The organism is Helicobacter sp. MIT 03-1616, assembly GCF_000765685.2.
Classification (GTDB): domain Bacteria; phylum Campylobacterota; class Campylobacteria; order Campylobacterales; family Helicobacteraceae; genus Helicobacter_C; species Helicobacter_C typhlonius.
In genome coordinates, this window is record NZ_JROY02000005.1 from 1 (window position 1) to 57671 (window position 57671).

The 57671-nt window shown below is 37.7% G+C and carries 55 protein-coding genes, 2 tRNA genes and 2 pseudogenes (1 of these 59 running past the window's edge); 29 read left to right on the forward strand and 30 right to left on the reverse strand.

The features are described 5' to 3' along the window. Positions 1-50 precede the first annotated feature (50 nt). Positions 51-695 (forward strand): hypothetical protein, encoded by a 645-nt coding sequence (locus tag LS67_RS04555; RefSeq protein ID WP_138109609.1) that lies wholly within the window; start codon positions 51-53, stop codon positions 693-695. A 305-nt stretch (positions 696-1000) separates the two neighbouring features. Here the strand turns inward: LS67_RS04555 and LS67_RS04560 are convergent, their stop codons facing one another. Further along, positions 1001-2023 carry a cytochrome-c peroxidase gene (locus LS67_RS04560; protein WP_034327248.1) on the reverse strand — a complete coding sequence of 341 codons (1023 nt, stop codon included), beginning with the start codon at positions 2021-2023 and terminating at the stop codon, positions 1001-1003. Between the two features lie 267 nt (positions 2024-2290). Then, positions 2291-4087 (reverse strand): glutamine--fructose-6-phosphate transaminase (isomerizing), encoded by a 1797-nt coding sequence (gene glmS / locus LS67_RS04565; RefSeq protein ID WP_034327247.1) that lies wholly within the window; start codon positions 4085-4087, stop codon positions 2291-2293. A 107-nt stretch (positions 4088-4194) separates the two neighbouring features. Here glmS and LS67_RS04570 point away from each other — a divergent pair, with 107 nt between their 5' ends. From LS67_RS04570 to LS67_RS04610, 10 genes are all read left to right on the forward strand, one after another. Next, positions 4195-5040: a phospholipase A gene (locus LS67_RS04570; protein WP_034327255.1), complete on the forward strand. Its 846-nt coding sequence runs from the start codon at positions 4195-4197 to the stop codon at positions 5038-5040. 227 nt (positions 5041-5267) lie between these two features. Next, positions 5268-7535 (forward strand): 5-methyltetrahydropteroyltriglutamate--homocysteine S-methyltransferase, encoded by a 2268-nt coding sequence (gene metE / locus LS67_RS04575; RefSeq protein WP_034327245.1) that lies wholly within the window; start codon positions 5268-5270, stop codon positions 7533-7535. A gap of 35 nt (positions 7536-7570) precedes the next feature. Next, positions 7571-8476 (forward strand): methylenetetrahydrofolate reductase, encoded by a 906-nt coding sequence (locus LS67_RS04580; protein ID WP_034327244.1) that lies wholly within the window; start codon positions 7571-7573, stop codon positions 8474-8476. 80 nt (positions 8477-8556) lie between these two features. After that, positions 8557-10275 carry a dihydroxy-acid dehydratase gene (ilvD, locus tag LS67_RS04585; protein WP_034327243.1) on the forward strand — a complete coding sequence of 573 codons (1719 nt, stop codon included), beginning with the start codon at positions 8557-8559 and terminating at the stop codon, positions 10273-10275. A gap of 102 nt (positions 10276-10377) precedes the next feature. Then, a complete protein-coding gene (locus LS67_RS04590) occupies positions 10378-11193 on the forward strand; it encodes a DNA-methyltransferase (protein WP_034327242.1) in 816 nt (271 codons plus the stop codon). After that, a complete protein-coding gene (locus LS67_RS04595) occupies positions 11184-11759 on the forward strand; it encodes an Hpy99I family type II restriction endonuclease (protein ID WP_034327240.1) in 576 nt (191 codons plus the stop codon). The genes LS67_RS04590 and LS67_RS04595 overlap by 10 nt, the downstream gene beginning before the upstream one ends. 41 nt (positions 11760-11800) lie before the next feature. Next, positions 11801-11977, forward strand: a complete 177-nt coding sequence (locus LS67_RS09590; protein WP_161594473.1) for a hypothetical protein — start codon at positions 11801-11803, stop codon at positions 11975-11977. Between the two features lie 3 nt (positions 11978-11980). After that, the gene (locus tag LS67_RS04600) at positions 11981-12589 is read left to right on the forward strand and encodes a hypothetical protein (protein ID WP_034327239.1); all 609 of its coding nucleotides are present in this window, start codon (positions 11981-11983) and stop codon (positions 12587-12589) included. Between the two features lie 15 nt (positions 12590-12604). Beyond that, positions 12605-13228 carry a hypothetical protein gene (locus tag LS67_RS04605; RefSeq protein WP_034327238.1) on the forward strand — a complete coding sequence of 208 codons (624 nt, stop codon included), beginning with the start codon at positions 12605-12607 and terminating at the stop codon, positions 13226-13228. Further along, the gene (locus tag LS67_RS04610) at positions 13218-14405 is read left to right on the forward strand and encodes an Eco57I restriction-modification methylase domain-containing protein (protein ID WP_034327237.1); all 1188 of its coding nucleotides are present in this window, start codon (positions 13218-13220) and stop codon (positions 14403-14405) included. The genes LS67_RS04605 and LS67_RS04610 overlap by 11 nt, the downstream gene beginning before the upstream one ends. Before the next feature lie 524 nt (positions 14406-14929). Here LS67_RS04610 and LS67_RS04615 read toward each other — a convergent pair. Further along, positions 14930-15802 (reverse strand): BspA family leucine-rich repeat surface protein, encoded by an 873-nt coding sequence (locus LS67_RS04615; RefSeq protein ID WP_052099869.1) that lies wholly within the window; start codon positions 15800-15802, stop codon positions 14930-14932. Positions 15803-16237: 435 nt separating this feature from the next. Here LS67_RS04615 and cysK point away from each other — a divergent pair, with 435 nt between their 5' ends. The 5 genes from cysK (at position 16238) to LS67_RS04640 (ending at position 19827) form a co-directional block, all read left to right on the forward strand. Next, a complete protein-coding gene (gene cysK / locus LS67_RS04620) occupies positions 16238-17140 on the forward strand; it encodes a cysteine synthase A (RefSeq protein WP_011115689.1) in 903 nt (300 codons plus the stop codon). Between the two features lie 377 nt (positions 17141-17517). After that, positions 17518-18069 carry a BspA family leucine-rich repeat surface protein gene (locus LS67_RS04625; RefSeq protein WP_052099868.1) on the forward strand — a complete coding sequence of 184 codons (552 nt, stop codon included), beginning with the start codon at positions 17518-17520 and terminating at the stop codon, positions 18067-18069. Positions 18070-18128: 59 nt separating this feature from the next. Continuing rightward, a complete protein-coding gene (locus tag LS67_RS04630) occupies positions 18129-18326 on the forward strand; it encodes a hypothetical protein (protein ID WP_052099867.1) in 198 nt (65 codons plus the stop codon). 14 nt (positions 18327-18340) lie between these two features. Further along, positions 18341-18685, forward strand: a complete 345-nt coding sequence (locus LS67_RS04635; RefSeq protein ID WP_268902983.1) for a BspA family leucine-rich repeat surface protein — start codon at positions 18341-18343, stop codon at positions 18683-18685. 32 nt (positions 18686-18717) lie between these two features. Then, the gene (locus LS67_RS04640) at positions 18718-19827 is read left to right on the forward strand and encodes a DUF285 domain-containing protein (RefSeq protein WP_236096345.1); all 1110 of its coding nucleotides are present in this window, start codon (positions 18718-18720) and stop codon (positions 19825-19827) included. A 73-nt stretch (positions 19828-19900) separates the two neighbouring features. Here LS67_RS04640 and LS67_RS04645 read toward each other — a convergent pair. From LS67_RS04645 to LS67_RS10240, 3 genes and pseudogenes are all read right to left on the reverse strand, one after another. Beyond that, positions 19901-20227: pseudogene (locus LS67_RS04645) on the reverse strand (dihydroxy-acid dehydratase); the annotation flags it as partial. Positions 20228-20282: 55 nt separating this feature from the next. Continuing rightward, on the reverse strand, positions 20283-21671 hold the full coding sequence (locus LS67_RS04650) for a sodium-dependent transporter (RefSeq protein ID WP_034327234.1): 1389 nt from the start codon (positions 21669-21671) through the stop codon (positions 20283-20285). Positions 21672-21758: 87 nt separating this feature from the next. After that, positions 21759-22057, reverse strand: a pseudogene (locus tag LS67_RS10240) (GtrA family protein). 136 nt (positions 22058-22193) lie between these two features. On the opposite strand from LS67_RS10240, the gene LS67_RS04665 reads away from it, so the two are divergent. From LS67_RS04665 to LS67_RS04675, 3 genes are read left to right on the forward strand one after another with little or no spacing between them, the layout of a single operon-like run. Further along, the gene (locus LS67_RS04665; RefSeq protein WP_161594474.1) at positions 22194-23087 is read left to right on the forward strand and encodes a BspA family leucine-rich repeat surface protein; all 894 of its coding nucleotides are present in this window, start codon (positions 22194-22196) and stop codon (positions 23085-23087) included. Continuing rightward, positions 23088-24953 (forward strand): BspA family leucine-rich repeat surface protein, encoded by a 1866-nt coding sequence (locus tag LS67_RS04670; RefSeq protein WP_052099864.1) that lies wholly within the window; start codon positions 23088-23090, stop codon positions 24951-24953. Beyond that, on the forward strand, positions 24954-26990 hold the full coding sequence (locus tag LS67_RS04675; protein WP_138109611.1) for a BspA family leucine-rich repeat surface protein: 2037 nt from the start codon (positions 24954-24956) through the stop codon (positions 26988-26990). It abuts the gene before it with no gap. Here LS67_RS04675 and LS67_RS04680 read toward each other — a convergent pair. From LS67_RS04680 to hypA, 6 genes are all read right to left on the reverse strand, one after another. Next, on the reverse strand, positions 26979-27164 hold the full coding sequence (locus tag LS67_RS04680; protein WP_034328556.1) for a hypothetical protein: 186 nt from the start codon (positions 27162-27164) through the stop codon (positions 26979-26981). The two genes, LS67_RS04675 and LS67_RS04680, sit on opposite strands and share 12 nt — an antisense overlap. A gap of 69 nt (positions 27165-27233) precedes the next feature. Continuing rightward, a complete protein-coding gene (locus tag LS67_RS10175; RefSeq protein ID WP_328590459.1) occupies positions 27234-27320 on the reverse strand; it encodes a hypothetical protein in 87 nt (28 codons plus the stop codon). A gap of 8 nt (positions 27321-27328) precedes the next feature. Then, positions 27329-27490, reverse strand: a complete 162-nt coding sequence (locus LS67_RS10180) for a glycosyltransferase (protein WP_328590460.1) — start codon at positions 27488-27490, stop codon at positions 27329-27331. A gap of 153 nt (positions 27491-27643) precedes the next feature. Further along, complete coding sequence (gene lpxB, locus LS67_RS04690; RefSeq protein ID WP_034328230.1) at positions 27644-28789, reverse strand: lipid-A-disaccharide synthase; 1146 nt, start codon at positions 28787-28789, stop codon at positions 27644-27646. Continuing rightward, entirely contained in the window at positions 28782-29273 is a 492-nt protein-coding gene (locus LS67_RS04695) for a hypothetical protein (RefSeq protein WP_064504548.1), read from the reverse strand. Before LS67_RS04695 ends, lpxB begins: the two co-directional genes overlap by 8 nt. 13 nt (positions 29274-29286) lie before the next feature. Next, a complete protein-coding gene (hypA, locus tag LS67_RS04700) occupies positions 29287-29691 on the reverse strand; it encodes a hydrogenase/urease nickel incorporation protein HypA (protein WP_052099912.1) in 405 nt (134 codons plus the stop codon). An 85-nt stretch (positions 29692-29776) separates the two neighbouring features. On the opposite strand from hypA, the gene ispG reads away from it, so the two are divergent. Together ispG and LS67_RS04710 are read left to right on the forward strand one after the other, a co-directional pair. Then, positions 29777-30841, forward strand: a complete 1065-nt coding sequence (ispG, locus tag LS67_RS04705; protein ID WP_034328228.1) for a flavodoxin-dependent (E)-4-hydroxy-3-methylbut-2-enyl-diphosphate synthase — start codon at positions 29777-29779, stop codon at positions 30839-30841. Between the two features lie 22 nt (positions 30842-30863). Then, positions 30864-32096 carry a glutamate-5-semialdehyde dehydrogenase gene (locus tag LS67_RS04710; RefSeq protein ID WP_407927775.1) on the forward strand — a complete coding sequence of 411 codons (1233 nt, stop codon included), beginning with the start codon at positions 30864-30866 and terminating at the stop codon, positions 32094-32096. 112 nt (positions 32097-32208) lie between these two features. Here the strand turns inward: LS67_RS04710 and LS67_RS04715 are convergent, their stop codons facing one another. From LS67_RS04715 to gatB, 6 genes are all read right to left on the reverse strand, one after another. Beyond that, a complete protein-coding gene (locus LS67_RS04715) occupies positions 32209-34002 on the reverse strand; it encodes a pentapeptide repeat-containing protein (protein WP_236096346.1) in 1794 nt (597 codons plus the stop codon). Positions 34003-34260: 258 nt separating this feature from the next. Further along, on the reverse strand, positions 34261-34533 hold the full coding sequence (locus LS67_RS04725; RefSeq protein WP_034328221.1) for a type II toxin-antitoxin system YafQ family toxin: 273 nt from the start codon (positions 34531-34533) through the stop codon (positions 34261-34263). Continuing rightward, complete coding sequence (locus tag LS67_RS04730; RefSeq protein WP_002955605.1) at positions 34533-34754, reverse strand: hypothetical protein; 222 nt, start codon at positions 34752-34754, stop codon at positions 34533-34535. The genes LS67_RS04725 and LS67_RS04730 overlap by 1 nt, the downstream gene beginning before the upstream one ends. A gap of 49 nt (positions 34755-34803) precedes the next feature. Further along, on the reverse strand, positions 34804-38232 hold the full coding sequence (locus LS67_RS04735) for a type IIG restriction enzyme/methyltransferase (RefSeq protein WP_328590455.1): 3429 nt from the start codon (positions 38230-38232) through the stop codon (positions 34804-34806). Then, positions 38186-38506 carry a DUF7149 domain-containing protein gene (locus LS67_RS10185; RefSeq protein ID WP_328590456.1) on the reverse strand — a complete coding sequence of 107 codons (321 nt, stop codon included), beginning with the start codon at positions 38504-38506 and terminating at the stop codon, positions 38186-38188. Before LS67_RS10185 ends, LS67_RS04735 begins: the two co-directional genes overlap by 47 nt. Next, positions 38503-39927, reverse strand: coding sequence for an Asp-tRNA(Asn)/Glu-tRNA(Gln) amidotransferase subunit GatB (gene gatB, locus LS67_RS04740; RefSeq protein ID WP_034326734.1), 1425 nt, complete (start codon positions 39925-39927; stop codon positions 38503-38505). The genes LS67_RS10185 and gatB overlap by 4 nt, the downstream gene beginning before the upstream one ends. 201 nt (positions 39928-40128) lie before the next feature. On the opposite strand from gatB, the gene LS67_RS04745 reads away from it, so the two are divergent. Further along, positions 40129-40827, forward strand: a complete 699-nt coding sequence (locus tag LS67_RS04745) for a hypothetical protein (protein ID WP_236096347.1) — start codon at positions 40129-40131, stop codon at positions 40825-40827. A gap of 34 nt (positions 40828-40861) precedes the next feature. Then, the gene (locus tag LS67_RS04750; RefSeq protein WP_034326738.1) at positions 40862-41797 is read left to right on the forward strand and encodes an NAD(P)H-dependent glycerol-3-phosphate dehydrogenase; all 936 of its coding nucleotides are present in this window, start codon (positions 40862-40864) and stop codon (positions 41795-41797) included. A gap of 29 nt (positions 41798-41826) precedes the next feature. Here LS67_RS04750 and LS67_RS04755 read toward each other — a convergent pair whose 3' ends face one another. The 11 genes from LS67_RS04755 to LS67_RS04805 all read right to left on the reverse strand — a co-directional run bounded on the left by LS67_RS04755 (position 41827) and on the right by LS67_RS04805 (position 51561). Further along, positions 41827-42114 (reverse strand): HU family DNA-binding protein, encoded by a 288-nt coding sequence (locus LS67_RS04755; protein WP_034326740.1) that lies wholly within the window; start codon positions 42112-42114, stop codon positions 41827-41829. Between the two features lie 117 nt (positions 42115-42231). After that, positions 42232-42465 carry a hypothetical protein gene (locus LS67_RS04760; RefSeq protein ID WP_034326743.1) on the reverse strand — a complete coding sequence of 78 codons (234 nt, stop codon included), beginning with the start codon at positions 42463-42465 and terminating at the stop codon, positions 42232-42234. Beyond that, entirely contained in the window at positions 42449-42832 is a 384-nt protein-coding gene (gene fliS / locus LS67_RS04765; RefSeq protein ID WP_034326745.1) for a flagellar export chaperone FliS, read from the reverse strand. The genes LS67_RS04760 and fliS overlap by 17 nt, the downstream gene beginning before the upstream one ends. Positions 42833-42842: 10 nt before the next feature. Next, complete coding sequence (fliD, locus tag LS67_RS04770; RefSeq protein ID WP_034326748.1) at positions 42843-44891, reverse strand: flagellar filament capping protein FliD; 2049 nt, start codon at positions 44889-44891, stop codon at positions 42843-42845. Between the two features lie 52 nt (positions 44892-44943). Then, positions 44944-45339, reverse strand: coding sequence for a FlaG family protein (locus LS67_RS04775; protein WP_034326750.1), 396 nt, complete (start codon positions 45337-45339; stop codon positions 44944-44946). A gap of 63 nt (positions 45340-45402) precedes the next feature. Next, positions 45403-46608, reverse strand: coding sequence for a murein hydrolase activator EnvC family protein (locus LS67_RS04780; protein ID WP_034326752.1), 1206 nt, complete (start codon positions 46606-46608; stop codon positions 45403-45405). Continuing rightward, entirely contained in the window at positions 46608-47417 is an 810-nt protein-coding gene (locus tag LS67_RS04785) for a hypothetical protein (protein WP_034326754.1), read from the reverse strand. The genes LS67_RS04780 and LS67_RS04785 overlap by 1 nt, the downstream gene beginning before the upstream one ends. After that, entirely contained in the window at positions 47404-48072 is a 669-nt protein-coding gene (locus tag LS67_RS04790; protein ID WP_034326756.1) for a cell division ATP-binding protein FtsE, read from the reverse strand. Before LS67_RS04790 ends, LS67_RS04785 begins: the two co-directional genes overlap by 14 nt. Positions 48073-48075: 3 nt before the next feature. Beyond that, the gene (trmB, locus tag LS67_RS04795) at positions 48076-49263 is read right to left on the reverse strand and encodes a tRNA (guanosine(46)-N7)-methyltransferase TrmB (RefSeq protein ID WP_034326758.1); all 1188 of its coding nucleotides are present in this window, start codon (positions 49261-49263) and stop codon (positions 48076-48078) included. Beyond that, positions 49263-50519 carry a fibronectin type III domain-containing protein gene (locus LS67_RS04800; protein ID WP_034326761.1) on the reverse strand — a complete coding sequence of 419 codons (1257 nt, stop codon included), beginning with the start codon at positions 50517-50519 and terminating at the stop codon, positions 49263-49265. Before LS67_RS04800 ends, trmB begins: the two co-directional genes overlap by 1 nt. Next, complete coding sequence (locus LS67_RS04805) at positions 50449-51561, reverse strand: RluA family pseudouridine synthase (RefSeq protein WP_034326762.1); 1113 nt, start codon at positions 51559-51561, stop codon at positions 50449-50451. The genes LS67_RS04800 and LS67_RS04805 overlap by 71 nt, the downstream gene beginning before the upstream one ends. A 56-nt stretch (positions 51562-51617) precedes the next feature. On the opposite strand from LS67_RS04805, the gene LS67_RS04810 reads away from it, so the two are divergent. From LS67_RS04810 to ftsZ, 5 genes are all read left to right on the forward strand, one after another. Beyond that, positions 51618-52757: an FtsW/RodA/SpoVE family cell cycle protein gene (locus tag LS67_RS04810; protein WP_081951489.1), complete on the forward strand. Its 1140-nt coding sequence runs from the start codon at positions 51618-51620 to the stop codon at positions 52755-52757. Next, positions 52719-52795, forward strand: a tRNA-Ile gene (locus LS67_RS04815). Before LS67_RS04810 ends, LS67_RS04815 begins: the two co-directional genes overlap by 39 nt. 238 nt (positions 52796-53033) lie before the next feature. Beyond that, positions 53034-54557, forward strand: coding sequence for a peptidylprolyl isomerase (locus LS67_RS04820; protein WP_034326765.1), 1524 nt, complete (start codon positions 53034-53036; stop codon positions 54555-54557). Positions 54558-54564: 7 nt separating this feature from the next. After that, positions 54565-55932 (forward strand): cell division protein FtsA, encoded by a 1368-nt coding sequence (gene ftsA, locus LS67_RS04825; RefSeq protein ID WP_034326766.1) that lies wholly within the window; start codon positions 54565-54567, stop codon positions 55930-55932. Positions 55933-55941: 9 nt separating this feature from the next. Next, positions 55942-57147 (forward strand): cell division protein FtsZ, encoded by a 1206-nt coding sequence (gene ftsZ, locus LS67_RS04830; RefSeq protein ID WP_034326767.1) that lies wholly within the window; start codon positions 55942-55944, stop codon positions 57145-57147. Positions 57148-57313: 166 nt separating this feature from the next. Here the strand turns inward: ftsZ and LS67_RS04835 are convergent. Next, a tRNA-Arg gene (locus tag LS67_RS04835) sits at positions 57314-57390 on the reverse strand. 132 nt (positions 57391-57522) lie between these two features. On the opposite strand from LS67_RS04835, the gene rpsU reads away from it, so the two are divergent. After that, positions 57523-57671, forward strand: partial view of a 30S ribosomal protein S21 gene (gene rpsU / locus LS67_RS04840; protein ID WP_002955579.1) — the 5' portion only. 64 nt of this gene lie beyond the right edge of the window; only the first 149 of its 213 coding nucleotides appear in the window; it begins with the start codon at positions 57523-57525; the stop codon falls past the right edge of the window.

A 57671-nucleotide genomic window follows, 5' to 3' on the forward strand; every position in this document is an offset into this window, starting at 1 on the left:
CAAACCCACCCAAATGGTATAAAAATCTCGTAGGGCAAAAGAGAGAATAAATGAAAAAGCTTTTATATATGACAATGTGTGCCATAATGAGCGTGTTTATAAGCAGCTGCGGGGATTCTAAAGGAGATTCTAAAAATATAACATATAAATACCACCCAAAGGATAGGGCGGAACTTGTCAATCTTATCAATGATGAAAATGTGAATCTAAGCGAAATTGATACAAGCAAGGTTACAGACTTTAGTTTTTTGTTTGCACGTTTGGGTGAGGAGTGCGATGACACACTTGGGTGGCATAGAGAGGATTTACTCACTCCACATTTAGAAAAATGCAAAAATACAGGCATAAAGCGATTGGATAGCATTCACGCAATTAAGAAACAAATTTCAGACATTGATTCACAGATTCGCAAGATAGAATCTGTGCTTGAAAAAGAGGAGCAGTGCAGGAGTGATTTTGAATCTTTTATCGCGCCTAAGATTCAAGCGAAGATTAAATCCAAAGAGGGATTTTTTGATGAGCATAAAAGAGAGTATGTCAAAAGAAAAACTTTAAATGATAAGGAGAGAGCGCAAGTGCGTGATGAGGTTATTAAAGAAAATAAATCGTGTATTTTGATGGTATATATCGTGCTACCCATATTGGAGAATGTGATATTTTGGAGTTTAAGTAAAATTATTACTCACATATTCTAAAAATATCAAAGGATTTTATAGGGCAAGGATTCTAAGATTTTTGTTTTTTAGAATAGCGTTATTAAAGTGCTTTTTGTGAATCTAGCCTGTTTAGAATGTGTTTTGTTTGCAAAAATGAGTGTTTGTTTTGAATCTACTTTTGCTTGTGCTTTGATGAGGGTTTTGACTTATTTTATTATATGAGATTTACACAATTTTAGCATTCAAATTGTGATTGTAATTTGCCTATAAAAATGCTTGTGTAAGGATTATCGCCTCCCCCTAAGCCCTAAGGAGATTAGGGCTATAAGGTTAAGCGTTAAAGATTAGAGTTCAGGTTTTGGTGTTTTTTCTGTTGATACAGGAAGTTGAGGATAAGCAATGTTTGGTTTCTTGCCTGTAAGTGAGTGCAAAAACACCTCTATGCTTTGAGCTTCTTTGTCAGATATCTCAATGCCTAGCTGTGTGCTTCCCATTTCTTTGATAGCATCTGTGAGCGACCAAATCGCACCATTATGGAAATATGGAGCAGTTTCTGCAATATTTCTCAATGTAGGAGTTTTAACCATACCATTCTTATCGCCTTTAAAACCACCGAGTTTTGCGAATTTGTATTTTCCTGCTACCTCAAAAGCTTGCATTGAGCCACCGAGATTCACACCATTATGGCAAGCAGCACAACCCTTATCGATAAAGGTTTTAAGACCTGCTTGCTCCGCTTTATTGAGAGCTTGTCCATTCCCCTCTAAAAAGCTATCAAAGCGAGAAGGTGTAAGCAATGTGCGTTCAAAGTTTGCAATTGCATCAGCGATATTATCAAAAGTTACGCCACCATAAATTTTCTTAAACTCATTCACATATTCTGGCAAAGAAGAAACTTTCTCTACTGCTACTTTTGCAGGAGTTGCCATTTCTGGTTCTGCCTCAATTGGACCTTTTGCTTGGTCTGCTAAGTTTCCTGAGCGTCCGTCCCAAAATTGTGCTGTATTCAATACCGAGTTATACACGGTTGGTGAATTTAAATGTTTAGGATTAGCCTTCCATTTATGCCCCACAGCAGCTGCGATTCCATCAGCTCCACCTAAACCGAGATTATGGCAAGTATTACAAGAGATAATACCGCTTTTTGAAAGTCGTGGGTCAAAATAAAGCTTTTTGCCAAGCTCTGCTTTAGCTTGAGAAAAGGCACTTGCTTTGACTTTATTTTGCGCAAGGATTCTATCCACACCTTTTTGATCTTTTGGCAAAGGTGCTAGTCCTGCTTTTTTTGCCTCATTGATTAGGGGATTAGCACTAAGGGCAGATACAAGTAGAAACGAAGATGCTATAAACAATGCTGAAATTTTCATCTTGACTCCTTTTTTGTAGTTTTATTGCGAATGCCTTACAATGCTAGGACTATTCGACTTATTTTAAGCTTAAACTAATGGATAAAAAATATCAAAATATAAAACAAATACAATTTTACAATATTGAGATGTGATTAGCAGCGGATTGCAAAATATTGCGGCGCGGTGGGGTGAGCTTTAACATCTTATGTGTTTTTTGGGGTTCACACGCGCCTTTAAATTTTTACTAAAAGTGAGCGGGGGACTTTTTAAGCGAAATTTTAGAATCTACTCCACGGTTACGCTTTTAGCGAGATTACGTGGCATATCTACATCATTTCCTAATCTGATTGCTACTTCAAGTGCAAAAAGTTGAAGCACTACCATCATCGCAAAAAACTCCTCCATATAGCTTTGGCAAGGTGAGATAAGAATCATATCATCAACGCCTTTAATGGGTTGCGCACTTACTGCACAAATAGTTGCATCACGCGCACTTAGCTCTTCTACATTGCTTTTAATTTTATCAAAAAGTAAATGTGTAGGCATAAGAGCAAGGGTAAAAAGCTCAGAATCTGCTAGTGCAATAGGTCCGTGCTTCATTTCTCCGCTTGGGTAGCCTTCAGCGTGAAGATAGCTAATCTCTTTGAGCTTAAGCGCACCCTCAAGTGCGAGAGGATAAAACACATCTCGCCCGATAAAGAAAAATCCGTGTCCGTGTAAATATCGCTTTGATAGACGTTTAATGTGTTCGTGCATATCAGATTCTATATAAGTTTTTTTTGCCGAAGCTACCATTTGTGCGATATGCGTTTCTAGCTCTTTTTGTGCGATATGTCCGCGTATTTTGCCTATATACACGCTTAGAATCCACAGCAACATCATTTGCGTTGCAAATGCTTTTGTGCTTGCCACGCCTTTTTCAATTCCTGCACGAGTGAGGAGCGAGACATCGGCTTCACGCACAATAGAGCTATTATCCACATTGCAAATAGCGAGGCTTTTTAAGCCATTTTTCTTAGCAAGCTTGAGGGCTTCAAGCGTATCAGCAGTTTCACCACTTTGGGAGATGACAATAAAAAGCTCACTTTTATTCATCACAGGTTGAGAATAGCGAAATTCGCTTGCAATGAGCACATTTGTTTTTATTTTTGCCAAACGTTCAAAGAGGTATTTTGCACTTAATCCCGCGTGATAGCTTGTCCCACACGCACAAATGCTAATACTTTGTATATCATTAAAAAAGTGAGATTCTATTTCATTGAGGATAATATCTCCCTCACTCACGCGTCCCATCATAGTTTCAAGGAGAACTTTGTGTTGCTCATAGATTTCTTTCTCCATAAAGTAGCGATACCCTTCTTTTTGTGCGTAGCCTTTGGTGCTATTTAGTTTTTTTGCACCTTTGAGTGTGTCAAATGCGCCAAGTTTCATCACGCCTATATCGCCATCTTGCAAATATACTACACTCTCTACAAGCCCAATGAGAGGCGCGTCCGAACTTGCAAAATAAATTTCATCTTGCTTTGTCGCGCTTTTGCCAATGATAAGCGGTGAGCCATTTTTGGCATAAAAAATACAATCGGGTGCTTTTTTGGTAATAAGCAAAATGGCAAAAGCACCTTTAAGTTGCGCAATAGTTGCTTCAAAAGCTTGGAGAGCATCTGCAAAAGTCTTTGTATATTCTTCAAATAAATGCACAATCACTTCGGTATCAGTTTGCGAGAGAAAAGTATGTCCTTTTTGTTCCAAAGCGTGTTTAATTTCTTGATAATTTTCAATAATGCCATTATGCACAACATTGCTAAAAGCGGCGATATGAGGGTGGGCATTTGCTTCGGTAGGTTTGCCGTGCGTAGCCCAACGCGTATGCCCGATACTCACGCCAAAATCTGTGGAGCTAAAATTTTTGCATTTAGATTCTAAATTGCTTAATTTTCCAACAGAGCGAAAAGTTTGCAATTCATTTTCGCTTAATACCGCAATTCCTGCACTATCGTAACCACGATATTCTAGCTCCTTTAAGCCATTTAAAAGAATCTCTTTTTTTTCATCTCGACCAATATAGCCTACAATACCGCACATTAGCTCTCCTTTGAAAATTAATATATTTTTTGCATATTTTACTATAAAATTATTCACGCGTTATCACACGATTTAGAATCTATGCTATATTGAGGAGAGGAATGATTATGAATAAATGGTGTATGTTGTATTTATCTGTGGGATTAAGCGGTGTGTTTGCAGATTCACTGCCTAATTTACCCGAAGAGAAACAAAACAAAAAACCTTATCTTTTGCTCTATCCGCATAAAGCAGTATATATTTTGCCTTTTTATCATAGTTTGAGTGAGTCTACTCCTAGTGAATCTAGTTTGCCAAATAAAGATACAGAAACCAAATTTCAATTTAGCTTTAAGCTTGCTGTGTTTAATGAGCTTTTCTCACCTTATGGGACATTTTATTTTGGCTATACGCAAACAGCGTGGTTTCAAAATTATAATCAAGCAGATTCGCGTCCTTTTAGAGATATAGATTATCAACCTGAATTATTTTATAGCTATGAGCGTCCTATAAGCTTTTTGGGCGGTGCTTTTAAGGATATTTCTTTTGGATACAATCATATTTCAAATGGTGAGAGAGCATTGCGCTCACGCACCCAAAATCGTCTTTTACTCAATATGCGATGGGAGTATGACATAGCACCACAAAGTGTATTTGGTATTAAGCTAGGTGCGTGGGTGTATATAGGCAAACATCTTGATGGTTTTATGGCAGATAATCCTGATTTAGCCCTTTATCGTGGGTATAATGATATAGGATTGTATTACAAGAGTAATCGTAATTTGCTTGAATTATATATGCGTCCGCCTATTGCACGGAGGTATTATCCTTATTTTGAGTTGGGCTATACACTGCGTGTGAGTGATAATATAGGGATTTATGTTCAATATATAAATGGATATGGGGATAATATATTTGAATACAATATCAAAAGTGAGCGCGTGGGCGTTGGTTTTCGCTTATGGAATAAGTGATAGGTAAAATATAGAATTTCATTCATTTTTCAACAAAAAAATAAAATTACATATTGTATTTGTTACTTTTTGTATCTTTTGTAAAATGCTTATATCAAGGGCTTTGGAGCAGTTTTGGCGCACTAGATTCTCTAAAAATCTCAACAAAAAAATAAAATTACATATTGTATTTATAAATTTTATGCGAAAATACTGAAATTTTAACCAAAACATACAAAGGAGATGTGATGAGTAGCATTTTAGGATTCCCACGCATTGGGCAAAATAGAGAGTTAAAAAAGTCCCTTGAGGCTTTTTGGGGCGGTAAATGTAGTCAGAGCGAGCTAGAGGGCGTTGCTAAGGATTTACGTAAAAAGCATTGGAATATGCAAAAATCCCTTGATTATGTGTGCGTGAATGACTTTAGCTACTATGATAATGTGCTTGATCTTGCCTATGCACTTGGCTGCAAACCCGCTAGATTCAGGCATCTAAGTGGCTTAGATGGGTATTTTGCAATGGCGCGTGGGCATAAAGACGGCGTGGCGTGCGAGATGACGAAGTGGTTTAACACAAATTATCACTATGTCGTGCCAGAGCTTAGTATCGATGATGAGTATAAGGCTGATGCGAATGGTATTATCGCGCAATACAATGAGGCAAAGGCACTTAGCTTTAAGCCAAAGATTCAGTTAATCGGCGTTTTCACGCTCTTTGCGTTGAGTAAGGTTATTAAGGGAGAGCCAAAGGAGGTTTTTCACAAGCTTAAGAGTGCGTATTTTGACTTAATCGAGCAAATCGCAAAGATAGATTCAGAAGTGCTTGTAGAATTTAGTGAGCCTATTTTTGTGCGTGGATTCAATGCAGATATCTTTGGGCTAGAATGTCAGCAGGGTGGAAGTGCGATTGAGTGTGTTTATAATAACATCGCTAAAAAGGGCATTAAAGCTATTGTAAGCACATTTTTTGAGCATAGTAATGAGCTTACAGAAATTTTATTAAAAACTGATATTTATGGCATAGGGCTTGATTTTGTCGCTGGGGCAAAGAATAAAGAGGTTTTGGAATCTATTGCAAAAAGTGATAAAGTGCTGTATGCAGGGGTGATTGATGGACGTAATATTTGGGTAGCGGATTTAGAATCTAAACTCGCGCTTTTAGAATCTATCGCGGGTATTGTGCCTAAAAATCGTATTGTGGTAACTAGCTCCTGTTCGCTTTTGCATACGCCCTTTAGCAAGGAGGGAGAGGATAAAATAGATTCTCAAATCCTTTCTTGGCTAAGTTTTGCAAAAGAAAAAATCGATGAATTGCTCGTGCTTGAGCACATTTTTCAAGGCACACAAAGTGCGAGTGATAGTGCATTTTTGGAGCGAAATAAGTCCATTAATATTTCGCGTAAAACTTCGAGCAAGACGAATAACAGGGCTGTGAGAGAGCGTGTCCAAAATCACACACAAAATCAAAGAAGTGTGCCATTTGCGCAGCGCATTAAGCTTCAAAAAGAGCAGTTTAATTTTCCTATCCTACCTACAACTACAATTGGTTCTTTTCCTCAAACACCTGAACTTAGAGCATTGCGTCTTAATTACAAAAAAGGCGAGATAAATAAGGCGCAATATGAAGAGGGTATAAAAACTTATATTAGAGATTGTGTGAAGTTCCAAGAAGAAATTGGCATTGATGTGCTTGTGCACGGAGAGCCGGAGCGAAATGATATGGTGGAGTATTTTGGCGAGCAATTAGAAGGATTTGTGTTTAGTCAAAATGCGTGGGTGCAAAGCTATGGCAGTCGCTGTGTAAAACCACCGATTATTTTTGGTGATGTGGCTCGTCCAAAGCCTATGACATTAGAGTGGAGTAAATTTGCGCAAAGCCTCACCCAAAAGGTGATGAAAGGAATGCTCACAGGTCCTGTTACAATTTTAAATTGGAGTTTTGTGCGAGATGACTTAGAGAGAAGTGCGGTGTGTAGGCAAATATCTCTAGCTATTGCTGATGAAATTGATGATTTGCAAAAGGGTGGAATTAAAATCATTCAAGTTGATGAAGCTGCTTTCAAAGAGGGGTATCCATTGCGTAGCGAAAATATCAAAGCGTATGAGACTTGGGCATTAGAGTGCTTTAAGATTTCTACCGCAGTAGCACTTCCTCAAACCCAGATTCATACCCATATGTGTTATAGTGAGTTTAATGATATTATTAAAACCATTGAAGCCCTTGATGCTGATGTGATAAGCATTGAAACAGCAAGAAGTGGCAATGAGCTATTAAAAGTCTTTAAACAAGTGGGTTATACACACGAAGTAGGACCGGGTGTATATGATATACATAGTCCTAGAATCCCAAGTGTGGAGGAACTTAATGTGCAAATTAAGGCTTTGCTTGAAGTATTGCCTAAAGAGCAGCTATGGATTAATCCAGATTGTGGGCTTAAAACGCGCAAATGGGAAGAAGTAAAGCCAAGTTTGAAAAACATTGTAGAAGCTGTTAAGAGTGTGCGAGCAGCTTTATAAGTGTGAAATAGATTCTATGATAATGGTAAATAGATATGTATGACATAGAATCCCTCATAGAGCAACTTCACTCTACAGAGCCTTTTTTGAGTGTAGAGATTGCTCCAAGTATAAGTGGTAGGCTTGATGAGAATTTACTAGAAGATTTAAAAACACTTAAACTTGCTCATGCTTTTGTTTGCACAGATTCGCCTTTAGCTCGTTTTAAACCTTCATCAATCTTAAGTTCTCTTAAGTTTCAAAATGCACTCCAAAAGCCTGTTATTTGCACAATTTCAATGAGAGATAGGAACTCTATCGCTTTATGTGGCGATATTTTAAGTGTTAATGAGTTAGGATTGCGCACTTTTTTGACACTCACAGGCGATAGCATTAAAAATGGAGATTGCCTACAATCAAAGGGTGTGTTTGAGGATAATTCTCTTAAACTCGGACATATCATTGATGAGTTAAATTGTGGTAGAGCACTCAATGGCAAGTCTCTTAAAGAAAACATTAAAAGAATCTATAATTTTCAAGTGATAAATGCGTATGCGAATAATCCTTTATCGCTAAAAAATAAAATGCGTAAAAAATTAAGCAGTTGCGAGATTCACGCTCTTTTTACACAGCCTGTTTATTCTCTTAATGCAGCGGAATTTTTACTCCAAAACCTTGAAGAGATTAAGAGTGAATGTAATATCAAAAGCGCACTTGTGCTTGGATTTTTTCCTGTTTTAAGCTACAAAACGGCACTTTTTTTGCGCGATAAGCTTCCGGGTGTATATATACCAAATGAATGGGTGCAAAAACTAGAAAAAGCTCATAATAAAGGTAAAGATGAGGAAAATAAGGTAGGGCTAGAGATTTCTCATTCTTTGTTTATGGAACTTAAAAGTGTGCATAATAAATTTCACTTTATGAGTGCAAATAAGCCAAGCTTGGTAAAGGAATTTGCATAAAGCTTTGATTCTTTATTGATTTATGATATTTTCAAAGATTTCACTTATAATGGCATTTTAGAAAACTCTAAAGGAGATTTATGCGAAGCAACATTGTGAAAAAGGGCTATCAAAGAGCCCCTCATAGAAGTTTATTGCGTGCCACAGGGCTAAAAGATGAAGATTTTAATAAACCCTTTATCGGCATTGCAAATAGTTATATTGACATTATTCCCGGGCATTTTTTTTTAAACCGCTATGCGCAGATTATCAAAGAGGAGATTCGCGCTGCTGGGGGCGTGCCTTTTGAATTTAATACCATTGGCGTAGATGATGGCATCGCAATGGGGCATAGCGGTATGCTCTACTCTTTGCCTAGTCGTGAGCTGATTGCAGATTCTATTGAAACAATGATGAACGCGCACTCGCTAGATGCGATGATTTGTATCCCAAACTGCGATAAAATCGTGCCCGGAATGCTTATGGGTGCGTTGCGCGTGAATGTGCCGACAATCTTTGTGAGTGGTGGTCCAATGAAAGCCGGGAAGCTAGAGGACGGCACAATTTTGGATTTAAATTCTGCTTTTGAAGCGGTGGGAGCATTCGCAGAAGGCAAGATTAGCGAAAAAAGGCTACACGAGATAGAATGCAATGCGTGTCCGGGCGGTGGGAGCTGTAGTGGAATGTTTACTGCAAACTCTATGAATACGCTTTGTGAGGCGATGGGGGTTGCGCTGCCGGGAAATGGCACGATTTTAGCCTTAAGCAAGGAGCGTGAGGAGCTTTTACGCAAAGCGGCGCGTAGAATTGTAGAAATCGCCCTAGATGAACGTAAAACCGAGCAGTTTAGATTCCGCAATATCCTCAATAAAAAGGCTGTGCATAATGCCTTTGTCGTGGATATGGCAATGGGTGGTAGCACAAACACAATCTTGCATATGTTAGCTATTGCTAAAGAGGCGGAGGTGGATTTCAACTTAGATTCTATCAATGCCATTGCCCCTCAAGTAGCGCATATCGCTAAAATTGCTCCGGCATTAAGCACAATCCATATGGAAGACATCAATCGCGCGGGGGGTGTGTCGGCAGTAATGAATGAAGTTGCAAAAAGAAATACGTCTTTGGGCAGTCATTCCGCAGATTCTATTCTCTATTTAGACGCACTCACAATTACAGGCGAGACTTTGGGAGAACGCATTGCAAACGCACAGATTGTAGATTCTAGCGTTATCCGACACAATGAAAACGCGTATTCGCCGGTAGGTGGGCTAAAGATTCTTTATGGTAATTTAGCGCGTGAAGGAGCGGTGCTCAAGGTCGCCGCAGTGGCAGAATCTATGAAAGAATTTGAGGGAAGTGCGGTGTGCTTTAATTCGCAAGAGGAAGCGATTAAAGGCATTGCGGGAGGCAAGGTAAAAGCGGGGAATGTCGTAGTAATCCGCTATGAGGGACCCAAAGGTGGACCGGGAATGCAAGAAATGCTCACTCCCACAAGCCTCATTATGGGAATGGGACTTGGTGAATCTGTCGCACTCATTACCGATGGACGCTTTAGTGGTGCGACAAGGGGAGGCTGTATCGGGCATATTAGCCCAGAAGCAGCAGAAGGAGGATTAATCGCGCTGATTGAAGACGGAGATAGAATTGCGATTTCTGTTTCAAAAGGCACTTTAGAATTGCTCGTGGATTCCGCTGTTTTAGAATCTCGCCGTGCAAAATGGAAGCCTATCAAAAAGGAGATTCCAAGCAAATGGTTGCGCCGCTATGCGCTGCTTGTGAGCAATGCGGCAAATGGCGCAGTATTGAAGACGGAGCTGTGAGATGTATTGATTTTTTGATGTTGCAAATATTAATATATTTTTTGCAAGATATATATCATGGCAAAATCATGAATATGTTACGATGGGGCGAAAAGGATAAAAATGACACAGGTAACCTACAAAAACCATAATCATTTATTGAATAAATTTTATGTAGATGATTGTGTGCATTTTATGCAAAATAATGTAAGCGACAATTGTGTTGATTTGATTGTAACATCTCCGCCCTATGATGATTTGAGAGATTACAATGGATACAACTTCGATTTTAAAAATATTGCCAATGAAATTTTTAGAATTACAAAAAATGGCGGCGTTGTTGTTTGGGTCGTGGGAGATAAAATCAAAAATGGCAATAAAAGTCTAACAAGTTTCAAGCAGGCTTTATATTTTCAAGAAATCGGTTTCAATGTACATGATACAATGATATATGCAAAAAAGAATACACCCTTTATGCGTTCTAATGCTTATACAAATAATCATGAATATATGTTTGTATTTTCCAAAGGAAAACCAAAGTCCTTTAACCCACTCAAAGAAGAAACGGTAAGAAGTGGTTTTGAAATGTTAGTGGCAAATAAAAAATCAGATGGCAAAAACAATAAGGTTCTTAAAGAGTTAAAAAAAGAAAAAACAAGAACAAATATTTGGTATTATGCTGTAGGACTTGGAGGAACGACGAGCGACAAAGAAGCCTTTCAGCACCCCGCTGTATATCCCGAGCAGCTCGCTCTTGACCATATTCTATCGTGGAGTAATGAAGGAGATGTTGTATTTGACCCGATGTGTGGCTCTGGTACGACATGTAAAATGGCTTTTTTAGCCAAAAGAAATTTTATAGGAGTAGACATAAGCCAAGAATATATCGAAATGGCAAGAAAAAGATTAGATAAATATAGGAATATCCTATGTGTTTAAAAATTGATACTTTTGTGATTGCGAATAAACAAGTTGATAATATAGCAAAAAATTCTGTGGGTGTTGTTAAGGCTCTTAATGGAAACTTTGCAATGGTTTTATTTATAGGTGTTAATGAGATTAAGAAAATGAGATATGAAGATTTAGAATCTATTGATATTTATAAAACAGGAAAGGGATTTGATGTTAAAATTTGTAATATTTGTCATATCTTAAAAAACACCAGTAGTTTTGAGGTAAATCAAACCGATGCAAAAGGTAATAAAACAACAAGACCGAGTTGCAGAGAATGTAGAAAGCAAATTGATGGCATCAAGCTTTCTGCTGCTGAAAAGAAACGAATGGACAAACTTGCGCCACCAAAAGGCAGTGTTTTTACATGTCCAATTTGTGAAAAAAGAAGCATTGTAGGAATTACGGCAAATCTTGTTCGAGACCATAATCATGAAACGGGCGAGGGCAGAGAATGGATATGTGATAGTTGCAATACCGGACTTGGTCGATTTAAAGATAATCCAAAATTTTTAGAAAAAGTAATAGAATATTTGAGGCAATATGAAAAATAATGTGCGAAGCCTAGAGAATTGTGTATTAGATTCTAGCTTTAATGACATTGGCGATAAGGCTGGACAAAGGATTTAATTATGAAACAGACTTTAGTTTTTGGAATCACGCAATGCAAATAGAAGTCTATCAAAAAGAGATTCCAAGCAAATGGTTGCGCCGCTATGCGCTGCTTGTGAGCAACGCCGCAAATGGCGCGGTGCTGAGGACGGAGATGTGAGGAATGACAACAAATAAAAAATTTAAAGGGTGTGAGGAAAATGATTATATAACTTCATATGGAAGCGCAATTTGTTTTTGGTCGTTAGCTAGAATCTACACTCAAATATATGAGGCAACACGAAGTATAACTCCATTTGAGCTTTTTGCATCAGCTACTAATTATGGTTTAGCTATTGAACTACTACTGAAAACTATTATTTCAGGAGAAAGTGGAAAGAAGCCAAATAAAACACATGATTTGTATAGACTATTTGAAAAAATAGACAAAGATACTCAAGATGCAATTTGTAAAAAATATGATTTTTATATTTATGGCAATAAAAAATCAGAGTTATTTCTTCGGGGTGTTACCTCTGAAAACTCAAAAGAAAAATTTAATAACTCTACATCACCTAATAAAAAAAGAGAAAAAGATATAAAAAGTCTTTTGGCAAACAATCAAGACATTTTTGCTCAATTTAGATATATGAGTGAAAGGGCACGAACAGAGGAGGTGGAGTATTTTTACTTTGAATATGGCTATTTTGATGTATTGTGCGAAGTTCTAATTGAAATTATACAAGAAAGATTGGCTGCAGAGAATGTAGATAGACAGCAGAATCAAGTTTGAGGATAAAGAAATAAAATGAGTCAAGTTATACCACATTTGCTTATTCAAATTGTAGATTTTTTGAAAAAGTCTCCTGTTGCCTTAAGCAAACAAAGCCGAGATGGTAGGATAAATTCTGCCTTTAATGAAGATGAAATTTTTAAACGCTTAGAAACAAATTTTGCAATAAATCGCCCAAATATGCGCGATTGGGTAGATTTTAGCTTTGAGGAAAATAATATTTTTTATCCTGTCAACATCAAAGTAAGCACAACAAAAACCACTGATAATCTTAATTGCAAACTTGGAATCTATTATGCCTTAACAGGCAAGATTCAACCTTTTGGTAATGGTGTAAGCTGGGATTGCTACTTCAAAAGTCTTAAAGAAAATATACAGAAAAATTCAAAAGATTATTATTTTTTGATTATCAATAAAGATAATTCTAGTGATGTATTTGCTACTTCTTTAAAAAACTTAGAATCTATCTTGCCAAATGGCAATAATCTCCCCTTTCAAGCAAAATGGGACAATAATCGCAAACTGATAAATAGAGATTTTGAAAGTGCAAAAGCCTTTTTGCTTGGAACTTTTGAAGAATCTTTAAAATTAAGAGCTGATGCTTACCTCCATTTTAAGAAGTATTTTTATGAATCTTGATGTAGTAAATTTGGGACAAGTTTTCACCCCGCCGCATATCGTAAGTGATATGTTAAATCTTATCCAAAGCACTACAAGGCTAGAAAATCCGCGATTCTTAGAGCCAAGTTGTGGAAATGGAGCATTTTTTAAAAATTTACCCAGCAATAAAGTAGGCATAGAGTTAGATTCTAAAGTAGTTTGTGATAAATCTGTATTGAAAGTTGATTTTTTTAGTTATCCTGTGAGTGAAAAATTTGATTGTATTATTGGCAACCCTCCTTATGTGCGTTATCAAGATATTTTAGATTCTACGAAATTCCTTTTAAATGCTTATAAGAATATCTTTGATTCTCGTTCGAATTTGTATTTATTTTTTATCTATAAATGTATCTTGCATTTAAAAGATAAGGGGGAGCTAATTTTTATCACGCCTAGAGATTTTCTAAAAAGCACTGCAAGCATAAAACTCAATGAGTTTTTATTCTCGCAAGGTAGCATAACAAATTTTATAGATTTGGGAGATAAAAAGATTTTTAACAAGGCTCAACCAAATTGTGCGATATGGAGGTTTGAAAAAGGTAATTTTGGGAGAAAAACCCAATGTTTGAGGGAATTTAGTTGTATCAATGGACAGATTCTTTTTACTAAAAAATCTTATAGTATTCCTTTTAGCTCATTGTTTTTTGTGAAAGTTGGAGCAGTAAGTGGGGCAGATACTATTTTTGCAAATCAACAATGGGGTAATGTAGAATTTGTGAACTCTACCACTGCAAAAAGTGGTAAAACAAAAAGAATGATTTATGGAGAACGCGCAAAAGATTGTGTGTATTTGCAAGAATTTAAGCAAAAATTATTGCAAAGAAAAATTAAAAAATTTGATGAAAGTAATTGGTGGCAATGGGGCAGAGATTATTATAAGAGTGATATACCACGCATTTATGTTAATACCAAAACTCGCAATAAAAAACCTTTTTTTATCCATTCCTGTAATGCTTATGATGGCTCTATTTTGGCGATTTTTCCAAAATTTGAAGTGGATTCTAAGAACTTACAAGATTTGTGCGAGAGGCTCAATAATATAGATTGGGAGGAGCTAGGATTTGTATGTGATGGACGATTTTTATTTTCCCAAAGAAGCCTAGAGAATTGTATGTTAGATACTAGCTTTAAAGATATTTGTAGTAAAGCAGAGTAAGGGTTTTTAAGACAAAATGGATTTTATTTGGAATCTCAAAAGGAGATTAAAAGCAAATGGCGCGGTTTTAAAAACAGAGCTGTAAAGTTTGAGAATACAAAATTCTCAAACTTTTGTTGATTCTGCTTTATTTGCTATGAAATTTTTATCATTTGTCTTCAATACCAGCTAGGGAGTGTTTCAAGGCTTAAAGCATTATCAAACATACAAGCTGTGTTTGCAATTTTTGATACCTGCCAAGATTCTAAAGATTAGGAGTAAATGACATTGGCAGATTCTCATATCATTTGCCATAATAAAACGCGTATTTTTCCTTTGATGGGCTAAACCCACTTTTTGCAAAGGGATTATACTTAGTTCTTATCTGCTATTTTCTTATACCACTTGGGCGGATTCTCTTCTAAAGGTGTTCCCTCAAACATACCCTCTACACCACGGCAATCACTTTTCACCTGCCATTTATCAAGGTTTTTATCTCTGGTGAGATACCAAAAATCTTTTTCTATCTTGGCTGATGTGTGCCACTAATTTTTTTTGAGTAAGCCATCTTCTGTGGTAACAAACCATTTTGGTTTCTTATCTTCACCATCAATAGGCGAAAAAGCAACAAATTTGAACCAATAGCCTATCTTACATCCCTCTGGCAATTTGTCTCCCCACGAATCTAGATTTTGATTGAATTTTTTAGCGTTCCAAAACATCAGATATATATCTTTTGCCTTGCATAAATTCCATTTATCTAAGGGTTGATTGAATTTTTTAGCGTGGGCAAACATATTGGCTGCATATTCTACATTGCTCACATCCCATTTTTCTAAGGGCTGATTAAACTGACTGGCACCTTCAAACATTCCCCACATATCTTTTACCTTTGAGACATTCCAAGATTCTAAAGGTTGATTGAATCTAATGGCACAATGAAACATAAAACGCATATCTTCTACATTGCTCACATCCCACGAGCTAATATCGTGATTGAAATGCCTTGCCTCCACAAAGCAAAATGACATATCCTTGATATGCGAGACATTCCACTTTTCTATCCCGCTAAAATCTTTTCTCTTGGATTTATCAAAGAGATTTGTAAAGTCGCTCACTCCGCTGACATCAATATCACCTAGATAAATGCTTTCATCTTTGATAAGCTTTTTGAGTGCTGCCTTTGTCTTTGGCTGATAAGTTACACCTTTGCTTTGGGAGGTTTTAGGCGTGAAAAGTGAATCAAATGCCTTTGCCTTGTCTTTTGCCTTTGTGAGCTTTTTTAGAATCTGCAAAAGAGCATATTCTTCAGTGTCTTTGGCACTTCGCCCCGCATACACGGCACTATCATCCCAATACTCCTGCTCTAAATCGCTGACATAAGCTTCTAGCTCGCTGATTTTTTCTTTATCTATCACCGCACCTTTTTCAAAAAGTGTGAGGACTTTTGCTTTTAAGGATTCTAATCCTTTTTTGGTGTGGCTATACAGCTTTCAAGCACTTCAACTAGCTCTTTATTTAAATTTTTCATTGTGTCTCCTTTTTATTTTGTCCGCGCATTATATTGTTTTTTTTGTAAAGCAAGATTGTATATTCAATCATAATAAATTGTATTAGCTCAAAGTGTTAAATTCACCATTTAAATCTTTTTAGATATTCATTTTTTGCACTTCAATATCTTGCTTTTTAGAATCTGCTGCTTGAAGCGGAGTAAAGAATTGATATATCACATAAATAACAAAAAAATAAGAGAAGAAAATTTGCATTATTTTCCTTGATTTTTTTATAAAAAATTGCTATATTCTAAGCTTTAAATACCAAATTCACGCTTAAATGCGCACAAAGGATTTTCAATGATAGCTCAAAATATTACCGAACTCATTGGCAACACTCCGATTTTACAACTTCAGCAATTTGCTCCAAATCTTTATGGCAAATGCGAGTTTTTAAACCCAAGCCATTCTGTTAAAGACCGCCCCGCATATGCAATGATAGATGAGGCTCTAAAGACAGGCAAAATCACAAAAGATACAACTATTGTAGAATGCACAAGCGGCAATATGGGCATATCTCTCGCTATGATTTGTGCTTCTCTTGGATTAAAAATCATCATCACTATGCCAGAATCTATGAGCATAGAAAGACGCAAGATGATAGCTTTGTTTGGTGCGAATCTTGTGCTTACTCCTGCAAGTGAGGGTATGCAAGGTGCGCTCAATAAGGCTCAAGAAATTTTAGATTCCACACCAAACTCATTTATGCCAAGTCAATTTGATAATCTCGCTAACAAAGAAATGCACAAACGCACTACCGCACTAGAGATTTATAAAAGCTTTGAGGGAAGTTTGGATTATTTTGTGGCAGGATTTGGCACAGGTGGGACAATTAGCGGTGTAGGCGAAGTGCTTAAAGAGAAGATTCCATCTATTAAAATTATTGGTGTAGAGCCTGCTGCTTCACCACTGCTTAGCAAAGGACAAGCGGGACCACATAAGATTCAAGGCATTGGCGCGAACTTTATCCCTAAAATCCTTAATCGCGATGTGATAGATTCTATTGAAGTTGTAGAAAATGAAGTCGCTATTAAAATGGCTCAAAATTTAGGAAAAATCGGCGTAATGGTTGGAATTTCTAGTGGCGCAAATGTCGCAGCTGCACTTGAAATTGCCAAAAACAATCCAAATAAAAAAGTGCTTACTATGCTTAATGACACAGCGGAGCGATACCTTTCAACGGATTTGTTTAACACGCTTTGATGAAAATCAATCATATAGATTGCTTTAATTATAATGCTAAGAATTTAATCTCAATTAAAATGATTGAAATTAATGTGCAATCTTGCATTTACAAAAAAAACAATATAATGCGCGGATAAATAACTTACACAGGGGATAATATGAAAGATGTTGAAAATATTAAAGAATGAGGTAAAAAAAATCTCACGTCTGAAAAAGCTAAGGAGCTTGAAAAAGAATTAATTGCTGCGATTTACAGCAGTCTAGCTGCACTTAATAGACAACAAGGAAAGAAATTAAAATCTCTTAAGACACAAATCCTAGATCTCTTTGAAAAGGGTGCGCAGATAGGTGATAGGTTCATTAGAGACTTGGAGAATCACATAGAGCATTGGGAGATGGAATATTGGGACGATAGAGCAGTCTATGCAGGAAGAAGTGTCAGGCAGATGCCCGAGTATTGGCTCTTACAGGCTGTAAAAAAACTAGAGTATGCGAAAGATAAGGCAGAAGCATTTGATTCACTCTTTATGCTTGGCACACAATCTAAAGGTGTAACATATAAGCCAAAGACAAAAGCGGAGCTTAAAAAGCTTGTCAAGGATTATAAAATTTATTTGGGCGATATTGATGTAACTTGCACGAAAGACTTTGTAGGCTTATTTGAAAATAGCAGAAGAAAAGACTTTAGCGGGGCAAAGCATTTTAATGTGAATATTCAATCGTGGAATGTAAGTAAGGTAAAAGATATGAGCGGTATGTTTTCTAACTCAAACTTTAATCAACCGCTTAATGAATGGGATGTGAGTAATGTAAAACATATGACTGCTATGTTTGAAGATGCAAAGAAATTCAATCAGCCCTTAGATAAATGGAATGTAAAAAATGTGGAATATATAGCGTGTATATTTAAGGGGGCAAAATCTTTTGCTCAAAATATTGATTCTTAGGAATTGCCAAAAGTAGATTTTAACAAGTATGTGATGACTGGAAAAATCAAAGATTTTTTATGGGTTCTCCCCTAGAAAAGAATCCACCAAAGTGGGTTGTAACTACTGAGAATATCCCAAAGAAAAATGGCAAATATCAACCAAAAAACAAAGAAGAATTAATCTATCTTGCAGTGAATAAAGATGTCGCTTTGGGCGATATAGATGTAAGCCCTATCACTGATATGAGTCGTCTTTTTGGGGAGACTCTCCAATAAAGGACTTTAAAGGCATAGAGACTTGGAATGTCAGTAATGTTACCAATATGGAACTAATGTTTGGTGGAGTAATAAATCTCAATGTAGATATAGGCTCTTGGAATGTTGCTAAGGTCAAAAATATGGAGAATATGTTTTGTAGAACAGGAGGGGTCAAGCAAAATCTAGAGATGTGGCAAATAAGCAGTGATTGTAATATAAGGGATATGTTTAAAGACTCTTCGCTAGAAAAGAATCTGCCAAAATTGTTTAAAGTAATAAATGGAGAAACAAGAAAGCATTGGAAGATCTCAAAAATATCCTCTCACACAAGAAAATTAACGATAAAAATTTATACAAAATCTTTCATTGCTGCTTAAATGATGAAAAATGGAGTGTAATAAAACATAAAATGGCATCAGGTTTATCGGATACTGAATATTGTGAAAAGGCAATATTCGTGCCTTTAGAGCTCTTGGAATTACTTGTAGAAAATGCCAAAGATAAAAGCTTCGTGTTAGGAATGCAACAAAGCAAAAAAGACTTTTTAAAAATTGCTCTAGATTCAAATAGAGTGGATATTGCAGCATTTCTTGTAAAAAATGGCGTAGAGTTTAAGGAATCTCATCTAAAAAGATTTTCTTTGCATCGTGTAGTAGCATTTGAAGTGAGTTTTCAAGGAATGGTATTTTATGAAATAGCCAAAAAGCAAGAGAACATAAAAGTGATATGGGATACACTGATACAAAATCTTAGCTTTCATCAAATTTATGAGAAAAATGATGGTTTGCTTATCTATGCCCTAAGAAACAATTTTTTTAACGAGGAGGTGCTAGATAATAGTTTCCAAGGGTTGCCACCACAAGGTGGTATAAATCTTGCTGCTTTGGGTAAAGATGGGGCAGATTTGCTAGATAACAACACTGCGTATGCACCATTACGGACTCAAAGAATCGTGCCTTTTGTCTTTGCTATGTTTGAAGATAAAACTTATGATGTTTTAGAATATGCTCTTTTCCTCGGGTTGCACAAAGGCAGAAAAAACGACAAGGGAGAGGATTTTGAGAGTTTTTTACAACAAAAGATTGATGAATACATTATATTAACCACAAAGGGCGGTAATAGTTACGGAACGATTTTTCAAGAAGATAAAGATGTTTTAGCGTATTTTAAAGCTTTACAAAGATTTATGAATAGTTTAGATTCTATCAAGAGGGGAGAAGTCATTGAAGTAGATAATGAGACCTTGAAAATGTTTGCCAGAATAGAGGAGATTCCATTAAATCAGCTTGATACAAGCAAGGTAACAAGTATGAAATATTTATTTTACCGCTCTTGCAGAAGGGATTTTAGCGGGATAGAAAAGTGGAATGTCTCTCAAGTGAAGAATTTGAACTTTTGCTTTAATAGTGTATACTTTTTTGATGTAGATATTAGTAGCTGGGATATTTCAAGCGTAGAAGAGATGCATTGGATATTTTCTTATGCTTGTAGTCTTAAAACACTCCCTAGCTGGTATTGAAGACAAATGATAAAAATTTCATAGCAAATAAAGCAGAATCAACAAAGGTTTGAGAATTTTGTATTCTCAAACTTTACAGCTCTGTTTTTAAAACAGCGCCATTTGCGGCGTTGCTCACAAGCAAAGAGTATCGCTTCAACCATTTGCTTTTTATCTCTTTTTTAATTGGTTTCCATTTGGTGCGGCGAGATTCTATAATCTTAGAATCCACAAGCAATTCTAAAGTGCCTTTTGAAACCGAAATCGCGATTTTGTCTCCGTCCTCAATGAGTGCGATTAATCCTCCCTCTGCTGCTTCTGGGCTTATATGCCCGATACAGCCTCCCCTTGTCGCCCCGCTAAAGCGTCCATCGGTAATAAGTGCGACAGATTCGCCTAGTCCCATTCCCATAATGGGGCTTTTAGCCCGCTTTGATAATGTCGCTTCGCATAGGATTCCTTTATGTTTGATGCCATTACTCGCTAAAGAGAAAGGTTGCAATATTTTTTCCTGTGAAAAATTCCACACTCACCGCTACAAGTATCATAATAGTAATAAGTGGCGCAATGTAGCGCATAATGATATACCAAAGAGTAAAAGTGAGTTTATTAAAAAAATGCGCGGTATATGCTTGTAATTGATTTTTTGGCACAGCCCAACCAATAAAAATAACTGCTAAAAGTCCCCCAAGTGTCATAATTACATTTGCAGAGAGAAATTCAACGCTATCCATAAGTGTTTTGCCACCAATAGTAAGATAATCCGCCATAGGCGTGCAAATGGAGCAAATGATAAGCATACCAAGTGCGCTAATTGCTCCAGCAATGCTCCAAGTCGCCTTTGCTCTGCTCCAATGATAGGTTTCACACACATACATTACAGAGGGTTCAAGCAGAGAAATCGCAGAAGTAATCCCCGCAAAACTAAAGGCTACAAGGAATAAACAAGCAATGGTATTGCCTAATATACCAAGATGAGAGAGCATAACGGGCAAAGTTATAAAAATGAGCCCAGCACCTCCTCCTACTGCTCCATTATATTCATATACAAAAGTAAAAATCATAAGTCCAGCCATAATAGCGATTAAAATTCCAGATAGCACTACCCAAAGTGCGCTTTTAAAGAGATTTTGATTGCTTTGTGAAGAAGCGGCATAAGTGATGATGATACCTACCCCGAGTGAAAGCGAGAAAAACACCTGCCCTAGAGAATCAATAAATACATTAAGTGTGAGGGCTTTTTTTGCTTCATTTATATCAAAGCTCAACATAAAATGTAATGCTTTGCTAAAAGAATCCATACTCATCGCATAGAGCAATAAGCCAAAAAATATAATGAAAAGAAGCGGTGTGAGGATAAGATTCAAAGCTTCAATGCCTTTTTTAACACCGCGAGAGATAACTAATGCAGTGATTCCCATTACAAAAAGCAAACCAAGTGTTTGGGGCACAAAACCATTTGTATAGAGGGTATTAAAAATTGTTTCAGAGGTGTGCATATCGCTAGGGAGGTTAAAGCTCACTATAAAGAGATAGTAAAACACCCAGCCTAGCACGATAGCATAAAAAGATAAGATAATAGGACCGCCAATAAGTGTAAATCCAGCTAAACGCCATTTTTTACTTGAGCTCACATCAAGATTTTCATAGCTTTTGACAGCATTGGCGCCCCCCCCCTTGTTCCCAATAAGCATTTCGCCAATAAGCATTGCAATGCCAAGTGAGAGTGCCAAAAATAAATAGAGTAAGACAAATGCACCACCGCCGTTTGTCCCTGCTATGTAGGGAAAACGCCAAATATGTCCTAAGCCGATAGAGCTTCCAAGTGCAGCGAGGATAAAACCAATTTTGCTAAAATGATTCATTAGTAGCCTTTGTTGTTGTATGTGAGTCAATGTTATCCGCATTCTACTTGTTTTTTTGTTAAATATGGTTGAATGGGGGGTTTAAAATCAGCGATAGATAACAAATTGCCGCATACCAAAATTAAATACAAAAGCTATACCTGTGGCTAGAATCTTGCTTATTATTTCATAGAATCCAAGCCATTGCACGCATACATAAAGCACAGCTAGATTAATGACTAAGCCCCCAAAACTAACAGGTATATAAGAGAGCTTTCTTTAAGCAATGAGTGAGGGGAGTGATGAAAAATAATTTTTTTTGCAAAAAGAAAATTCCATAGGGTAGCGATGACAAAACTTATCGCTCCTGCGAAAAGATAATATATGCCAAAATAATAAAAGCACAGAAAAAAATATCAACCAATTTTAGCATTCGTTTATGAATCTGCCTTAAAGTGCGTTTGAGGGCAGAATATGCCAAAACTATTTTTTGATATAATCAAGCATAAAAAGTGCGCAGTTACCAAAATAAAGGAGGGCAAAATGAAAAGATTATTGTTTATGGTAATGTTTGTAATAACGAGTGTATTTATATGGATTGGCTGCGAGGATTCTCAAAAACAAAGTATTAAGTATCACCCAAAAGATAGAGCGGAGCTTGTCAAACTTATCAATGATGAAAATGTGAATCTAAGCGAAATTGATACAAGTGCTATTACTGATATGAGCTATCTTTTTGCTCGTTTTAGCACAGAACAATGTTATGACGTATTTGCAGAGTTTTTTAAACATATAGAATCTTTTGTGATTGTCGCTACTATGGAAAAAGCTGCACAAAAAGGGGATAAGTGGATTCCCACAGAAGCGGATAAGCAGACTATCAAAGATAATCTTATAGTGCAATGGGAGACAGAGAGGGAGAAGTGCATTCATAATGCGAGAGAAAGAGTAGATTTTAGCGGGATAGAATCGTGGAATGTAGCTAATGTCAAAGATATGAGCTATATGTTTGGTGGTGTAGAGAACTTTAATGAGCCTTTAGGCAAGTGGAATGTGAGCAGAGTGCAAAATATGCGCGGTATGTTTGGTAAAACTGCATTTAATCAAAATATACAATCGTGGAATACTGCAAGTGTGGAAAGTATGAACGCGATGTTTGCTAGAAGCACGTTTAATCAGCCACTTAATAGCTGGAATGTGAGTAAAGTTAAGGATATGTCTTTAATGTTTTTTGAAACATCACATTTCAATCAACCTTTGAATGATTGGGATATTTCGCAAGTAGAGGATATGAATTTTATGTTTCAAAAGGCTAAGAGCTTTAGTCAAAACCTTGAGAGTTGGGGCGAGAGGCTTAATCCTCAAGTGCGAACATATTTGATGTTTGAAGATTCATTTTTGCAATCAAATCCACCCAAATGGTATAAGGAGGATTAAATGAAAACATATCAATTCTTATGCGCTCTAGCGACACTAGGTGCATTATTGTGGAGTGGCTGTGAGGATAAATATCGCCCACAAAATGAAGAGGAACTCTTAAAGCTTGTGCGCGATAAAAATGTAAAGCTCAATAAAATTGATACAAGTGCTATTACAGATATGAGTTTGCTTTTTGCTCAGCTTAGCCCTGCTGTATGTAAAGGAATCCAGCAAGAGCAAGAGTTATCAGAGCTAGATAAAAGAATTTTGCTTGTATGTCGCTATCCTTATGTAGAACGTGATTTTAGCGGAATTGATACTTGGGATACGAGTAATGTAGAGAATATGCAAGGTTTGTTTTTGAATAATCAAAGCTTTAATGAATCTCTTAATGCTTGGAATGTGAGTAAGGTTAAAGATATGCTCGGTATGTTTCAAGACGCGACAAGATTCAATCAGCTCCTTGATAAATGGGACACAAGGAGTGTAGAAAATATGGCTTTTATGTTTCAAGGGGCAAAAAATTTCAATCAGCCTTTGAATGCTTGGAATGTCTCACAAGTGCAACATTTTGATTATATGTTTGCAGACACGCGAGCTTTCAACCAACCATTGGACAAATGGGATTTAAAGAGTGCAAAATCTTTGGAGGATATGTTTTCTTTTGCTGCGAGTTTTAGTCAAAATTTAGATTCGTGGCAGGTTGAGCATATAGAGGCATTTCATAATAATCGTTTTGGCTTTGATAAATATTATGCACGAGAGGTTATTTTTTGGAACTCACCTATGGTGGCAAACTTGCCTATTTGGGCAAAAGAGCCTAAGCCTCCTTATCCTCACACACATAAGCCCAAAGATAGAGCAGAACTTGTAGCGATTTTGAGCAAAAAGTATGAAGTCAATGGTGAGTTTTATGAAGTCCCTTTGAGTGCGATTGATACGAGCGCTATCACAGATATGAGCTTTCTTTTTGCAAATTATAAAAATTGTGATTTTTTCTTAACATTACTTAAGGATTCTAGGGCAGTTGAGAATTGCGAAAGTAGTATCAAATATAGAAAGGATTTTGAGGGCATAGAACAATGGGATACCTCTAATGTGGTAGATATGAAATATATGTTTTATGGCAGTGAGAGGTTTAATCATTCCATACAATCGTGGAACGTCTCTCAAGTAAAAAATATGCGTTCAATGTTTGAAGGAGCAAAAAACTTCAATCAACCACTAAATGCTTGGCACACAGCGAGTTTAAAAGAAATGGTATATTTATTTAGAGATGCAGAGCAGTTTAATCAGCCCTTGGATAAGTGGGATATTTCTCAAGTAGAATCTTTATGCAATGTATTTGCTTATGCTAAGAGTTTTAATCAAAATATACAATCTTGGGATACCTCAAAGGTGATAAATATGGAAGATTTATTCGAAGGTGCGCAAGCTTTCAACCAACCATTAAATAATTGGAATGTAAGCAAAGTGCTTAATATGGAGGCAATGTTTGCTGATGCTAAAAGCTTTAATCAACCCCTTGATAAATGGGACACAAGTAGCGTCAAAGATATGAGCAGTATGTTTAGCGGGGCGGAATCTTTTAATCAACCTTTGAATACTTGGCAGGTAGGGAATGTCTATGATATGCGCTCAATGTTTGAGCGGGCAACAAAATTCAATCAGCCTTTAGACAAGTGGAATGTCAGCAATGTTTATAAAATAAATTATATGTTTGTAGAAGCAAGTCATTTTAAGCAAGATTTAAATATGTGGAATATAAATATATGGAATATATTGGAGCTAGAGGGGATACCCTCTTATGTTTTTGAGGGTTCGCCTTTGCAATCAAACCCACCCAAATGGTATAAAAATCTCGTAGGGCAAAAGAGAGAATAAATGAAAAAGCTTTTATATATGACAATGTGTGCCATAATGAGCGTGTTTATAAGCAGCTGCGGGGATTCTAAAGGAGATTCTAAAAATATAACATATAAATACCACCCAAAGGATAGGGCGGAACTTGTCAATCTTATCAATGATGAAAATGTGAATCTAAGCGAAATTGATACAAGCAAGGTTACAGACTTTAGTTTTTTGTTTGCACGTTTGGGTGAGGAGTGCGATGACACACTTGGGTGGCATAGAGAGGATTTACTCACTCCACATTTAGAAAAATGCAAAAATACAGGCATAAAGCGATTGGATAGCATTCACGCAATTAAGAAACAAATTTCAGACATTGATTCACAGATTCGCAAGATAGAATCTGTGCTTGAAAAAGAGGAGCAGTGCAGGAGTGATTTTGAATCTTTTATCGCGCCTAAGATTCAAGCGAAGATTAAATCCAAAGAGGGATTTTTTGATGAGCATAAAAGAGAGTATGTCAAAAGAAAAACTTTAAATGATAAGGAGAGAGCGCAAGTGCGTGATGAGGTTATTAAAGAAAATAAATCGTGTATTTTTTTAAAAAATGTGGAGGATAAAGAAAGGATTTCTTCGCTTAAGGAGCAACAGGTCGATTTGGAGGAGCAATTAAGCCATTTAATGGAGAAGCTAGGCACGATTACGCATTGGGATACGCGTAATGTCAAGGATATGAGTTTTGTTTTTGCCGGTGGATTTGCGTGGGAATTACTAAGGGATAAAGAGCAGAGTAAGGTAGAGTTATACTGGGATACGCACAGTGTGGAGAATATGCAGGGAATGTTTTTTGAAAATTACGCGTTGAGCGAGGAATTACAAGAGTGGGTTACACATTTTGATGTGAGTAATGTCAAAGATATGAGCTATATGTTTTATCGTAGCAATTTTAATAAAAATATTAATGCGTGGAATGTCAGCAGGGTAGAGAGTATGGAGGCGATGTTTGCGCAAAATTTTAGCTTTAATCAGCCCCTTGATAAATGGAATACAAGTCGTGTAAAAAATATGGCAGAGATGTTTGTATGTGCGCTTAGTTTTAACCAAAATATACAATCGTGGAATGTGGGCAATGTGGAGAATATGAGCTATCTTTTTGGGGGATTGTGCGCAGTGGATTCTACTTGCGCTTTCAATCAGCCCTTAAATGCGTGGAATGTCTCTAAAGTGCGCGATATGAGCGGTATGTTTATTTTTTTGCGTCAATTTAATCAACCCTTAGACAAATGGGACACGCGTAATGTGGAGAATATGAGTGGTATGTTTAAAGAAGCAAGTAGCTTTAATCAACCCCTTAATACTTGGAATGTGAGTAATGTCAAAGATATGAGTTATATGTTTGAGTATGCGGAATCTTTCAATCAACCATTAGATAAGTGGAATGTCGGTAATGTAGAAAATATGCAAGGAATGTTTGCGGATTCGGCCTTTAATCAGCCTATCAATAATTGGAATGTGCAAAAGGTAGAGGATATGAGTAAAATGTTTCATTCACGAGTTTTCAATCAACCTCTTGATAAATGGCAGGTAAAAAGCCTTAAAAATATGCAAGGAATGTTTAGCGAATACTTTTTGCAAAATATTGATTCTTGGGAGATTGATAGGACTAAAGTGAAAACCGCAGATGCGTTTTCTCCAAACTCTGCCTTTGTGCCAAAGTGGTATGGAGAGGATATTATAAATGATGAGGAATTGGCAGATGAGGTTTCTTCTTGCTTTGAATTCGGGGTAGGGTGTGAGGTGGATAAAGTGAGCTTTGAGCTGCCTTTTAAGGAGAATAGTATAAAGTTTTTTAAGGGAGACAAACAAGGCAATTTTGCGCGTATTTGCCTGCCCTATGCGGAATATAGCGATGAGAAGCGCGCAAAGGATATTTATAAACATATCTCTATGTGTTTAGATTCTATAAAAGTGCGAGAATCTAAGATGATGACACTGCATTTTGATGGTATATATCGTGCTACCCATATTGGAGAATGCGAAACTTTAGATTTTCCTCACTCACAGCCCTAAAGATGTAAAAATAAAATCTACCGCGTCCTCTCCTGTGAAAAACTTTATACTCACTGCTACAAGTATCATAATAGTAATAAGCGGAGCAATATAGCGCATAATGATATACCAAAGAGTAAAAGCAATGTTGTTAAAAAAATGTGCGGTGTGCTGTTGTAATTGATTTTTTGGCACAGCCCAGCCGATAAAAGTAACTGCTAAAAGTTTTGGGTATTCATTGGGATCATATTCTAAAACCGAATCTTAAGTAAGTAGGATATCGCCACTAGCCACTGTAATACCTGTGCGTAGGGCTGCACCTTTGCCTTGATTGTGTGAGTGATATAAGATTTTAAGGTTTAGGCATGCGGTATATTGTTTTGATTAGATTCAGTAGATTTTAAATCTTGAAGTATTTCTATTGTGCCATCAGTGCTACAATCATCAACAATGATAATTTCTTTATGATAGGCAATAGTAACATTTTTACACGTTCTAAAATATATGTAATGGTGCGAGATTCATAAAATAAGGAATAATAATTGAGAGTGTAGGAAGATGTGAATCTTCTACATTACCATTGGGGGCTAGAGAGATTGTGTGTATCCCCCCCCCCCATTGTCTAAAAGCAAAGACATAAAAACTCCTTATTGTTTAGTGTGATTTATATTCCCTCACAGCTCGGGTTTATCCCCTTTCAAAAGGCACGTGATGAGGGCGGATACTTTCTCTGCACTGCCGTGTTTTAGATACTCCCTAAGCTCCTTTACCTTAGCAAAAAATGTTCCGGTATGTGTATCACCATACGCCTTAAGGAGATTAAGTGCGGTAAGGTTGCTTTGGATAAGTTCTGGGTGGATTTGCTTCGTGCCAATGTGCGAGTCGCCATCAGTATAGTGCAAGGCATTGTAAAGGATATTAGCAATCCCTATGTGCTGCAATCGCACAAATGCCTTAGCAAACATTATATCCGTGCCTCGTGTCTTATATCCAAGCACAAGAGGAGTGCCAATGAGTGTGGCTTGAAGCGTGGCAGTGCCCGAGCAAATAAAGGCAAAGCTAGATTCATAAAGTGCGGCATTGGCATCAAAGCTAATCTCAAAAATATGTATATCGCTACCATAAATCTGTGTTAGGGCTTGTTGGTTAAGATTCTTAAAATGTTCAGGGATAATAAGCACCTTAGGATTTGGAAGCTGCTTTGCAACTTTGGCAAAAGTAGGGAAGATTCTTTGAATCTCGCTCTTGCGACTGCCGGGCATAAAGGCAATCTTGCCATCTTCTAGTGGTAGTGGCTTATCTTTGAATTGTGGAATCTCATCAATCAGTGGGTGTCCCACATACTGCGCTCTTTTCTCTTCTAGCGCGTGCGGATACATAGCGAGTTCAAAAGGCAAAATAGCACAGAGATAATCACACACTTTTTCTATGTGCTTTGCTCTCCAAGGCTTCCACGCCCATACTTGTGGCAAAGTATAATACACGATAGGCACTTTTGAGCCATTTTTCTTTAAAGCTTTTGCGATTGGGAGATTGAAGCTTGAGCTATCCATAAGCAAAATGACATCGCAACTTTCTGCAAGTCTTGTCATTTTGTGAATGGCTTCCTTAAAAAATGCGATTTTTTTCATCACATCTAAAAAACCCATAACCGCGAAGTCCTTCAAAGTGTATGTAGGCTTTGCGTCATTAAATCCTTCAAATACGCTTGGTTCAAATATCCCGCACACCCGCACAGAAGTATTGAGCTTTTTAGCTAGGACTTGCAAATGGATATTTGCACTTGGCTCACACGCACTGACAAAAAGCTTCTTATTCATATTTACTCTTTGGTGTAGATTCTATAGAATCTGTAGTGTCTGTTTGTGGGCTACTAGCAGGGTGGGTGGATTCTGTATAATACTCTTGCGTGATGAGTTCGAGTTGATATTCACTTTTTAAATCGCGTAATTCAACGCGCAGTTTAGAATTTTCTAATTCAAGTTCATTGATTTGTGCCTGAAGTGCGTTTTGCACTTCATTATTAGAATCTTGTGAATCTTTGGACACTTGGGCTTGTTGTTGCTCCAATGTGCGGATTGCATTTTGTGCTAGGGTAATATGCTCTCTTAATTCTTTGAGCTTGGCTTTAGAAGTTTTAATCTCTTCGTGATATTGTGCGACTTCAAGGCGCATTTTTTCTCGCTCATTTTCAAAAAATCCTACAATATCCCAAAGGTTTTGTGTTTGTGGATTGTATTTAAGAAGTTTTTCAAATGCTTGTTCATCAATTTTTTGAGCTAATGGCTTATCTTGTGCATACATAAAAATCCTTATTCTAAGATGATGACATCATATAAGATTCTTGAGTTTGTATAGAATCTTGTATATCTTCTATGTCAAGTTCAAGGTTAAGAAGATGTAATTCTCTGCCTTGCGTGATGATTACCTGCTGACTTCGACAAAAAGGACAAGTGCTATATGTGAGATTTTCTCCACTAAAGTCGCGTTCGCAAGATTGACAATGTAAGACAACAGGTTGATATTCTATCTCAATATTCGCATTTTTACAAAGCGGAGATTCTAATCTAAAAGTCTCAAATGCACTTTTTACAAGCGCACTATCTACACCACTACGCTCACCAACGGCGATGCAGACTTTGGCAATAGAGGCAGCATTATGCTCTTTTGCGTGGGATTCGCACATTTGTATCAGTGAGGCGACAATAGAATATTCGTGCATTTTTATCCTTAGATTCTATAAAGTCATAGGTATAATTTTACCCAAGAAGTGCTAAAATAAGCAAAAATTCATAAAGGGATTTGGAGTGCAGAGGGTAAAAACAAAACAAATTTTTGTAGGAGATGTGGCAGTAGGCGGCGATGCGCCCATTTCTGTGCAAAGTATGACTTTTAGCAAAACTTGTGATATAGAGGCGACAAAAGCACAGCTTGATAGATTGTATTTTGCTGGGGCTGATATGGTGCGTGTGGCAGTGAGCGACCCAAAAGACGCGGCTGCACTCAAAGAGCTTAAAAGTGTTTCGCCCCTGCCACTTATCGCGGATATTCATTTTAGATACAAATTTGCACTTATTGCAGCAGAGAGCGTGGATTGCATTCGTATCAATCCGGGCAATATTGGCTCAAAAGATAGGGTAAAAGCTGTGGCAGATGCGTGTAATGCACGAGGCATACCTATTCGTATTGGTGTAAATGGTGGGAGTTTAGAAAAACAATTTGAGGAAAAATATGGTGCAACTCCTAAAGGTATGGTTGAATCTGCGTTGTATAACATTAAGATTTTAGAGGATTTTGGATTCACAAATATCAAGGTTTCGCTCAAAGCAAGTGATGTAGAGCGCACAATGGCAGCATATAGAATACTTCGTCCTTTAGTAGAGTATCCTTTTCATTTGGGCGTTACAGAGGCTGGGACTTTGCCGCATTCTATGGTAAAAAGTGCTATGGCACTTGGTGGGCTGCTTATGGAGGGCATTGGCGATACGATGAGAGTGTCTATCACGGGTGAGCTTGAGGAGGAAATTAAAGTCGCGCGTATGATTTTGCAATATTCTGGGCGACAAAAAAGCGGAGTAACAATCGTATCTTGCCCTACTTGTGGGCGCATTGAAGCAAATCTTGTCAAAATGGTGCAAGAGGTAGAATCTCGCATTAAGCATATCAAAACGCCTTTGCAAGTAAGCGTAATGGGCTGTGCTGTCAATGCTTTGGGTGAAGCTAAACACGCAGATATTGCCATTGCTTTTGGAAATAAAGATGGGCTGATTATTAAAGGTGGCAAGATTCTCTGCAAACTCAAAGAAGACAAATTACTTGAGCGGTTTATCGCAGAAGTAGAGGAGCTTGCCAAACAAAGAGAAGAAGCATAAGGGAGGAAGCATAATGCAAGATATACAAGCAATGCTCATATCGGCAAAGCGTAGTGCAAGGATACTAGAGCAATTAAGTGATGAGCAAAGAAATGCAGTGCTTATATCTATGGCAGATGAGATAGAATCTCAAAGCAAGGTAATATGTGAAGCAAATGCTAAAGATATGAGTGCGGCAGAGCATCTTCCTCTAGCAATGCGTAAAAGATTAGAATTAAATAGCACAAAAGTGCGCTCTATGGCGGATTCTATCCGCGATATTGCAAAGCTTTCTTGCAGTGTAGGGCAGGTGATAAAGAGCTGGAAAAACAAGGCAGGATTAGAGATTACGCAAGTGAGTGTGCCGCTTGGTGTCATTGGTGTCATTTATGAATCTCGCCCTAATGTTACAAGCGATGTAAGCGCATTATGCTTTAAAAGCGGGAATGTGTGTGTGCTCAAAGGTGGCAAAGAGGCGTATCATTCTAACAAAGCAATTCATTCTGCCTTGCAACAAGCCTTGCAACAGCACAATCTCCCAAAAGAATGTGTGAGTATGATACAAGATACTTCGCGTGAGTCTGTATTGGCATTTGTCAAAATGGATAAGTATGTGGATTTGCTTATCCCGCGTGGTGGAGAGGGGCTTATAGAGTTTGTAAAACATAATGCGAGTATTCCTATCATCAAGCACGATAAGGGCGTGTGTCATACCTATATCCACAAGGACGCGGATTTGCAAAAGGCAAAGGCGATTGTGCTTAATGCTAAGCTAAGCTATCCTGCGGCGTGCAATGCGTGTGAATGCGTGATTGTAGATTCTGCACTTGGGACGCAGGTTTTAAGCGAGATAGTGGAGAGTTTGCATACACATAAAATCAGCGTGAGATTTGAAACACAAGCCTTGCTAGAATCTCTAGGCACGGAGCTTGATGGCTTGGCGGATTTTACTAAAGAGTGGGGGGATAGGATTATTAATCTTAAGATTGTGGGGGGCTTTGAAGAGGCGTTGGAGCATATATCACGCTATGGCTCGGGGCATTCTGAATGTATAGTGAGTGAGAATAAGGCGGTGTGTGAGCAGTTTTTAAGCAGTGTTGATGCGGCGTGTGTGTATGTCAATGCTTCAACGCGATTTAGCGATGGCGGGGAGTTTGGCTTTGGTGCGGAGGTGGGTATTTCTACCTCTAAACTTCACGCTAGAGGTCCTATGGGTATAGAATCTTTACTCAGTTATAAATATTGTATTACAGGCAATGGGCAAGTGCGAGAGTAGGGTAATGTAGGCGAGATTTGAAGCTTGGCAAGAATCTTGCGTTGCTAGATTCTGCTTAGATTCTATTTGCGGCTTGGCTTTGAGCTATATTAGAATCTAGGCTTTAGCATATTTAGTGTGGGATTATGGAGTTTTTGCGTGCGGTTTTTTGGAGTGAAAAAAGAACTAGAAATATAAGTATGGTATATAGTATGCTTAATGCCACTACGCTTGGACAAGTGCAAGTTTTATCAGTATCTGCGATTTTTCCTATCAAAGGGTGAATTATGCTAGGATATTTTATCAGCACTATAAAAAAACCCATATAAGAAGCAATAAGCAATATATATCTACCGATAATCAAAGATTTGGTATAGACTAAACTAACATATAATCCAACAAACAATGTGTTAATAAACAATGAGTATCCATAATCTTTATTTAAATCTATAATTTTCCCACCAAATCCAACCAATAATACATAAAAAGCATAAGCAAAAAAGAACGCAAGGATTAAACTTTCTATCAAATACCATAAATCTTTTATGAGTATTTTTAAAAATGTAATGAAACTCTTAAATGATTGCCGTATATTACAATGAAGTCTTTTGTAAAAATTCAATTTTTTAAAACAAAATCTAATAAAATAAATGAAAAAATTTTTATAGATTTTACATAGTATCAAAATACTTCCAAGGGTTATAAAAACAATAGCCACTAAATTAAAATAACACTCAAAATTATTAGAAATTTTAGATAATATGAACTCTTCGCTTATGTTTTCAATTTTAGCATTATGCAAATACGCGATACCCTTAAAAAATAAAGCATACAAAACGATGAGCAATATAAGATTATTAAAAACCTTTAAAAAATCTGTATGATGCTCACATAGCTTTCTATAAAATCCTAGCAGCAAGCAGTCTATATAATCTCTAAATTTATGGGTATTTCTTTTTATATCAGCTTCAGTTTCAGCAGTTTTGCCCTGCTTATGCCATATTTGTTCTAGCTCTATTTCTTTGCAATAGAGTTCGTATTTGTGGAAGTTTGAAGCGTCTAGGAGATTATTATCTTTTATCAAAGCATTTTTAATAAGCCTAAAAGAATCTCTAAAATCATTTGCAAATTTATCCAAAGTTTTCTTGCTGTCCTGCTCTTTTTCTTTTGCTTGTTTGATGCTCTCCTTTAGATTCTCAAAATCAAAATCGCACTTCACATTCACAAAGTTTAGATTCTCTTTGAAAATAGCTTGTGAAAAATTAGGAATTGCTTTATTATGAAAAGTTACCCCATAAAAACAAGCGGTTTTTTCAAATTCACACTCGTGAAAATCAGCAAAATCATAAAAATGGGAATTGTTAAAATAGACATTATCTTTAAATATGGAATTTTTAAAAAATAATTGTTTAAATTCATTATTTTTAAAATAAACACTATCAAAGAAATTACAATTTTCAAAAAAGGCAGTCTCAAAACTACAACTTCCAAACATATTTGATTTTTCTGTGTTTCTGTCATCAATTTCTTTGCCAAAATGGACTTCTTTTTCAAAGGTAGAGTTTTCAAAAATTGCTCCTTTTAAAAACTTAACTCCAAATGCTTTAAATATTCCTTTAAATTCACATTGTCGGCAATCAATGCTTTCTTCCAATGTAGCATTGAAAAAATTTATTTCATTGCTAAATATACTAAATGCAAGATTCAAAATCTTTTTAAAAGTTACATTTGTGAAAATAAGTTTGTGTTTAAATTGTTTTTCATAACCATCTACACTTTCTAAAAACTTACATTTATGAAATTTCAAAGGATAATTTAATAAATTATCAAATTTTATATCTTTATCAAATTTGATAACTTCAAAGTTATTTTTGCTTACGCAATTTTCTATAACATAAACTTTCTCTCTATACATCATAACGAACATATTTCTTACTTATTTCTAAAATTTGAGCTATATTTTTGGCGGCTTGTTTTGTGTCATCGCTCATTATTTTCCCTTTATTATTTCTATCTCATCATTTGTGAGATTGTAGAGTGTATAGACTAAAGAGTCAAGTTTAGATTCTAACTTGCTTGTGTCAAGGGTAGAATCTTTTGCTTTAATTTCTAGGATTTTATCTACACATTTTATAATCTCATCACACAAGGGGTTTATTGCTAGATTCTAGCCTTTCATAACTTACTATTTTTTAAACAATTTGCTATGACTCCCCACACGCAAGGCATTAAGCTGCAAAATATCATCGCATAGCTCATAAATGAGTAATAAGTCTGGTTTAATGTGGCATTCTCTAAAGCCTTGCAAGTTGCCGCTTAAGGCGTGGTCTTTGTGCTTTGGCTCTAGGGGCTGTCCTGTGGCTAGTGTGTCTATAATCTGCATTGATAAGATTCTATCTGCTTGATTTAGGGCTTTTGCGTCTTTTTTAAAACTTTTTGTCAAATGCACTTTATACATTAGAGTAAGCCCTCTTTTTCAAACGCTTCTTTCGCACTAGCATAAGTCTTTAGTGTGCCTTCTCTTTTCTCTTTTTCAAGCTCTGCTTTTGCCTTTAGAATCTCTTTTTCAAACTTTGTAAGCTTGGGCTTTTGCACCTTGCATTTTGCGTTATCAATCTTTGCTAGGCTTTTTATCGCAGTGTAAAGCTCTTTACTAGCATTTTCTATAATCAGTGTCATTTGTTATCCTTTGGGCTTTTGTGTTGCTTAAAATTCTAGCATTAGTTTTTTATGTTTTGGAATCTATTATTTCTATCTCATCATTTGTGAGATTGTAGAGTTTATAGACTAAAGAGTCAAGTTTAGATTCTAACTTGCTTGTGTCAAGGGTGGAATCTGCTTTGTCATATTGAGCCGTAGGCGAAAAATCTTTTTTAGATTCTGTATTTTTAGATACTTCGGCTAACGCCTCAGTATGACAAGCTTTAATTTCTAGGATTTTATCTACACATTTTATAATCTCATCGCACAAGGGCTTATTAGTTTCTGTGATTTGTGGGATAGGGAGATTTTCTAGTTCGTAAATATTGACATGATTATTTGTGCTGGTGATTCTAAATAGCCAATTTAAAAGTTTAGAGTTAAGAATCCCCACTAAAAATTTTGCGTCTCTTGCATTCTTGCAATATGTAATATTGCAAGAATCCAAAAACACAATTTTTGTGTTTTTGGATTCTACAAAATTTGCGTGTATGCGATACCTGTCTGTCGTTCCTGTAATGTTTTGTGTTGTAATAATATATTGATTTTGATTTGCTTCTATTATCTTTCGTGTTATTTCATTGTCAATACCATAAAATACTTCCTTATCTAAATACCATCTATGACAAAAAGCCCCCTTATATATTTTAATATCTGTTGTACTTGAGCTTTGAATCTTTTTTAAATGGATTGTATTTATATTGCCCTGTAAGCTAGAATCTATCATATCTTTTAGCAAGATTTTATTTGTTTTAACTTTGGCAATAATGGGCATTTCGCCTTTTTTAATAAGTGGGATTTCATAAAGTGGGAAAAACTCTAAAATTTGTTGTTGGCTGATTGATTCAAAGTCAATTTTATCCATTTTGGATTCTGTGTTATTGATAGCGATTTTAAAGTGGTTATTTGACTTTGGCTTTGCTTTGAGAAATTCCATAATGCAAACGCCTTGTATCACACCTGTGAAAAGTTTTTGATTCTTCTTAAACTCCACAAAGTATTGCATTTGTGTTTCTTTGAGTAGTAGCTCTCTTGTAAATTGTGCGGATAAATCGCACATAATGGAGCTTTGTGTGATAAATGCAACAAGCGAGTTTGTATGTCCTAAATTGTATCCTAGCTCTACAAAAACCTTATATAAGTTTTGTTTGCCTTTATCCTTGCCTTCGCTGTAAGGGAATCTTGTTTTGTCATAAAGCCCCTTTGGCACTTGCATATAAGGCGGATTACCTACGACTAAATCAAAGCCTAGAAAGTCGCCATTAGAATCTAGCACTTCAGGGAATGCAAACCGCCATTCAAATGCGTTTTTGTAGCCTTCACCACTTGTTGTAGAATCTAGCTTTTTACGCAGGGCGACTATTTTGCCATAGGAAATGTAGGCTTCATCTTCTTGCTCTTTGTTAAGCTGTGGATTGCCAAATATATTGTGTGCGTAGGATAAGCCATCTAATAAGCTTTCATTATCTAAAAGCGAAATGCCATAATTTGTGATATGTATCTCAATAGCTTTTTCTAGCTCATTTTTGGTTTTTGGGTCTTTGAGTGTGAGTGTGAAAGTTTGCTTGATAGATTCAATTTGTGCTTCAATCTCTTGCTTTGAAATGTTTAAGATATTTTGGTCGGCGTTTTTGTAGTCAAAGACAAGCTTTTTGTATCTTTCTATTTGATGTGTAATATTTGGAATATGTTTGAGTGAATCTTTTAAATCAAAGCGACTTACAAGCGAATTCCCGCATTTAATATTTATATCAATATTTGGTAGGGTTTCTAAATCGCCTGTATTTTTACCATTAGAATCAAAGATATAAAAGCTGTATTTAAGCAGCTCTATCCATAATCTTAGCTTTGTGATTTCACAAGAGTTTGGGTTTATATCCACGCCAAAAAGGCAGGATTCTATCAAAATGCGTTTGTTGTGAAATAGGGCTTTTTGGATTATGTGAGATTCTAAATTTTCGTGGGCTGGGGTTTGATAAGTATGCAGGGTGTTATTAGAATCTTGTATTAAAATCTCATCATTTTCTAGGCGTAATCTTATGTCTTTTAATCGCTTGTAGTCTCGCTCTCCATTATCATCAATGTGAATCTCGCAGAGAATCTTAAGGCGGAATTTTAGCTCTATCATAGCATTGAGCATAGATACAAGGAAGTGTCCGCTACCAACGGCTGGATCGCAAACCTTTATAGAATCAAAAATGGCATTTGCCTCTTTATAGCCATCTTTTGAATCTGTGAGTTTGTCTAGCTTTTGTGCTAAAGATTCTAAGCTGTCGCATTCCCACGATTTTCTTTCATTAAATTTCTCTATAACGACTTTTTCTAGCGACTCTTTACACATATAGCTAGTGATAAAGCTAGGCGTGTAGAAACTGCCCTCTTTATAGCCATTTAGCTTTTCAAAGACTAGTCCTAGCACGGCGGCATTTATCAGCTTGTCGTGGTTTGTTTTGGTGTGGTTTATAATATCTTTTGGCGTGGTGGTGAAGTCATAGGCGTGTAAGAATTTAAAGAGATATTCTAAAAGGGGCAGGGATTGCGTGTCTTTATACTCTTTGTCTTTTTTAAGGATTGAGTGCTTGAAAATGGCGAGATGATTAGAATCTAGGTGGCTTATTTCGTTATTTTGCTTTTCTAATTCTGTTTTGTCAAAAAGGCTTGAGTTAAGATAGGGGATAGAATCTTTTAGCTTTAAGTCTGTTTTTCGCTTCTCTTTTTTAAGGGCTAATATGTCAAAAAAGAGTGTGTTTAAGTCTGTGAAGTTTTGTAGCGTGTCAATGTCTAAAAAGGGCTTTGTAATATGCTTGAAACTTAAAAGCATAGATTCTAAAAGTCGCAGGAATAATATGCGGTTATTCCAAGTGGTAAGCAAGGAAAAGATTGTCTCAAAGTCTTTGTCTCTATCAAGTCCTAGTTTGTTGCAGATTGAATCTAAAAGCGTGTTTGGCTCTGTGGTTGGGAGGATTAGAATCTTGCCTTTTTGGTCTATCTCTTTTAGCCCTAGAATGTAGAGTAGCTCATCATAAAAGCTTTGATTGAGTGTGTTGGCGTCAATGTAGGTTTTTTGTTTGAGTAGCACTTGTGGGCTTAGGGCTTGATATAGCAGGGGCAGGGGTGTAGTCTGTATATTAAAATGGGTAAATTTTAGTGTGGAGTTAAGGGAGAGCAAATAGTCTTTAAGTGTGGCGTAAAACTTGCTTGTGCTTGTGTCTGTGCCTTGATTCTTATCGCAGTTATCAAAGGCTTTTAGGATTGTTTTATCTTTAGCAAATGTGAGATACTCTCTAGCGTCTATGAGATAGAAATCTCGTGTGTTAGTTAGGATAATGTGTTTTATGTCGTTGTTGTTATGGGTTTTATACTCGCGTAAAAAGTAGAGAATGGATTCATAAAAGGCTTTGGATTCTAGGCTATATTCTTGTAAAAGTAGTGTATCCCCCCCCCCCGCTAGAAACAAACTCTATCTTATTGCTTAGACTTTTGACTTCAAAAAGCACTCTAGCTTTATTGTATTCATAAATGCTTAAATCAATGCGATTTTTTGTATTGCACTCATAGGCAAAGCTTTTGGCTAGAAACTCTATCAATGCGATTTTTTGATGCTCTTCACTCTCATTTTCATTTGTGTGTAAAAGCTTATCCCTATGTTTGCTAAAAGATTCTAGCTCACTCTCACTTGGACTATGGGCGTTTGATAGAAAGTCTTCTAAGGGGATAAGCGTATAAGTCATTGTAGCTTCTCTTTTAAAAGCTCATTGACACGAGCGGGGTTTGCACCTTTGCTTGCTTTCATCACTTGCCCTACAAAGAATCCAAAGAGTTTGTCTTTGCCACTTTTGTATTCCGCGACCTTGTCGGCATTAGCGCTTAACACAGATTCTATAACTGCAATAATTGCGCCATCATCATTAATTTGGGCTAATCCCATAGAATCTATGAGGCTATCTACATCGCCTCCTTTTTCCATAAGCACATCTAAAATTTCTTTGCCACTTTTTCCGCTGATTTTGCCCTCCTCAATGCGTTTAACAAGTGTGGCTAAAGTTTTAGAATCCACCCCACAAGTCTGCAGCGTATTTTCACCCTTTAATCGTCCTAAAAGCTCTGTAGTAAGCCAAGTAAGAGCACCTTTAGCACTTGCACCTTCTTCAAGCATAGATTCAAAATAAAGCGCAAGCTCAAGGCTACTTGTAAGCACACCTGCATCATAGGGCTTAAGTCCTAAGGCATTGATGTATCGCTCCTTTTTTTCATCGGGCATTTCTGGAATCTTGCTTCCCTCACACATAAGGGCTTTATCAATAAATACAGGCAAAAGGTCAGGGTCAGGGAAATAGCGATAATCAGCTGCCTCTTCCTTGCCACGCATTGAACGAGTAATGCCTTTGACAGTGTCAAAAAGACGAGTTTCTTGCACAACTTCGCTTTGATATTTTCCCTCTTCCCAAGCTTCAATTTGTCTCTCTACCTCATATTCAATCGCTTTTTGGATAAATTTAAAGGAGTTAAGATTCTTAATCTCTACACGCGTATAGAGTTTGCAATCTCCTTTGGGGCGAATAGAAACGTTTGCATCACACCTAAAGCTTCCCTCCTGCATATTTGCATCGCTTATGCCAAGAAATCGCACGATAGAATGCAGCTTTTTAAGATAGGCTATTGCCTCATCGGAACTTCGCATATCAGGCTCACTTACAATCTCTAATAATGGCGTACAAGCACGATTTAAATCTACTTTTGAATAATTATTTTCGTGGATATTTTTACCTGCATCTTCTTCAAGGTGCGCACGCGTTACACCGATAGTTTTTGTTTGGTTATTACATTCAATTTCAATACTTCCTTGTCCTACGATAGGAATCTCAAATTGACTGATTTGATAGGCTTTTGGCAAGTCTGGGTAAAAATAGTTTTTGCGTGCAAAGACAGAGTTTTGATTAATAGTCGCATTAATCGCAGTGCCAAAGGAAATCGCCTTTTTTACCGCTTCGCGATTAAGCACGGGGAGTGCGCCGGGTAGCCCTAAGCAAGTGGGGCAAACATTTTTGTTAGGCTCATCACCAAAGCTTGTTGCGCAAGAGCAAAAAATTTTTGTTTTGGTATTGAGTTGGACATGCACCTCTAAACCGATAATCGTTTCATACGCTGACATTTTCATAGCCTTTTGTGTTGAAAATATGGGAATATAAAATGCTAGTATAGGCTAAAGCCGATAAAAAATTTATAAATTTTTAACAATATTTGGTATAAAATTATAGTTTAAGATTTTATAGAATCTTTTACAAAAAGTAGAAAATACCGATATTTAAGTAGCTTTATAGAGGGTTTCAAAGAGATTTTAGGGGTGAGGCAAGTGAAAAACATAAAGGTGATGATGCTATTGTTAAGTTTTGTCTTAGGCTTAATGTGGGCTGAAGATTCACAACTGAACCAATTAGAATCATTAGAGGCACACAAGACTTCTTCTGATACAAATATAAGCAAAGAGCAGAGTGAAGATTCTGGTGCAAGTATGCAGGTGAGTAAAAATTTCTCAATCAAAGCTGATACAACCGCAAATGAGGGATATTCAGAGTTTGAACTTGAAACAGGTAAGGCAAATTTGAATGAGTTTGACGCTCCAATATCGCGTTATAGAGCTGGTATGAAGCTTAATTATTCTTTTAAACCTGATGCGCGTGTAAAATTAAATTTTTTCCTGTTGAATGCTTTGGAGATAAATACCCAAAGACGTGGAGGAAAGGTTAAACCATATAATGATGGCACTTTGTATGAAGAGAATACATATGATTATGGCAGTGTAGCGGTGGAATCTAGTTGGGTAAATAGTGTTGGTGTGGCTTTAACGATTTTAGGCGTTCATAGGATTTCGCTTACAATGAAGCAAACGCAATTTGCTGGTGAGAATAATTCACTTGTCGCCCATATTGGTTTCCCCACCTTTGTTGGCAGTGTGAAACAAAATTCAGTATTAAATGATGGGAATCTGGTAATTGCCAACCCTTTTATGATTACCACGCAGTCTTTTTTGACATATACTTATGTGTTTTGATATGACTACATAGCATTATTTAGTAGGGTTTATTATGAATACAATCACTATTTTTGGTGGCGGTGCTTGGGGTAGGGCGTTAGCCTTTGCATTTGCTGAAAAAAATAGAGTTAGCATTGTTTCGAGGCGAGATATTAGCGCACTCCTCGCACCTCTTAATAAGAATCTTGTAAATAATAATCATTCACCCATTACGCAGGTAAGCCACAGCCAAGCATTAGATTCGGATTATTTTGTAATGGCTATTGCTACAAGTGCCTTGCGTGAATGGCTACATAGTGTCGCCTTGCCTCGTGATATAAAAATGCTCTGTGCAAGTAAGGGTATAGAAGCCGGCAGTGGTGCATTTGTGAGTGATATTATGGAAGAGTATGTGCCACACAAGAGCATCGCATATTTGTGTGGTCCTAGCTTTGCTACAGAGGTGGTGCGCTCCCTGCCTTGTGCGCTTGTGATACACTCACGCAATCTTATCTTAAGTCGTGAGTTTGGCTCACTTATGCCACATTTTATCAAAACCTATGCAAGTCCTGATGTCGTGGGTGGCGAAGTTGCTGGGTCGTATAAGAATGTCATTGCCATAGCTGGTGGAATATGCGATGGCTTGAATTTTGGTGCAAATGCAAAGGCTTCGCTGCTTGCGCGAGGGCTTGTAGAAATGAGCCGATTTGGAGAGCATTTTGGTGCAAAAATGGAAACATTTTTGGGGCTCTCAGGTGCTGGAGATTTATTTTTAACCTCAAACTCTACAATGTCGCGTAATTATCGTGTGGGGTTAGGATTGGCACAGAAAAAGCCTATTGATGAGATTCTAAAAGAGCTTGGTGAGGTGGCTGAAGGTGTGATTACTGCAAAAGCTATTACAGAGATAGGACAAAGGGAAAATATCTACACCCCAATAGCAAGGGAAATTAGTCTCATTATTGAAGGAAAAAGTGTGAAAGAAAGTTTGAAGTCTCTAATGGCGTAGCCCAAAGAGCTACGCTTCATCTGTTTGGCTTATTTTTTAGCCTTTGCTACGAGGTCTTTCAAGCCTTTTCCGGGTCTAAATTTAGGAACAGCTTTTTCTGCTGTTTTGTATGTTTTTGATGTGCCGGGAACTTTGCCTGTTTTAGCTTTTTGAATTGCTGTTTCAAATTTACCAAAACCAACAAGTTCAACGCTTTGTTTTTTAGAAAGAGCCTTAGAAATAGCTTCTGTAAAAGCGCTTACTGCTTGTTCAGCATCTTTTTTTGTGCTGTAATTGCCAACTTTTTTAACCAATTCCACGAATTCTGCCTTGTTCATAGCAAACTCCTTACTTTAGATTTTGAACGCGCCCATTCTACAAGAAATTAAGGCTTGAGTCAAGGTTTATATAAGATGTATGCGTATTTTGAGCAGATTTTCTATCAAAAATCTATGCTAGAGAGAATTTTCGAGGAATTTTTTAGCGGCTTTAATCTGTTCCATATGGATTTTAGTTTGGAGTTGCTTGGATTGTAGAAGTAGTCTTGTTTGATCGATAAGTTCTAAGGCTTGGAGCTTATCTTCAAGAGATGCAGATTCTAAATCTTGTGGGAGATTGCTTATAAGCACGAACGCGCCTTGGTCGTCTTCTTTGAGCAAGGCGACTTTAAGTTTATCGAACCAATTCATCTTGGTTAATCTCTCTCCACGCCTCAAGTAACCCTTTAGCAACATTTATGACAACATCAATTTTGGCTGGGTCATTTGCCACATTTGCCTGTGTAAGGAGCTTTATTTGGTGTGTGTAAAGCCCTGTGAGATATACTGCTACTTCGCCGCCTTTATCGTAATCAAGCGTATTCAAAAGCTCTGTAAATATATCTGTCGTGCGATTGATATAGTAGATTTTTTTCTCAATATCCTCTGCTTCCATATGTCGCTTCGCTTGGGCGCAAAATCGCAAGATTCCCTCATAGAGCATTTCTACAAGTTTAACAGGAGATTCTACAGAGACTGAATTTTGTTGATAGAGGCTATAAGCGTTATTGCCATACATTGGTTACTCCTTATTTTTTAGCTACAGATTGGTCAATCATCAGCTGAACGCTGCTGAAAGCATTGTTTGTTTTAGAAATTTGTGAATCATAGGCTGCAAATCTTTGTGCCATAATATCATAGCGCATATTAAGCTGCTCTACTGCTTTTTTGCGGTCCTCGCGTAACTTTTTGTCATCTCGAGTAAGGCTTTCTTCAAGCAACTTAAGCCGCGCATTACCACCATTGAGTAGCCTATCTAATTCTTGGTCAAATTTTTTAAACACACCATCGGTTTTCACCTCCCTAAATTCTAAAGTCTTTAAACTCCCATAGAAAAACTCCTGTGTGCCCTCTGGGTCGGAGCTTAACTCCATTTTGAGCTTATTCATATCAAGACTCATTTTGCCCTTTTCGTCAAGGGATAAGCCATATTTTGCAAGTCCCTTAATCTCGCTTTCTGTTGAAATAGTCGTAGAAAAAATGCGATTGAGTGTAGGGCGTATCATACGAATATCACTATCGCCATTAAAGATACCCGCTATTTTGGAATCTTCATCAAAGCGCGTAACTTCATCAAGCTTTAGCCCAAGCTCATTGTAAGTTTCCACAAATTGCTTTACATTCTCGATAATATCCTCATCATTGCGCGTGATGTTAATCACTGCGGGTTTGCCCGGCTCTGTGGTTGTGAGAAGCTCGATATTTACCCCACTCACCACATCATCTATTGTATTTGTAGGGCGTCTCATCGAGATTCCATTATATGAAAACACCGCATCTTCAGCTGTTTGCACCTTGCGTATTTTAAATAAATCCTCTTGTGTTTTGGCATAATCCATAGTCGTGCCGCTTTTCAATCCTAAATCTTCCAATGCCTTTTTACTATCAGGGTCATTGTCCGCAAAAATACTCACTTCGCCTGTGTCGGAATTGATGACAAGCTTGCCTTCATTATTCACAGAAGCATAAATACCTGCAATATTGTTAATCGCCTCTGCGATACTCTTCGCATTTTGTTCGGCTGTATTTTTCTTTTTGGTAAGTGTAGCAAGGTCAAGTGGAATACTACCTATATTAATAGTGCCTTTGAGTTGTCCTGCACCCACGCTTTTGGTTGCTACTATTAAATCATCTTGTTGAGTTGATTTATTGTCCTCACCAAAACCTAGAGTTTGCGACTTGCTACCCTCGAGATTAATGCTATGCCCACGTCTATCATTGATTGTGAGCATATCGCTATTTGCACCGCCTACGCCGATATTCAAGTCATTGCCAAGCATACCTTCAAAGTCAGAATCATTTTTAATTGCTTCAATAATCGCCTCTTTGAGTGCTTGTGCATTATCTTGCGACTTAGAACTTGCAGTTGTTTTTGGCAATCTTATGGATAAGGTCTTATCAATGCCTTTCTTGTCTTTAAGAGTGATAGAAAAATCCCCATCGTTAAGTTCAAAAGACCCACTAGGCACGGCAGAGCCTACGGCAGTCGAGCCAAAATATATGCGCGAAGCCTCGCCTGTATCTTTTGAATTAATCATTAGCTGGTAGGGATTTGAACCGCCTGTTTTCATTACAATCCCCATTACCTCGCCCTTTGTCGTATCAGTAATGAGTTGTGCCACGTCACCTAGCTCCATACCCGCTTTAATTTCGATTCTATAATCTTGCCCCTTATGGTTGAACTTTAGCACAGAATCCTTTTGGCTAAAGACAGATTCTCTACTCTCATACTTCGAGCCTATTTCGTTAATATCAGAGCTTGCCACAGAATCTACATCGATTTTTATATCCTGTGTAGGCACACCTGTGGAGATAGTAGCCTTTAGTGCATCTCCTATGACATTACTAGAGCGTCCTAAGTAAGTAGAGTAATCAGCAAGTTTGCTCGTGCTAGATTTCAACCCACGTAAAGAAGAGGTAATGGCTACAAGCTCGGTTTGCTTCTCCACATTTTGCTCGATTTTTTTGTCAATAGGCTTGATGTGAGAGGCTTCGTCTGCCTCTCTAAGTTTATCAATCACTTCGTGATTTAAAACCTTGCTTCCAAGTCCTAGCGAACTCAATGTGCCAAGTGCCATTATTCCTCCTCCCTTCTAAAGTAGATATTATTTTAAACCATAAAGTAAAAAGCTATCCCTGTTTGTCAAAAATCACACCAATCACTTCGCGCATTCTTTTCATAAGCTCAATAGCCTCTTTAGATGGAATCTCGCGTATCACCTTATCGCTATTGCTCTCTTTTACGGTTACTTTAAGACCGGGGATATTTTCATTATATGAAAAATTTAAATCCGTGCCTACACGTTTCATCTCATCATTGAGCTTTTTGCTTAATTCACGCAACTCATTTTCAAGCTGTTTTTTGTTTTCCTTATCTTGATGCTGCGCGGTTTCTTCCCGTCTTCGCACTTCCAAAGGGCGTGTGTCCTCCGCAACTGCATTGCCACTAGAATTTACCATATCGACAAGTCGTGTCCTTATGGATTCTGTATTGTCAATCTTACTGATATGATTAGTATCAATCATAATGTCCTCCTTGTGAAGATTTAGAATTGAAGTAAGGCAGTATCGACTTTTAGGTATTTTTTTTTAATTTAATTTGATAAATTCGGCAGGGTTGATATGTTTATCTTTTTGTGTGATTTCAAAGCTTAGTCTATCATTAACCTTGCCAATGATTGTGCCTTTTTTGACGGATAGCCCCGTTTTGATAGAAGATTCTATTTTATCCATATACGCATAGATTGTATGTAGGGCATTTTGATGCTCAATAATTACCACTTTTTTAAGTCCGGGTGCATCTTTTGCATACACAATCTTGCCATCAAGCACATTTTTTACATTTGCATTGCTTGATTTTGGATTGAAAATAATTGCAGCATTGAAAATCTTAAACTTATACACAGGGTCAAAATATGGTCCAAATCTTCTTTCAATTACATAATTATCAAGCGGTGGGAAAGTTTTTGCACCCTTATATGGGATAGTAGGCACATCTCGGTATGAGGTACCAAACTGCTTTGGGGCTTTGATGCTATCGGGATTCTTTTGATTATCAATAAATACCTGCTGTTTAGAGTCTGAGCGTTTTTGCTCTTTTACAATGTTGAGATTAGAAAGAATATTATCGAGATTCTCGCGCTCTTTGACAATATCTTTAAGTTGTTTGTCATAAATCTTTAAGTCAGTTTGCATCTTTGCCAAGGTTTGCTTCTGCTGTTCCTTTGCACGCTCTAAATGCTCCTTTCTGTCAGTTTGAGTTTTTATAGAAGTTTGAATTTGCGAAATTGTATTGGTAAGCTTTTTTATCTCGTTATTGAGGATATTTTGTTTGGCGTTAAGCGTCTTAATATTGTTTTTTGTGTTATTTTGTAAGATGTTGTAGATATAAGATTCTATGACTTCATCTACTGAATCCGCATCAGCAGTGCGATTGATAATCATAGAAAAGGCAATATTTTGCGCGAATAGTTTCACGAGCTGTTCTTCGCTTTTTTGCTTTTGCTCTATGAGTATTCTTTGCTTTCTTTGAAAATCTTTGAGTGTCTTTTCTTGACTTTGGGATTTGCCTTGATTTTGCAAAATATCTTTTTGTAATATATCAATTTGCATACCAAGCTGGGTTAGCTCACGATTTTTAGTATTTATCGCCCTGCCTAAATTATCAAGCTTTTTGCTAATAGCCGCCTCTTTGGACTTCGCGTCTTTGAGTTTATCCTTTGCGGTATTTTGGTCAATATTCGCCAAGCACATACTTGCAATAGCGCATATTGCAAAATAGCCAAAAGCCCTCATTACAGGTCTTTTTGTTTAATGATGACAAAAACCACCGACACAATAGATACAAGGACTGATGTAAAAAGCAAAATGATGAAATCGCTTCCTATGCGGAAAATATCGCTTGTAACTTCAAGCGTTTGCATTATTTCTTGCATTTTGTTGTGATGAATGATATATGTCATACCCGTGATAATCGCTATTGTAGAGATAATAGAATCTATAAACGCAAGGCGGAATAAAATGCCATTTCTCATCCACGCGGGAGCACCCAAAAATGCCATAATCTCCATTCTGTCACTATGCTCGAATTTCCAAATCTCAATTTGCTTTATCATCAAAATATAGCTTAGAATCGCAATCAACGAGGCAAATACGACAATTGAACTTTTGATAATAAGTAGGAGCTTATACACCTGCGAGTGGCTTTTGCTGAAAGATTCTACTTTTGTTACACCATTGAGCTTTTTAAGCGTGGCATTAATCTTTTGCAGACGCTCTTCATCAGGGAATGTAGAGAGTTTGAGTGAGTAAAAAAAAGGTAACTCTCTTTGCAAAGTTTCAATGCTCTCGCGGCTTAAGTCTTTGCGCAATTCATTCATCATATAATCTGGCGTAACGGCTTTGAGCTCCTTTGCTTCACGAATAAAGCTCTGAATCTTATCAAGTGTGAGTGCATTTTGTGAGGCGATAACAATTGAGTAATTGTCCGAGAGCTTATTTTCGTGCTTACTTACCGCACGATTGACAAGCATAATGCTTTCAAAGCTAAATAGAAGAGCGAGGAGCGGGATAATTAGTGCCAAATGTCTCCTAAGCAAACTCATAGACCACTCCTTCCTCGATATGTAATCGTCTGTATGGGATATTGAGTCTATCGGGCATTCTGTGTGTTACAACAACCACGGTTATGCCGAGCTGTTCATTCACACCTTTGAGTAGATTCCAAATCAACTCACTCGAATAATCATCAAGGTTGCCTGTTGGCTCATCGGCAAAGATGATTGTCGGGTTATGTGCGAGTGCGCGTGCCATTGCCACGCGTTGTTGCTCACCACCACTTAACTCTAGTGGGAATTTATTTGACTTATGTGAAAGCTTAATATGCACGAGAAGCTTCTCTACTTGTGCTTTACACACTTCCTTTTTATAGCCATTAATTACCATAGGAAGCATTACATTGCGCTCGATATTCCATTCCTTGATAAGCTTGTAGTCTTGAAACACAATGCCAATGTTGCGGCGGAGCTGATTAACGCGGTTTTTTGAAGCCTTTTGCATACTCACGCCAAAGACATTAAGATGTCCGCTTTTCACACCTAAATGCCCGAAAAATGAGCTTAAAATAGTGCTTTTTCCACTACCCGAAGCCCCTGTGATAAACACAAACTCTTTGGCGTTGATATTAAAAGTAGCATCTTTAATCACAAGCTCATCGTTATAGCCAAGATTCAAATTTTTTGCCTCGATAATTGCACTCAATTCTCACTCCTGTGTTAATATCTGCATCAAATGCGTATGTGCCTTTATAGCCGCCTGTGTAGGGATAGGGTCGCCACCTATGTAATGCGCGGATAGAGTGGGGTAAAACGCAATTTGTAAAAACGCATTTTGAGGTTGAAAAAAATCTCCAAAACACAATGTCATCACATACACATCTCCCGCACAATACAAACCATCAATGTGCAAAAACCAATCTTTTGCAATTTTCTTATACGAAAAATCTGTGTAATTATCCACATTTTTTCTTAGAATCTTATCAAAACTGAATCTATTTTGATTATTTTGCACATTTTTTGTATTTTTCTCGCCATTTTGCTTAAAAATTTTCATATCATAGATGTCTTTTTGTTGCCTTTCCCAACGCGCTTCATATTTGCTCGTAATATCAAGCTTTGTATTTTTATACACTTCAAGGTGTAAAAGTGGCTCATTCAGCGCAAGATTGAGCGTGTCTTTAAAATAGATTTCATCATCGCTACGCAAGTGCAAAAACGCGTTTTCATCTAATACGCGTAAAACTTCTTGTAAGAATCGAGCCGAAAATACGCGTCTATGGGGCTTTTTATTCCACGGGACAGGGAAGTGAAGGTAGATTCTGTCTGCTTTAGAATCTGGCAAGATTTCAAGCAAAACCCGCGCGTCAGCATTGATAATGAAAAGATTTTCTAATCCCAAAAGCTCTATTTGTCTTAGAATCTGCTCGATAGAAGGCGTGTGAATCTCCACGCCAATGCAGATTCTATGCGGATTATTCTGCGCTAAATGTAAGAGATGTCGCCCCGAGCCAAAGCCTATCTCCATAATGAATCTATCTCTAAAATCCAAAAAAAACTCTATGGGCTTAAAGTAGGGCGATTGCAGATTTTGTCGAGGTGAATTATTGTTGAGATTATGGCTAATGAGTGAATCTTGGTGTTTGCTTAGAATCTTTAGGGCATTTTTAATCACGCCCGTATGCACTTTTGCGCTGCTTTTTTCACATTTAAGAATACTATTGTTTTTTGTCGCTCTTTTTTGTTTGCGTAGGAAAAATGCGTTTTGTTTATATTCTACAAGAATAAGCGATTGGTTGGCGTCATTGCACTTTATAGCCTCATAGACAAAGGTAAAATCCTCCTGCATATAAGGCAGCGATGGCAGAGAAATATTTGAAGCAAGAAAATGCGGCATTATGGCTTTGCTTTTTGGAGCGTGATTTCTTTGCTGGGAGTAGATTCTATGCCATTTATATCCACGCTTACAACACTATAAACATATGCTTTGCCTTCTTGCATTTCTTTATCTATGAAGCGCGTATCGTGTATATCAATGAACCTCATACTTTGATTCCATAAGCTTTTTTCCTTGCGATAGACGACATAGCTCACAATGCGGTCATCACTTGGCGTTTGCCACGAGAGAGTGGCTCTATTATTGAGCATTGTACCTTCAAATTGCGTAGGTGCGCTGGGTGGAGGGAGACTAGAACCCTTGGCTGGATAGCTACTTAGGCGTCCTTGCAGTCCATTATCACCTAAAAGCACGACTTGATAGGTGTAGCTTACGCCATTTTCCTTGTCTTTAAGCTTGTGCGTATATTGTGTTTGGTTTGTGGTGGCGAGATTCTTATAAGTTTTGCCATTAGCGGAGTAGGAGATTCTATATCTTTTTTTGCTTACCCCTTGTGAATCTGGTGCTTCATTCCAAGTGATTATAATAGCGCGTGGCAAGTCATTGCTTGCCTGTATGTTTTCAATGGGTGCGGGTTGAGGGATAGTAGTCGCGCTCACACTCGCAGAAGCTTTGCTCTTTATGCCCTCAAAGTTTTTTGCAATAACGCGATAGGTGTAGGTTTGCCCGTCCTGCAAATCCTCATCGAAATACTCCACACCTAAGCGGTGTGGGATAGTCGCTATGGTCTTAAATTCTCCGGCTTTATCAAGACGTTGGATAAGATAAGAATCTACGCTGGGATTGGGGTGGGGTGAATAGATGATTTTAATCGTTCTAGGTTTGTTATTTATAGCGAAAACGCTCTCCACCGCATCGATAAATGAAGTTTTGACTTCGAGCGTTTGCATTGTTTGCGAGATTGTATCGTTTTCGCCTAGAATCTTAAAACCATAGATATAAGTTGATTGGGGTTTGAGATTATCATCATAGAAATGCGTTGCAGAGGCGTTTTTAATCCTCTCAATCTCTTGCAACTCTTTCTCATTTGGCTTAGAGCGATAAATCACAAAGCCTTTTACATTTTCATCTTGCATAAGTTTCCATTCAAAGCCCACGGACGAGACATCAGCAAGTGCTTTTACAGAATCTAACTTTGGCAGGGAGCTATCCTCTTGCAACATGGGATTGAGGGTGCTACACGAGTTAAGGAAAAATATGAAAGGCGTCAATAATCCTATCAACTTCGAGCAAGTCCATAATGTTTTGGCAGTCATCGGGCAAATCCTTTGTAAAATGATTTTGGAGAAATTCTAGCATATCTGTCAAAATGGGGGCTTTAAAGATATAATTTTCTTTGTTGCGCGGGTGGTTGAGATAAAGTATATAGGCGTGGAGCAAAATTCTATTATCGTAATGGTAGCTCTCCGTACCCTTTTTGTATCCATAGAGTGTATCGCCGAGGATATGGCGAGAGAGGCTTTCAAGGTGTGTGCGGATTTGGTGCGTCCTGCCTGTGTGGAGCTTCACTGCTACTAACTCACATTTACCATTATCCGCAGTGGCGAGTTTGATAAAGGAGCTTTTGGAATCCCGCACACCCTTAGGAATAGGCGCATTTGGGCGAATATAAATCTTGCTCATTTTGAGGCGATTGTGGGGATTGCGCCCCATAAAGCATTCTATTTGCTGATGAGATTTTAAGGGCTTATCAATAAGTGCGAGGTAATAGCGTCCCATTTGCCGCTCTTTTAGCTCTTGGGGGAGGATTTGATATGCAAGGTGGGATTTTGCAATGGCTAAAGCCCCGCTTGTTTGTCTATCGAGGCGATGAATAATGCCATATCGCTCCTCGCCACTTAATGTATGCAGGATATGCGAATGTGCCCTAAGCCAATCAGTGAGGGTTGGTTCTTTAAGGCTTGGGGCTTGATGCACGACAAGATGAGGCGGTTTATTGATAATTAAAATATCGCTATCTTGATAGAGAATCTCAATATTAAATTTTTTATCCTGCATATCAAGAGGAAGTGGAGTGGGGATGGGATTTATAGAATCTGAATCTGTGGGGTGCGTAGGATTAGAACCCTCAAGATTAGATTCTGTAATAATATCTAGCCTTATGTGGTCATTTTCTTTAAGAAATATGCCATTTTTTGTGCAAAGTGTGCCATTAAGATAGACTTTTTTGCTTTTGATGAGGTGGTGGATTTGGTTTTTGCTGCTTTTGAGATATGCGCTTAGAAGCGAATCTAGCCGCAATTTACCATTCATATCTTTGTTGTTTAAGTCAATATTTGATACAATTAATTCTTTCATTATCTTTTCTGCCTTAGAACTCAATACGTTTATATAAATTTTGTAGAGGAAAAATTGTGATTGATAGACGGATTCTAGCACATTTTGATTATATTTTATTATTGCTGATATTGCCACTTATTGGGATTTCACTTTTTTTGATGAGTGAGCTTGATAGTGTGTTATTTGCGAAACAAGTAAAGTATATTGCTGTGTGCTGCGGTCTTATGACACTTTTGTTTATTGTGCCTTACAGACAACTTAATGGCATTATTATGGTAATTTATGGCGTGTGCGTAGTGCTCCTTATCCTCGTGCATTACATTGGCACACAAAAACTTGGGGCGCAGAGATGGGTAGATATCCCTTTCACAAGCTTTTCTATCCAGCCCAGCGAGGTGATGAAAATTGCCCTTATGCTGCTCCTAGCTTCATATATTACGACAAATCCACCACCACAGGGTGGTTATGGCGTAAAGGAATTTCTCACTATTAGTTTTTTTATCCTTGTGCCATTTTTTATTATTCTCAAAGAGCCTGATTTAGGCACAGCTATGGTGATTTTACTCACCGGATTTGGCACCTTATTTTTAATTGGTGTAAATAGGAGAATTTGGATTACTTTAGGGCTGGTTGTGGCATTTTTAGCACCTGTGGCTTATGTAGTCGATCCGCTCAAAGACTATCAAAAAAGGCGCATTATGGATTTTATATCCGATAAATCCCCATATCAAGTAAATCAATCTCTTATTGCCATTGGTGCGAGTGGTTTTTTTGGCAAATCAAAAGAGGAAGCAACGCAATCGCAACTCAAATTTCTGCCTTATGCGAATACAGACTTTATTTTTGCGTATTTTGTCGAGCGATTTGGTTTGTTTGGCGCATTTGGGCTATTGGCATTATTTTTTGCGCTGATTGTGCATATTTTAAGTTTAGGATTCGCGTATGCACAGGATTATTTTTTGCGTGTATTGGCAGGATATATTGCTATTTTGCTCTTTTTGTATGTGGGGATTAATGTCTGTATGGTTATAGGTTTAGCCCCTGTGGTGGGAATCCCTCTGCCGTTAATGAGTTATGGTGGGACGAGCTTTGTAACATTTATGACACTTTTTACAATCCTTGAAAGCGTCCTTGCCTTTAGATTTGTTTTTGAGTATAATGCCAACTCCAAGCCCGGACCTTTAGCTCAGCTGGTCAGAGCACTCGGCTCATAACCGATTGGTCGCAGGTTCGAATCCTGCAAGGTCCACCACTTTGATACAATCCTTAGTTTTTTACTGCTTAGTAAATCTTAATAATAGACATTGGGTAGGTAGTTGTTGCAGATTCTAAAAATATTTACAATTAAAAATGCGAAATGAGGTAAGAAATCGACAAAAAGGCATAATTTTGCATAGTAAATTCAATATTTGCGCCCTTTGGTGCATTTATTTATGATACAATCGCAAACTTAAAACTATACAAAACACAATTAAGAGGTTATACATCAAATGATTACTTGGATGCAAAAACATAAAAAATGGCTTATCATCACCATTTGGGTGAGTGCTATTGCATTTATTGGTGCTGGTGGGGTGAGCTGGGGCTCTTATGGATTTGGCTCGAGTAATGATAAAGTCGCACGAGTAGGGGAGATTGATATTCGTTTGCCCGAGTTTCAAAGGACATATAGCAAAATATTTAGGGAAAATGCAGAGATAATGAACGAAAGATTTGGTCTCTCGCTTGATGAGGCACAGGCAAAGCAGCTTGGGCTGCCTCAACAAGCCTTGCAGTCGCTTATACAGCAAGCACAGATTCGCAACTTTGCGCGGGATTTGGGCTTGGTTGTGAGTGATAGTGAAGTAGGACAGGCTATCATTGATGAGAAAATTTATGTTGATGAAAATGGGCAGTTTAGCCGAGATGTGTATGAAGCAGCTTTGAGAGATATGCAACTAAACAAAGCTGAATTTGAAGAAGATGTGCGAAACATACTCATTTTGCGCAAGGTTTTGAATCTTATGAATGCGGGCGGTGCGCAGTCTATTCCTTTGTTAAAGGCTACATTACTTGAGAGAAATGCTCTAGAAATGGCGCACAATGTGAGTGATAGACTAATGATAAAGACTATTCCACTCTCACAAATGCAAGTAAGTTTTGATGATGAGGAATTGAGGACATTTTGGGAGATGAATGCGGATAATTGGAAAACGCCAATGGAGTTTGAAATAGAATATATCCTAATTCCATTTAGTGAGCAAAAGCCAGAGCAAGAGGCATTACAGGAGCATTATGAAAACTTTAAGAGCGATTATTTAGACGAAAATGGACATTTATTGACCCTAGAGCAAAGTATGGATAAGCTTATGCAAGATGTGCAGGTAGTCGAGGCAGAGCGGGTGGCAAAGAGGGCGTATAGGGATTTAAAAAATGGTAGCAAGAGTGGCATCGTGCGCCATATAAAAGAAAATGAGCATTTTTTTATACAAAATGGGGTGGATTTGGTTGTAGCGGATATGAAATTAGCGCAAGTTGGGCAAGTGTTGCAGCCTATACAAGCTGATGATGGATTTGTAACGCTTAAACTTTTGAGTAAAAAAGAGAGTGTGAATCAAAGCTTTGAAGAGGCTAAGGCGGAAGTTACACAAATGTATAAACACCAAAAAGCAAGAGAAGCACTCGTAAAGCTCGCTAAAGAAAGCCTCAAGGATTTTAAGGGCACAGATATTGGCTTTGTCTCCTTTGATAATGGATTCGTGCAACCTATACCTACATTGCAGGACACTCAACAGGCGCATTTTCTCTCACAAGTCTTTGGCTCGCAGGAGAGTGAAGGATATGTGCTTTTTGATGATAAGGTGGTGCTCTATCGTGTGCTTGAGCAATCTTTAGCTAAATCTGGAGGGCAAGAGTATGAAAACGATACCGAAATACTTGCAAAGGGTGCGAAACTTCAGGCAATTTTGGATTCGTTTGTAGAGTATCTTGATAAAACTTATAAAACCACCATTTACATTGATGTAAGCAAGTGAGGCGAAAGTGGATAGGATTATTTTAGGTATTGACATTGGCAGCACAAAGATTTGTGCCATTATTGCCGAGATAAAAGATGATGGAATCCCGCATATTGTAGGCACGGGTATGCACAAGGCTGAAGGAGTGCGTAAGGGCTCAATTTCAAACATAGAGCAAGCCTCTACTGCCATAAGAAACGCGGTAAATGACGCTAAAATGGTATCTGGTGAGCAAATAGACAAAGCGATTATTTCACTCTCTGGCGCATATGTAAAGAGCATTAGGGAAACAGCTATCATCAATGCACCAAAAAATGAGATTGGGCTCACAGAGATTCGCCGTGTTATGCAGACAGCTATTTATAATGCAGATATTCCCGATGACCATACGCTTATCCACGCTTTGCCTTATGAATTTAGGCTCGATGGGCAAAGCTATGCTGAAGACCCTATGGGTATGAGTGCTTCGCGTCTTGAAGCATTCGTGCATATCGTAGCGGCAAAGAAAACCGCGCTAGAGAACCTTAAACGTGCCGTGAGTGAGGCAGGGATTGAGATTAAAAATATCGTTTTGAGCGCCTATGCTTCCTCGATTGCAGTTTTAAGCAATGAAGAAAAAGAACTCGGTGTGGCGTGTTTGGATATGGGCGGACAGACTTGCGATTTGATGATTTATAGCGGGTATTCTATGCGTTATTGCGATTTTTTAAGCGTAGGGTCGCATAATATCACAATTGATTTAGCTACCGCGCTTAACGCCCACCCGAGTATAGCAGAGGAGATTAAAGCAGAATGTGGTAAGCTTATCTTAAGTGAGGACGATAAAACAAAATCTGTCAAGGTTTCAATGATGACGGGCGAAAATGTAGAAAAGTTTGTGCCTTTGGAGGTGATTCACGCAGTGATTTTTGCACGCGTAGAGGAAACCTTGAGGCTTCTGGCAAAGAGTATTGAAAAAAGCGGCTTAAAGGATAAGATTGGCGCGGGGATTACGCTCACGGGTGGTATGGCGAATTTAGAGGGTATGCAAGAATGCGCCTCGAGCATTTTTCGCAAACCTGTGAGAATCTCAAAACCTATAGCCGTAGATGGGCTTTTTGATCGTTTAAGAGGCACAGATGGTGCGACAGCAGTGGGCTTGATACTACACGGTGCGGGGCGACATACAAACTATGAGATGAATCACGAAAGGAATCTTTTGTATAAAAGCAATATCATCACAGATAGTGCGGACATACATAGTCTCGAGCTGCCAAAAAGTGCCATTGAAGAGCCGAGCATAGGCTCGAGGATTACACAAATTGAAGATTTGTCAGAAATTAGGACTTCAAATGGTGATAAGCGTAACAATCTTTTTGTAAGATTCCGCGAATGGGCGAGTCAATTATTTTAGGAGGCTTATATGAATACAGATTTCAATGCAGATTATGTTGATATACAAGAAGTGCAACCAAAGCATAACGATACGCTTGATAGACCAGAACATAATGTAAGAATTACCACTATCGGCGTGGGCGGCGGTGGCTCACATATGATAACTCACCTCTCAAATACAAACCCACATCACGCGGTAAATCTTGTCGCAGCAAACACAGATAAACAGGATTTATATACGACAAAGGCTCAAGTGAAAATGGTGCTAGGCGAGAAACTTACAGGCGGTTGGGGCGCAGGTATGCGACCAGAAGTAGGTGAGAAAGCAGCATTAGAGACTTATGAGGAGCTAAAACTTGCAATTAATGGCTCACAAATCGCATTTGTATGTGCCGGACTTGGCGGTGGCACAGGCACAGGCGCGGCACCGGTAGTAGCAAAGGCTGCAAGAGAAACGGGTGCGCTCACAATCGCTGTTGTAACTAAGCCCTTTAAATCCGAGGGCAACAAACGCGCAAAATTTGCAGAGGAGGGCTTAAAGAAGCTTAAGGCAGAGAGTGATTGTATAATTGTGATTCCAAATGAGCGGTTGCTTTCTATTATTCCGCCAAATCTTGGCTATAAGGATTCGATGCGTATCGTTGATGATGTGTTGGCTCGTGCAGTAAATGGTATGTCAAACATCATCTTAAGGGGTGCTAACGAGGGTATGAATATGGATTTTGCCGATACACGCACCGTTTTAAGCTATGGTGGTCTAGCACTTATGGGGATTGGCGAAGCTAAGGGTGATGAGGCAGCAATAGAGGCAGTGCGCAGAGCCATAGAATCCCCACTGCTTGATAATGTCGATATCAATGGCGCAAAGGGTGTGCTTGTGTGCTTTGAGATTAATGAAGATTATCCTATGAGTGCCACAGATAAGGCTATGGAGCTTATCCACAGGGCTGCCGATGAGGACGCGGATATTTTTTGGGGAGTTTATATAGATGAGAATGCAGAGATAGATTCTGTGCGTGTAACGGTGATAGCTACGGGTTTTGAGCGAGAGATTATTGCTAATAATGAGAATCCACAACAGCCTCAAATGACGCAAGAACAGGTTATGCAAAAGCAAGCTATACAGAAGCTTAATGATAATTTTCGAGCAATATCACCTTCTTTCAAAGAACAGAATGGATTGCTTGATTATGAACTTGATGTCCCCACATATTTGCGTGCAGGACGAGACTAGATTCTGTTAAGCCCTAATTGCGCTTAGGGCTATGGCGCAAAGCCACCACAAAAATTTTCAATTTTCTATCATTTTCTTAACAATATGTTTTTTGCCAAAAACTCTAAACATTACAGCGCGTGAATATTCTAAATTTTGTAAAATAATCTTAAAGTAAGTGTAGAAGTGGCGTGCTCGGAGGGATTCAAACCCCCGACCTACAGGACCGCAACCTGTTGCTCTATTCAGCTGAGCTACGAGCACAAATGTGAAGTAAGCTTGGTATTTTAGCGAAATTTTCTTAAAACTCACTTTATATAATGCAGTTTTAAGGATAATTAAACAAAACTCGCGTATAATGCCGCTTTCAAATTTTACAAGAAAGTAGGTGAGACTATGCCGGGTATCAAAGTGAAAGAAAGCGAATCTTTTGAAGAAGCGTATAGGAAGTTCAAAAAACAAACCGACCGCAACCTTGTTGTAACCGAGCTTCGCGCACGAAGATTTTTTGAATCTAAAACCGAAAAGCGCAAAAAGCAAAAGAT

Excerpts from the sequence above, each read along its gene's own strand:
- LS67_RS04590 (WP_034327242.1), top strand. The coding sequence starts at position 10,378 with ATGACACAGGTAACCTACAAAAACCATAATCATTTATTGAATAAATTT.
- LS67_RS04665 (WP_161594474.1), top strand. The coding sequence starts at position 22,194 with ATGAAAAGATTATTGTTTATGGTAATGTTTGTAATAACGAGTGTATTT.
- LS67_RS04610 (WP_034327237.1), top strand. The coding sequence starts at position 13,218 with ATGAATCTTGATGTAGTAAATTTGGGACAAGTTTTCACCCCGCCGCAT.
- LS67_RS04775 (WP_034326750.1), bottom strand. The coding sequence starts at position 45,339 with ATGATTGATACTAATCATATCAGTAAGATTGACAATACAGAATCCATA.
- LS67_RS04760 (WP_034326743.1), bottom strand. The coding sequence starts at position 42,465 with ATGAATTGGTTCGATAAACTTAAAGTCGCCTTGCTCAAAGAAGACGAC.
- LS67_RS04725 (WP_034328221.1), bottom strand. The coding sequence starts at position 34,533 with ATGTATAAAGTGCATTTGACAAAAAGTTTTAAAAAAGACGCAAAAGCC.
- LS67_RS04595 (WP_034327240.1), top strand. The coding sequence starts at position 11,184 with ATGTGTTTAAAAATTGATACTTTTGTGATTGCGAATAAACAAGTTGAT.
- LS67_RS04625 (WP_052099868.1), top strand. The coding sequence starts at position 17,518 with ATGGAATATTGGGACGATAGAGCAGTCTATGCAGGAAGAAGTGTCAGG.
- LS67_RS04800 (WP_034326761.1), bottom strand. The coding sequence starts at position 50,519 with ATGACTGCCAAAACATTATGGACTTGCTCGAAGTTGATAGGATTATTG.
- LS67_RS04570 (WP_034327255.1), top strand. The coding sequence starts at position 4,195 with ATGAATAAATGGTGTATGTTGTATTTATCTGTGGGATTAAGCGGTGTG.
- LS67_RS04600 (WP_034327239.1), top strand. The coding sequence starts at position 11,981 with ATGACAACAAATAAAAAATTTAAAGGGTGTGAGGAAAATGATTATATA.
- ilvD (WP_034327243.1), top strand. The coding sequence starts at position 8,557 with ATGCGAAGCAACATTGTGAAAAAGGGCTATCAAAGAGCCCCTCATAGA.
- LS67_RS04580 (WP_034327244.1), top strand. The coding sequence starts at position 7,571 with ATGTATGACATAGAATCCCTCATAGAGCAACTTCACTCTACAGAGCCT.
- LS67_RS04650 (WP_034327234.1), bottom strand. The coding sequence starts at position 21,671 with ATGAATCATTTTAGCAAAATTGGTTTTATCCTCGCTGCACTTGGAAGC.
- LS67_RS04670 (WP_052099864.1), top strand. The coding sequence starts at position 23,088 with ATGAAAACATATCAATTCTTATGCGCTCTAGCGACACTAGGTGCATTA.
- lpxB (WP_034328230.1), bottom strand. The coding sequence starts at position 28,789 with ATGAATAAGAAGCTTTTTGTCAGTGCGTGTGAGCCAAGTGCAAATATC.
- LS67_RS04675 (WP_138109611.1), top strand. The coding sequence starts at position 24,954 with ATGAAAAAGCTTTTATATATGACAATGTGTGCCATAATGAGCGTGTTT.
- LS67_RS04605 (WP_034327238.1), top strand. The coding sequence starts at position 12,605 with ATGAGTCAAGTTATACCACATTTGCTTATTCAAATTGTAGATTTTTTG.
- gatB (WP_034326734.1), bottom strand. The coding sequence starts at position 39,927 with ATGTCAGCGTATGAAACGATTATCGGTTTAGAGGTGCATGTCCAACTC.
- LS67_RS04715 (WP_236096346.1), bottom strand. The coding sequence starts at position 34,002 with ATGTTCGTTATGATGTATAGAGAGAAAGTTTATGTTATAGAAAATTGC.
- LS67_RS04730 (WP_002955605.1), bottom strand. The coding sequence starts at position 34,754 with ATGACACTGATTATAGAAAATGCTAGTAAAGAGCTTTACACTGCGATA.
- LS67_RS04555 (WP_138109609.1), top strand. The coding sequence starts at position 51 with ATGAAAAAGCTTTTATATATGACAATGTGTGCCATAATGAGCGTGTTT.
- LS67_RS04695 (WP_064504548.1), bottom strand. The coding sequence starts at position 29,273 with ATGTATGCACAAGATAAGCCATTAGCTCAAAAAATTGATGAACAAGCA.
- LS67_RS09590 (WP_161594473.1), top strand. The coding sequence starts at position 11,801 with ATGACATTGGCGATAAGGCTGGACAAAGGATTTAATTATGAAACAGAC.
- fliD (WP_034326748.1), bottom strand. The coding sequence starts at position 44,891 with ATGGCACTTGGCACATTGAGTTCGCTAGGACTTGGAAGCAAGGTTTTA.
- LS67_RS04640 (WP_236096345.1), top strand. The coding sequence starts at position 18,718 with ATGGCATCAGGTTTATCGGATACTGAATATTGTGAAAAGGCAATATTC.
- LS67_RS04805 (WP_034326762.1), bottom strand. The coding sequence starts at position 51,561 with ATGAAAGAATTAATTGTATCAAATATTGACTTAAACAACAAAGATATG.
- LS67_RS04755 (WP_034326740.1), bottom strand. The coding sequence starts at position 42,114 with ATGAACAAGGCAGAATTCGTGGAATTGGTTAAAAAAGTTGGCAATTAC.
- LS67_RS04780 (WP_034326752.1), bottom strand. The coding sequence starts at position 46,608 with ATGAGGGCTTTTGGCTATTTTGCAATATGCGCTATTGCAAGTATGTGC.
- metE (WP_034327245.1), top strand. The coding sequence starts at position 5,268 with ATGAGTAGCATTTTAGGATTCCCACGCATTGGGCAAAATAGAGAGTTA.
- ftsZ (WP_034326767.1), top strand. The coding sequence starts at position 55,942 with ATGAATACAGATTTCAATGCAGATTATGTTGATATACAAGAAGTGCAA.
- LS67_RS04750 (WP_034326738.1), top strand. The coding sequence starts at position 40,862 with ATGAATACAATCACTATTTTTGGTGGCGGTGCTTGGGGTAGGGCGTTA.
- LS67_RS04820 (WP_034326765.1), top strand. The coding sequence starts at position 53,034 with ATGATTACTTGGATGCAAAAACATAAAAAATGGCTTATCATCACCATT.
- fliS (WP_034326745.1), bottom strand. The coding sequence starts at position 42,832 with ATGTATGGCAATAACGCTTATAGCCTCTATCAACAAAATTCAGTCTCT.
- LS67_RS04630 (WP_052099867.1), top strand. The coding sequence starts at position 18,129 with ATGGGTTCTCCCCTAGAAAAGAATCCACCAAAGTGGGTTGTAACTACT.
- hypA (WP_052099912.1), bottom strand. The coding sequence starts at position 29,691 with ATGCACGAATATTCTATTGTCGCCTCACTGATACAAATGTGCGAATCC.
- LS67_RS10185 (WP_328590456.1), bottom strand. The coding sequence starts at position 38,506 with ATGACTTATACGCTTATCCCCTTAGAAGACTTTCTATCAAACGCCCAT.
- cysK (WP_011115689.1), top strand. The coding sequence starts at position 16,238 with ATGATAGCTCAAAATATTACCGAACTCATTGGCAACACTCCGATTTTA.
- LS67_RS04560 (WP_034327248.1), bottom strand. The coding sequence starts at position 2,023 with ATGAAAATTTCAGCATTGTTTATAGCATCTTCGTTTCTACTTGTATCT.
- LS67_RS04785 (WP_034326754.1), bottom strand. The coding sequence starts at position 47,417 with ATGAGTTTGCTTAGGAGACATTTGGCACTAATTATCCCGCTCCTCGCT.
- glmS (WP_034327247.1), bottom strand. The coding sequence starts at position 4,087 with ATGTGCGGTATTGTAGGCTATATTGGTCGAGATGAAAAAAAAGAGATT.
- trmB (WP_034326758.1), bottom strand. The coding sequence starts at position 49,263 with ATGCCGCATTTTCTTGCTTCAAATATTTCTCTGCCATCGCTGCCTTAT.